General features: G+C 53.5%; 51 protein-coding genes and 1 pseudogene (2 of these 52 cut by a window edge). 32 read left to right on the plus strand and 20 right to left on the minus strand.

Features of this window, described 5'->3' with window-relative positions; translation table 11 throughout:
* Positions 1-406 carry the 3' end of an ATP-binding protein gene (locus BLW29_RS09660; protein WP_090978691.1) on the plus strand. Its footprint begins 1,400 nt before the window's first position, so the window shows 406 of its 1,806 coding nt (coding positions 1,401-1,806); its start codon lies beyond the left edge, outside the window; it ends in the stop codon at positions 404-406.
* A 44-nt stretch (positions 407-450) separates the two neighbouring features.
* Here BLW29_RS09660 and BLW29_RS09665 read toward each other — a convergent pair whose 3' ends face one another.
* Positions 451-1,470: a diacylglycerol/lipid kinase family protein gene (locus tag BLW29_RS09665; protein WP_090978693.1), complete on the minus strand. Its 1,020-nt coding sequence runs from the start codon at positions 1,468-1,470 to the stop codon at positions 451-453.
* 190 nt (positions 1,471-1,660) lie between these two features.
* Here BLW29_RS09665 and BLW29_RS09670 point away from each other — a divergent pair, with 190 nt between their 5' ends.
* Together BLW29_RS09670 and BLW29_RS09675 are read left to right on the plus strand one after the other, a co-directional pair.
* Positions 1,661-2,797 (plus strand): DNA alkylation repair protein, encoded by a 1,137-nt coding sequence (locus BLW29_RS09670; protein WP_090978695.1) that lies wholly within the window; start codon positions 1,661-1,663, stop codon positions 2,795-2,797.
* Entirely contained in the window at positions 2,794-3,813 is a 1,020-nt protein-coding gene (locus BLW29_RS09675) for an FUSC family protein (protein ID WP_090978697.1), read from the plus strand. The genes BLW29_RS09670 and BLW29_RS09675 overlap by 4 nt, the downstream gene beginning before the upstream one ends.
* 60 nt (positions 3,814-3,873) lie before the next feature.
* Here BLW29_RS09675 and BLW29_RS09680 read toward each other — a convergent pair whose 3' ends face one another.
* From BLW29_RS09680 to BLW29_RS09705, 6 genes are all read right to left on the minus strand, one after another.
* Positions 3,874-4,167 (minus strand): transposase, encoded by a 294-nt coding sequence (locus BLW29_RS09680; RefSeq protein ID WP_090978699.1) that lies wholly within the window; start codon positions 4,165-4,167, stop codon positions 3,874-3,876.
* Between the two features lie 99 nt (positions 4,168-4,266).
* Entirely contained in the window at positions 4,267-4,578 is a 312-nt protein-coding gene (locus tag BLW29_RS09685; RefSeq protein ID WP_090978701.1) for a hypothetical protein, read from the minus strand.
* A 22-nt stretch (positions 4,579-4,600) separates the two neighbouring features.
* A complete protein-coding gene (locus tag BLW29_RS09690; protein WP_090978703.1) occupies positions 4,601-5,206 on the minus strand; it encodes a TVP38/TMEM64 family protein in 606 nt (201 codons plus the stop codon).
* 22 nt (positions 5,207-5,228) lie between these two features.
* Positions 5,229-6,413, minus strand: coding sequence for an MFS transporter (locus BLW29_RS09695; protein ID WP_090978705.1), 1,185 nt, complete (start codon positions 6,411-6,413; stop codon positions 5,229-5,231).
* Positions 6,414-6,635: 222 nt separating this feature from the next.
* Entirely contained in the window at positions 6,636-7,910 is a 1,275-nt protein-coding gene (ilvA, locus tag BLW29_RS09700) for a threonine ammonia-lyase IlvA (protein ID WP_090978707.1), read from the minus strand.
* Between the two features lie 137 nt (positions 7,911-8,047).
* A complete protein-coding gene (locus BLW29_RS09705) occupies positions 8,048-8,248 on the minus strand; it encodes a hypothetical protein (RefSeq protein WP_090978708.1) in 201 nt (66 codons plus the stop codon).
* Between the two features lie 116 nt (positions 8,249-8,364).
* Here BLW29_RS09705 and BLW29_RS09710 point away from each other — a divergent pair, with 116 nt between their 5' ends.
* The 6 genes from BLW29_RS09710 to BLW29_RS09735 all read left to right on the plus strand — a co-directional run bounded on the left by BLW29_RS09710 (position 8,365) and on the right by BLW29_RS09735 (position 11,337).
* Complete coding sequence (locus BLW29_RS09710) at positions 8,365-8,973, plus strand: DUF2238 domain-containing protein (protein ID WP_177186562.1); 609 nt, start codon at positions 8,365-8,367, stop codon at positions 8,971-8,973.
* Between the two features lie 214 nt (positions 8,974-9,187).
* Complete coding sequence (locus tag BLW29_RS09715) at positions 9,188-9,739, plus strand: histidine phosphatase family protein (protein WP_090978712.1); 552 nt, start codon at positions 9,188-9,190, stop codon at positions 9,737-9,739.
* Complete coding sequence (locus tag BLW29_RS09720) at positions 9,730-10,152, plus strand: GNAT family N-acetyltransferase (protein ID WP_090978714.1); 423 nt, start codon at positions 9,730-9,732, stop codon at positions 10,150-10,152. Before BLW29_RS09715 ends, BLW29_RS09720 begins: the two co-directional genes overlap by 10 nt.
* A 71-nt stretch (positions 10,153-10,223) precedes the next feature.
* Positions 10,224-10,529 (plus strand): Dabb family protein, encoded by a 306-nt coding sequence (locus BLW29_RS09725; protein ID WP_090978716.1) that lies wholly within the window; start codon positions 10,224-10,226, stop codon positions 10,527-10,529.
* 34 nt (positions 10,530-10,563) lie between these two features.
* On the plus strand, positions 10,564-10,809 hold the full coding sequence (locus BLW29_RS09730; protein WP_090978718.1) for a hypothetical protein: 246 nt from the start codon (positions 10,564-10,566) through the stop codon (positions 10,807-10,809).
* Positions 10,810-10,866: 57 nt separating this feature from the next.
* Positions 10,867-11,337, plus strand: coding sequence for a GNAT family N-acetyltransferase (locus BLW29_RS09735; protein ID WP_090978720.1), 471 nt, complete (start codon positions 10,867-10,869; stop codon positions 11,335-11,337).
* A gap of 546 nt (positions 11,338-11,883) precedes the next feature.
* Here BLW29_RS09735 and BLW29_RS09740 read toward each other — a convergent pair.
* Both BLW29_RS09740 and BLW29_RS09745 read right to left on the minus strand, forming a co-directional pair.
* Positions 11,884-12,909, minus strand: a complete 1,026-nt coding sequence (locus BLW29_RS09740; protein WP_090979110.1) for an electron transfer flavoprotein subunit alpha/FixB family protein — start codon at positions 12,907-12,909, stop codon at positions 11,884-11,886.
* Between the two features lie 537 nt (positions 12,910-13,446).
* Entirely contained in the window at positions 13,447-14,226 is a 780-nt protein-coding gene (locus BLW29_RS09745) for an electron transfer flavoprotein subunit beta/FixA family protein (protein ID WP_090978722.1), read from the minus strand.
* Positions 14,227-14,509: 283 nt separating this feature from the next.
* Between BLW29_RS09745 and BLW29_RS09750 the strand changes: the two genes are divergently transcribed.
* The 9 genes from BLW29_RS09750 (at position 14,510) to map (ending at position 26,895) form a co-directional block, all read left to right on the plus strand.
* Positions 14,510-16,876 (plus strand): (Fe-S)-binding protein, encoded by a 2,367-nt coding sequence (locus tag BLW29_RS09750; RefSeq protein WP_256208511.1) that lies wholly within the window; start codon positions 14,510-14,512, stop codon positions 16,874-16,876.
* Positions 16,877-16,890: 14 nt separating this feature from the next.
* Positions 16,891-19,314, plus strand: coding sequence for a 3-hydroxyacyl-CoA dehydrogenase/enoyl-CoA hydratase family protein (locus tag BLW29_RS09755; protein ID WP_256208487.1), 2,424 nt, complete (start codon positions 16,891-16,893; stop codon positions 19,312-19,314).
* A gap of 167 nt (positions 19,315-19,481) precedes the next feature.
* Positions 19,482-20,684: an acetyl-CoA C-acyltransferase gene (locus tag BLW29_RS09760; RefSeq protein ID WP_090978726.1), complete on the plus strand. Its 1,203-nt coding sequence runs from the start codon at positions 19,482-19,484 to the stop codon at positions 20,682-20,684.
* A 593-nt stretch (positions 20,685-21,277) separates the two neighbouring features.
* A complete protein-coding gene (locus tag BLW29_RS09765) occupies positions 21,278-23,074 on the plus strand; it encodes an acyl-CoA dehydrogenase family protein (RefSeq protein ID WP_090978728.1) in 1,797 nt (598 codons plus the stop codon).
* A 15-nt stretch (positions 23,075-23,089) separates the two neighbouring features.
* Complete coding sequence (locus BLW29_RS09770; protein ID WP_090978730.1) at positions 23,090-24,826, plus strand: long-chain-fatty-acid--CoA ligase; 1,737 nt, start codon at positions 23,090-23,092, stop codon at positions 24,824-24,826.
* Positions 24,783-25,226, plus strand: a complete 444-nt coding sequence (locus BLW29_RS09775; protein WP_090978732.1) for a PaaI family thioesterase — start codon at positions 24,783-24,785, stop codon at positions 25,224-25,226. The genes BLW29_RS09770 and BLW29_RS09775 overlap by 44 nt, the downstream gene beginning before the upstream one ends.
* Before the next feature lie 111 nt (positions 25,227-25,337).
* Positions 25,338-25,556 carry a hypothetical protein gene (locus BLW29_RS09780; protein ID WP_090978734.1) on the plus strand — a complete coding sequence of 73 codons (219 nt, stop codon included), beginning with the start codon at positions 25,338-25,340 and terminating at the stop codon, positions 25,554-25,556.
* Positions 25,557-25,849: 293 nt separating this feature from the next.
* Complete coding sequence (locus BLW29_RS09785; RefSeq protein ID WP_090978737.1) at positions 25,850-26,038, plus strand: hypothetical protein; 189 nt, start codon at positions 25,850-25,852, stop codon at positions 26,036-26,038.
* Positions 26,039-26,151: 113 nt separating this feature from the next.
* On the plus strand, positions 26,152-26,895 hold the full coding sequence (gene map, locus BLW29_RS09790; RefSeq protein ID WP_090978739.1) for a type I methionyl aminopeptidase: 744 nt from the start codon (positions 26,152-26,154) through the stop codon (positions 26,893-26,895).
* Between the two features lie 71 nt (positions 26,896-26,966).
* On the opposite strand, the gene BLW29_RS09795 is transcribed toward map, so the two are convergent.
* Positions 26,967-27,896, minus strand: a complete 930-nt coding sequence (locus BLW29_RS09795; protein WP_177186563.1) for an AraC family transcriptional regulator — start codon at positions 27,894-27,896, stop codon at positions 26,967-26,969.
* Positions 27,897-28,020: 124 nt separating this feature from the next.
* Here BLW29_RS09795 and BLW29_RS09800 point away from each other — a divergent pair, with 124 nt between their 5' ends.
* Positions 28,021-28,677: an SOS response-associated peptidase gene (locus BLW29_RS09800; RefSeq protein ID WP_177186564.1), complete on the plus strand. Its 657-nt coding sequence runs from the start codon at positions 28,021-28,023 to the stop codon at positions 28,675-28,677.
* 847 nt (positions 28,678-29,524) lie between these two features.
* On the opposite strand, the gene BLW29_RS09805 is transcribed toward BLW29_RS09800, so the two are convergent.
* Positions 29,525-30,313 carry an AraC family transcriptional regulator gene (locus BLW29_RS09805; RefSeq protein WP_090978745.1) on the minus strand — a complete coding sequence of 263 codons (789 nt, stop codon included), beginning with the start codon at positions 30,311-30,313 and terminating at the stop codon, positions 29,525-29,527.
* A gap of 142 nt (positions 30,314-30,455) precedes the next feature.
* Here BLW29_RS09805 and pyk point away from each other — a divergent pair.
* Positions 30,456-31,454 (plus strand): annotated as a pseudogene (gene pyk / locus BLW29_RS09810) (pyruvate kinase); the annotation flags it as partial.
* A 156-nt stretch (positions 31,455-31,610) separates the two neighbouring features.
* Positions 31,611-33,554: an ABC-F family ATP-binding cassette domain-containing protein gene (locus BLW29_RS09815; protein ID WP_090978749.1), complete on the plus strand. Its 1,944-nt coding sequence runs from the start codon at positions 31,611-31,613 to the stop codon at positions 33,552-33,554.
* A 377-nt stretch (positions 33,555-33,931) separates the two neighbouring features.
* On the opposite strand, the gene BLW29_RS09820 is transcribed toward BLW29_RS09815, so the two are convergent.
* Complete coding sequence (locus BLW29_RS09820) at positions 33,932-34,390, minus strand: Dps family protein (protein WP_090978751.1); 459 nt, start codon at positions 34,388-34,390, stop codon at positions 33,932-33,934.
* A 33-nt stretch (positions 34,391-34,423) separates the two neighbouring features.
* The gene (gene trxB, locus BLW29_RS09825; RefSeq protein ID WP_090978753.1) at positions 34,424-35,386 is read right to left on the minus strand and encodes a thioredoxin-disulfide reductase; all 963 of its coding nucleotides are present in this window, start codon (positions 35,384-35,386) and stop codon (positions 34,424-34,426) included.
* A 138-nt stretch (positions 35,387-35,524) separates the two neighbouring features.
* On the opposite strand from trxB, the gene BLW29_RS09830 reads away from it, so the two are divergent.
* The 3 genes from BLW29_RS09830 to BLW29_RS09840 all read left to right on the plus strand — a co-directional run bounded on the left by BLW29_RS09830 (position 35,525) and on the right by BLW29_RS09840 (position 40,041).
* Positions 35,525-36,154: an NAD(P)-dependent oxidoreductase gene (locus BLW29_RS09830; RefSeq protein WP_090978755.1), complete on the plus strand. Its 630-nt coding sequence runs from the start codon at positions 35,525-35,527 to the stop codon at positions 36,152-36,154.
* 82 nt (positions 36,155-36,236) lie between these two features.
* Positions 36,237-37,058 carry a hypothetical protein gene (locus BLW29_RS09835; RefSeq protein ID WP_090978757.1) on the plus strand — a complete coding sequence of 274 codons (822 nt, stop codon included), beginning with the start codon at positions 36,237-36,239 and terminating at the stop codon, positions 37,056-37,058.
* A gap of 184 nt (positions 37,059-37,242) precedes the next feature.
* Complete coding sequence (locus BLW29_RS09840; RefSeq protein WP_256208512.1) at positions 37,243-40,041, plus strand: response regulator; 2,799 nt, start codon at positions 37,243-37,245, stop codon at positions 40,039-40,041.
* A 3-nt stretch (positions 40,042-40,044) separates the two neighbouring features.
* Here the strand turns inward: BLW29_RS09840 and BLW29_RS09845 are convergent, their stop codons facing one another.
* The 3 genes from BLW29_RS09845 to BLW29_RS09855 are packed head-to-tail and all read right to left on the minus strand — an operon-like array spanning position 40,045 to position 43,941.
* A complete protein-coding gene (locus BLW29_RS09845; protein WP_090978761.1) occupies positions 40,045-40,962 on the minus strand; it encodes a polyprenyl synthetase family protein in 918 nt (305 codons plus the stop codon).
* Positions 40,963-40,981: 19 nt separating this feature from the next.
* Complete coding sequence (locus tag BLW29_RS09850; protein ID WP_090978763.1) at positions 40,982-41,614, minus strand: response regulator transcription factor; 633 nt, start codon at positions 41,612-41,614, stop codon at positions 40,982-40,984.
* Positions 41,611-43,941 (minus strand): sensor histidine kinase, encoded by a 2,331-nt coding sequence (locus BLW29_RS09855; protein WP_090978765.1) that lies wholly within the window; start codon positions 43,939-43,941, stop codon positions 41,611-41,613. Before BLW29_RS09855 ends, BLW29_RS09850 begins: the two co-directional genes overlap by 4 nt.
* Before the next feature lie 77 nt (positions 43,942-44,018).
* On the opposite strand from BLW29_RS09855, the gene BLW29_RS09860 reads away from it, so the two are divergent.
* Together BLW29_RS09860 and BLW29_RS09865 are read left to right on the plus strand one after the other, a co-directional pair.
* On the plus strand, positions 44,019-44,210 hold the full coding sequence (locus tag BLW29_RS09860) for a hypothetical protein (RefSeq protein WP_090978767.1): 192 nt from the start codon (positions 44,019-44,021) through the stop codon (positions 44,208-44,210).
* 215 nt (positions 44,211-44,425) lie between these two features.
* Entirely contained in the window at positions 44,426-45,607 is a 1,182-nt protein-coding gene (locus tag BLW29_RS09865; protein WP_177186566.1) for a GAF domain-containing sensor histidine kinase, read from the plus strand.
* 54 nt (positions 45,608-45,661) lie between these two features.
* Here BLW29_RS09865 and BLW29_RS09870 read toward each other — a convergent pair whose 3' ends face one another.
* A complete protein-coding gene (locus tag BLW29_RS09870; RefSeq protein WP_090978771.1) occupies positions 45,662-46,045 on the minus strand; it encodes a DUF6220 domain-containing protein in 384 nt (127 codons plus the stop codon).
* A 204-nt stretch (positions 46,046-46,249) separates the two neighbouring features.
* Between BLW29_RS09870 and BLW29_RS09875 the strand changes: the two genes are divergently transcribed.
* The 3 genes from BLW29_RS09875 (at position 46,250) to BLW29_RS09885 (ending at position 49,914) form a co-directional block, all read left to right on the plus strand.
* Entirely contained in the window at positions 46,250-47,380 is a 1,131-nt protein-coding gene (locus BLW29_RS09875) for a GntR family transcriptional regulator (protein WP_090978773.1), read from the plus strand.
* 71 nt (positions 47,381-47,451) lie between these two features.
* The gene (gene araD / locus BLW29_RS09880; protein ID WP_090978775.1) at positions 47,452-48,147 is read left to right on the plus strand and encodes an L-ribulose-5-phosphate 4-epimerase; all 696 of its coding nucleotides are present in this window, start codon (positions 47,452-47,454) and stop codon (positions 48,145-48,147) included.
* 87 nt (positions 48,148-48,234) lie between these two features.
* A complete protein-coding gene (locus tag BLW29_RS09885; protein ID WP_090978777.1) occupies positions 48,235-49,914 on the plus strand; it encodes a ribulokinase in 1,680 nt (559 codons plus the stop codon).
* Between the two features lie 1,081 nt (positions 49,915-50,995).
* Here BLW29_RS09885 and BLW29_RS31385 read toward each other — a convergent pair.
* From BLW29_RS31385 to BLW29_RS09900, 3 genes are all read right to left on the minus strand, one after another.
* The gene (locus tag BLW29_RS31385; protein WP_177186554.1) at positions 50,996-51,913 is read right to left on the minus strand and encodes a hypothetical protein; all 918 of its coding nucleotides are present in this window, start codon (positions 51,911-51,913) and stop codon (positions 50,996-50,998) included.
* A gap of 440 nt (positions 51,914-52,353) precedes the next feature.
* Positions 52,354-54,576 (minus strand): methyl-accepting chemotaxis protein, encoded by a 2,223-nt coding sequence (locus BLW29_RS09895; protein ID WP_090978780.1) that lies wholly within the window; start codon positions 54,574-54,576, stop codon positions 52,354-52,356.
* A gap of 190 nt (positions 54,577-54,766) precedes the next feature.
* Positions 54,767-55,378 (minus strand): superoxide dismutase, encoded by a 612-nt coding sequence (locus BLW29_RS09900; RefSeq protein WP_090978782.1) that lies wholly within the window; start codon positions 55,376-55,378, stop codon positions 54,767-54,769.
* Positions 55,379-55,687: 309 nt separating this feature from the next.
* Here BLW29_RS09900 and rfbC point away from each other — a divergent pair, with 309 nt between their 5' ends.
* The 3 genes in view from rfbC to rfbD are tightly spaced (at most 8 nt apart) and all read left to right on the plus strand, a layout consistent with a single transcriptional unit that may run on beyond the window.
* Positions 55,688-56,245 carry a dTDP-4-dehydrorhamnose 3,5-epimerase gene (gene rfbC, locus BLW29_RS09905; RefSeq protein ID WP_090978784.1) on the plus strand — a complete coding sequence of 186 codons (558 nt, stop codon included), beginning with the start codon at positions 55,688-55,690 and terminating at the stop codon, positions 56,243-56,245.
* 8 nt (positions 56,246-56,253) lie between these two features.
* Positions 56,254-57,246, plus strand: a complete 993-nt coding sequence (gene rfbB / locus BLW29_RS09910) for a dTDP-glucose 4,6-dehydratase (RefSeq protein WP_090978786.1) — start codon at positions 56,254-56,256, stop codon at positions 57,244-57,246.
* Positions 57,243-57,671: the 5' end (the start) of a dTDP-4-dehydrorhamnose reductase gene (gene rfbD, locus BLW29_RS09915; protein WP_256208489.1), read on the plus strand. It continues 444 nt past the right edge of the window; 429 of the gene's 873 nt are visible here — the first part of the coding sequence; it begins with the start codon at positions 57,243-57,245; its stop codon lies beyond the right edge, outside the window. The genes rfbB and rfbD overlap by 4 nt, the downstream gene beginning before the upstream one ends.

Raw genomic sequence — 57,671 nt, forward strand, 5'->3', positions numbered from 1 at the left:
AGGCGTTGAGAATCAGCTCAAGCAAGTGTTTATCAATGTGCTCAAGAACGCGATCGAGGTCATGATGGACGGTGGCCAAATTAAAGTGACATGCTTGCGCGAAGGCAATCGTATTATCGCGCGCATCGCGGATCGGGGACCCGGTATTCCGCAGGATCAGCTCGCGAAGATCGGTCAACCTTTCTATACGACGAAGGAGAAGGGCACGGGCCTCGGGCTGATGGTGACTTACAAAATCGTAGACAATCATCAAGGCAGCATCGAAGTGAAAAGCTCTATGGGTGATGGGACAACATTTGATATCATACTGCCTTTTCAGATTCCGGCAGAGGTTACGGATGTTGAGGTTTGGAACAAGGTCACGCCGATCCACAGGCTGCGCCAAGAAGACGAAAGCGCATCATGAGCTTGTCATGATGCGCCAGCTATAAGCTGCAAAGAGGCAGCCGGTTACCGCAGTAAGCTAATGCGGTTGCCGGCTGCTTCTGCGTATAAGGGGGTGGCACCGGCAGGTTCACCGTCACCATAGATCCCAATTGGCTCTTCGCCGGTCCTCTGCTGGTCCGCGACGGTAACGACCTTGCCCCGCAGCATCTTCACGTAGGGGAGATGAACATGTTTGCCGCTTAGCAGCGTAGGGAAGACGCGCAGCATCTGCAGCGCGGTGCAGGTATGGATCACGCACACGTCCAGCAGGCCGTCAGTTGGCGAAGCATCCGGGCAAATGCGCAAGCCTCCGCCATACGCCGGAACGCTGCATACGGCTGCCATCCAGCCGCGTTCGAATTCGTGTGCCTTACCGTCCACCGTCACAATAATCGGCCTTGGGCGATAGGACATCAGCATTTGAAAGAGACCGATGACATAGGCGAAGGAGCCTGCCCCCAGCAGGTTGCATAGCTTCTTATAGGCGGAACGGTTAACGGCTGCGGCAATTGCGGCATCGAAGCCGACGGCAAGAGCGGTGAGAACAGGGCGCATTGTCGATGGTTCGCCCGGAGCACTGCTGTGCAGCACGATGAGATCTACGGGTAAAGCGCTTTCGCAGCTGAGGATGCGATTGAGTGCTTCGATCGGCTCAGAAGGAATTTCGAAGGCACGCGCAGTGTCATTGCCTGAACCGGAAGGGATAATGCCAAGCGGCACGCCGCTCTCATATAAAGCAGGCAGTATGCTGTGGATCGTACCGTCTCCGCCGATCACAATGACGGCCTGAACGGCCGGTTGCACTGCGGGGCTTCCGAGCGAACCGTTGCTATTCGCGGTAGCAGGCACATCAGCCGCCAAGTCCGTACTGCTGCCCTTGTAGTTGGCAAGCTGCTTGCGGATTTCCGTGCATGCCTCCTCTGGCGTTCGTGCCAAGATGGCTTGGTAAGGGAGCTTGCGCCGCTGCAGCTCAGCCTCCACGAGAGCCCATACTTTCTTGCCCCGGCCGCCGCCGGACTTGTCATTTACGGCAAAAACCCACATGTGCTTGACGCCTCCTCTGATGTGCTCATTATAAAGGCGGATCAGCAGGTTGAAAACTTCTTTTTGTTGGAGAATCGGCTATAATACTTGAGTGTTGCAAAAAGCCCGGAAGACTCAAGTATAATACTTGAGTATTGCAAAAAGCTCGGAAGACTAAAGTATAATAGCGATAGGAGGCGATAACAGAGAGATGGCAGAACCGTTGAAATTGATGTATGACATGCCGTTCCTGCGGCGATTTGCGGAGTTAACAGCATCCGAGTGGCCACCCTTCGAGCGTGAACGCTTTATTCAGCTTGTTATCGGCGAAGGCTGGGAGGAGCTGGAGCTCAAGGGCCGAATTCGCCGAATTACGGAATCATTAGGGGCTGTACTGCCTGCATCTTACCCGGAGGCACTGGCTGTGCTGCTTGCGATTCATGAGCGGTGCTCCGGATTTCCTTATTTATTCTTTCCCGACTTTGTAGAACGTTATGGGCTCTCCGATTGGGAGCGTTCCATGCATGCGCTCGCGAAGTTCACGATTCAATCGTCGGCGGAATTTGCGATTCGGCAATTTCTAATACAAGAGACGGAGCGGACGATGGCCCGCATGATGGAATGGGCACAGAGTGATAATGAGCATTTACGACGTCTGGCCAGCGAAGGCTGCAGACCGCGATTGCCGTGGGGACAGGCACTCTCGATGTTCAAGCGTGATCCGTCCCCGATCCTCCCGCTGCTGGAGCTGCTCAAGTGCGATCCATCGCTCTATGTGCGTAAGAGTGTCGCGAACAATCTAAACGATATCGCCAAAGATCATCCTGATGTCGTCAAAGCAATCGCTGCTCGTTGGAAAGGACAACATGCGCTAACAGATTGGATCGTGCGTCACGGCTGTCGTACGCTGATTAAAGCTGCCGATCCGGAGATTATGGCGCTGTTCGGTTATGAGGAAGGGGCCGCGCAAAGCTGCGTGGATGCCGCTGAAATTGAGGTTATGTCAGATAAGGTGGAGATCGGCGGTATCGTTCAGGTCAGCTACGCAATGCGACTGACTGATTCGGCGAACGAACCGGTTAAGCTTCGTATCGAGCTTGGTGTTTCCTATGTGAAAGCAGGAGGCAAGGTATCGCAGAAACGGTTCCTGCTGAGCGACAAGCGTACAGCGCCGGGAGCAAGATTGACCGGCGGGAAGAAGCTGGACTTCACAGACTTAACGACACGTAAGCATTATCCGGGACTGCACCGGCTTGAGCTTATCGTGAACGGCGCTCCCGTTGCTGAAACGGCAGTCATGGTCTACGGTTCGGTTGAGGAGCTCAAGAAGGGGAGCAGAGTGGAATGAACATCGGCGCACGCGTGTTGAAAACAGGCCTCGCGGTAGCGCTGGCGGTCTATCTGAGCAGTCTGCTGGAGTTCCCTTCCCCGATCATCGCGGCCGTTGCTTCCATATTTACGATGCAGCCCTCCATCTCGCGTTCTTGGCAGCAAGTTATCGATCAGCTGCAAACAAATGTGCTAGGGGCCATAGTGGCACTCGCAGCCGTTCGGTTATTCGGGCATACCCCGATTGCGGTTGGCTTGGTTTGCATTATCGTCATTCTAATCAGTATAAAGCTCCGGATGGAGAATACGATCGGGCTGACGCTCGTAACTGTAGTAGCGGTGATGGAAGCGAATCAGGGAGGCTGGCTGTTTGCCGTCGAACGATTCCTCATGGTACTGACAGGAATGGGCGCCGCTTTCGCGGTCAACATTCTCGTTATTCCCCCGCGTCCGCGCAAGCTGTTCACCGTTCAAGTGCAGGAAGCCTATACGCAACTATCTTTGCTGCTGCGCATGGCAATTTCGAACGAGATGCGCGAGGACGTGCATCGCAAGGAGAAAGAGAAGCTGCAAGGAACGCTGCGCAAGCTCGATGAGGCCTATTTGCTATTCGAGGAAGAGCGTTCACTGTTTCCGCAGCGCAGGCAGGCGCGTGCACGGCAATTGATTCTGTCCAAGCATCTCATCAAGGCGCTTCATCAAGGCGTCGATTTGCTGGAAGTGGTGGAAGAGCATTATTTTGCAGCTGCAGGAGCAGAAGCGTGGGCGAAGCAATTCGATCGCCAGATTGAAGAGCTGACGAAGTACCACGAACAGATTTTGCTGAAGATTGAGGGAAAAATGAAGCCGAGCGCTGAAATCGAGCCCGAGGAAGAACGTGAGGCAAGACTGATCAAGCAGTTGACCGATTACATGCGCGAGGACCCGGACGAGCATAAGCGGCTTGTCTTCGTCGCATCGGCCATGCTGGAGTACGCTTATCACTTGCGCCGATTAGAACGCGTGTCGGACCAAGTCCAGCAGCGCAGCGACTAGTCCATAACGAGATAACGCCCTTGTACCGGCACTTGGCGCCGGATACAGGGGCGTTATTCATTACTCCAATTTATTCGGTTTCGCAGGATGTCGCTTCGGATGCTGAAGATGCGCCTCGTGTGCGGTAGCATCCTTCTGCGGGTAGTCACGCGGATCGGTTTCGCCTGTCTCGTGGGTGTTGATATCGAGCTGAGTGAGCTCCCACTCGGTCGAGCCCAGCATCGGATCGGCCGGGAACACTTCCCCGCGTGCGAGCTTCTCCTCCCGGCCCCACTCATTCTTATATACACCGTCTACTTCAACCGGTTCGCCGGACATGGGATCCATTTCAAAATGGCCTTTTTCTTCGCTCATAACGTTCTCCTCCTGATGAATGGCATCCTTAACAGTCTGCCACAGGGGGAGGGAAACTATGTGCGAACCAGACCAGTGGAGAACTTGTGCGAATAGCGGTTAGATCAGTCGCAGCCCGCAAGAAGGGCATTCCACATGCTGATGGGTGACGGGATCGCCGCAGGCTGGACAAGGTTCGGTGAAGGGCTCTTCGGATAAGGCATCACGAGCTGCAGCGCTCTCTTGTTGCCCGCTGGCGGCGGGATCTGCTTGAACAGGGGAAGCGGCACCGCCGAACAAGGCTGTCACGAATTGTTTGATTTCTGGATGTTTGTCCGAATCATCCGTCGACAAACGAATCATGAAAACCATGGCTGCGACAAGTCCGCCTGCTAGCAGCAATACAATGCTGGTTGCAAATACATTCATCATAATAAGCGGACCCTCCCCAGGATTATTTCAGATGATAACGTGACTCCAGCTTCTTGCCGCCAAACCACATCACGACGAGCAGCACAAGAGTGATGATGATGCGCCACGGTTCTTCGAGCAGATCGCCAATATTGAAGCTCAGCAGCGATACGCTGAAAATCATCACCGCTTTACCGAGCAAGATGGCAAGCGCGAAGGAACCGAAGGAAATCCCGCTAAGACCCGATACGATGTTAATAATGGCAGAAGGCGAGAATGGAAAACATGCGAATAGAAAGATCGGTGTAAAGCCGCGCCGTTCAATGAAAGTGAGCAGTTTCGAAGCTCTCGGGAAACGGCGGCGAAGCCAGCCGCTGAAATGACCGCCCAGCTTGCGCGCGAGCCAGAACACAAGAATCGATCCGACGGATACGCCAAGCCAGGAATAGAAGGAGCCGAGCCACAGCCCGTAAATATTCGCATTCGCGGCAACAAATACGAGCAGCGGCAGAATCGGCAGAAACGATTCTGCCAAGGGCAGCAGAATACCCGGCAGCGGTCCGTAAGCTTTGTAGCTCTCCAGCGTTCGCTGCAGGTGTTCAAGGTCCATTTTCTTAAAGGAGTCAATCAATTCTTGCAAAACATTCATTCCGTGTTCTCTCCTTGCTTCATCACGTTTTGCCGTGGCTGCTGTCTTTAAACGCACGGAATGGGAACCAAATGTAGAAAAAGCCGATTAACGCATACATGACTCCGCTGTACCAAAGTACGGCAGATTGTCCCTGCCAGGTAGCCAAGGTGCCGCCGACAACAGGACCGATCATCCCGCCAATGCCCTCGACGGTTGAGAAGATTCCCCATCCGAGCCCCTGCTGCTTAGGGGGCACATAATTGGCCAGAAGCGCATTCCAAGCAGGCAGCAGTGTGGCGTAAGACAAGCCGAGCACGGCGGTCAGCACGATACATTGCCACATTGGAGGAGCAAGCGATAGGAAGTAAAGGGCTGCGCCGATCATAACGAAGCCGAAGACGAGGAACCATTTCTTCCCGCCAAGATTGTCTGATAACCGTCCAAGTGGGATGAGGCCCGCAACGGTGCAAGCGCCGCCAGCGAGTAAGAGTATCGAATATTGCGCGCCGTTCATCCCGAGTTTGTTCTCGGCAAAACTCGGCAGAATAGGCACAAGCATGCCCGCACCCATCGTTTGCAGCACCATTCCGGGCAGCAGCAGACGCATATGCCGAAGACGTTCCTTTAGTATTACGAGCTGTTCGCGTAATGGTAGCGAAGAAGTTGCGCCGGACGACTTCTGGTTGCTGATAAACAAGGAGAGCAGCCAGCAGAGAAGCGCCAGCCCAAGCAGCAAATAATAGGTCCAAGCGGTGCTGTAATCAAGCAAAATATTCGTCACAATCGGTCCGGAGCCGATGCCGATGAACCAGATCGTATAGAGAAAGCCCATCTGCATGGCTCGGCGATCCTCGGAAACCTTCGTCAGACAAACGATCCAAATCGGCGATATGCCGACGCCATATAAGGCGGCAGCGGTAATAAACAACCATGGCTGCTGAGCGAATTGCAGGAGGAAAATGCCGACGAGCGAAGCAAACAGGCCGGTATGTACGACGAACCGGATGGAGAAGCGATCGAGCAAATAGCCGATGGCCATCTTGAGCGCAGTGTCGGTTAAGTAGTGAGCGGTAATGGCGATGCCGATAATGTCGAGAGATAGACCGAGCGTCTTCTCGCCGAAGATCGGCAGGAAGCTGATCAATGCAGCGCCGCGGACGAATTCAACCAAAAATAAAATGACCGAGAACAATGCAATTTCACGGCCGAACAGACGAGTAGTCATGATGTCACATCCCCTTTAGGCAGAGTAATCCGAAGAACAATCACCGGTGGGCAGACGTCTTCTTCATTATATGCAAGCTGGAACAAAAATCCAAGTGATGCTCCCGCAGCAGGTACGCTATAGGATTCCCCAGAAATTTGCGGTTCATTGCTTGTTGTAACCGGGAGATAACAAAAAAGCCTGACCGCTCCAAGGGAGGAGCGGCCAGGCTTTACAGAAACATTAAATGAGGAGATTGAACAAAACCGGGTCCTTGTTTAGTTCCAGGAAATTAAGCCCCTTCTTGTGCATGCGCGCAACGAGCGGTTCATAATCGTTACGGTTCTTGAGCTCGATGCCGACAAGCGCAGGTCCGTTGTCTTTGTTATGCTTCTTCGTATATTCAAACCGAGTGATATCATCATCGGGTCCGAGCACCTCGTCGAGGAATTCGCGCAGAGCGCCTGCCCGCTGCGGGAAGTTAACCATGAAGTAATGCTTCAGCCCTTCGAATACGAGCGAGCGCTCCTTGATTTCCTGCATCCGGTCGACATCGTTATTACCGCCGCTGACGACGCAAACGACCGTTTTGCCGGCGATTTGATCCCGGTACAGATCGAGTGCCGCAATCGGCAGTGAACCAGCCGGTTCTACGACGATGGCATTCTCGTTGTACAGATCCAGCATCGCTGTGCAGGCTTTGCCTTCCGGTACGAGAATGATGTCATCAATCATATCCCGGCACATCCGGAAGGTCAGTTCGCCGACACGCTTAACGGCAGCGCCGTCGACGAATTTATCGATCGTCTCCATCGTCTGCACTTCGCCTGCATCGAGCGAGGCACGCATGGATGCGGCGCCTTCCGGCTCAATGCCGATCAACTTCGTGCTTGGCGAGACGGCTTTGACATAAGCGCCAACGCCTGCAGCGAGACCGCCGCCGCCGATCGTCACGAACACGAAGTCAGGTGCAGATTCGATGGCTTCCATAATCTCTTTGCCAATCGTTCCGTTGCCTGCAATGATCTTCGGATCGTCGAAGGGATGAATGAAGGCGAGATCGTCCTTGCGGCTCGCTGCGATTGCCTCGTTGAACGCATCATCGAACGTATCGCCGGTTAGAATAATTTCGACATCGGCGCCGCCGAAGAAGGCGACTTGATTGACCTTCTGCCTAGGCGTTGTGCTCGGCATATAAATTTTGCCGGGGATACCGAGCGTATGGCAGGAATAAGCGACGCCTTGGGCATGGTTGCCGGCACTGGCGCAGACGACGCCGCGCATTACGCGCTCTTCCGGAAGCGACTTAATCAAGTGATACGCACCCCGCAGCTTGAACGAACGGACGACCTGAAGATCCTCCCGTTTCAGATAAACATTGCAGCCGTAGCGCTCGGACAACACGCGGTTATGCTGCAGCGGTGTACGTGCCGCCACTTCCTTTACGTGCATTTGCGCTTGTGCAATTTCGGTCAAGCCAACTGAGATCGTCGAACCCACATTCCATTCATTTCCCATGACAGCCCATTCCTCCCCGAATCCTTATAAACAACAAAAAAATCCCGTCCCACAAGGGACGAGATTGATCTCGCGTTACCACCCTACTTCCGCTAAAACCTTCATTATCGAAGGCCGTAACGGCTCTTTGTCACGTACTACCATACGCGCTCCGTATAACGGCGGATACCGTCCATGCTTACTGTCCGGGCTTCAAGCAGGCTTGAAGGGGGCGGGTTCTGCAGGGCTTCTTCGGGAGGATGCAGCATAGCTCGGCAAACGTCGGCTTTCAGCGATGCGCCGACTCTCTGAGGATTGTCCATAGCGATGTGCGTGTTCCCATCAACGAATTTGAACATTTCGATTACCCTTGTTATACTCCCAAGCCGGGCAATTGTCAACGGGCATTTGCCTAGGATATTTCGCCAGCAGCTCGGTAATGATGAGGGGACATGCCAGTGAGGAGGGAATGCACATGCCTTTTCGAAGCAATCGGTGGCTCCAAGTCGACATAATCGTATTTGTCATACTATGGGTGCTTCTAGCGCTGTATCCCGTCCATGTGTTTGATTGGTGGATGGAAAATATATTGAACTTCCTGACGGTTATCGGACTTGTCATCGGATATCGCTATTTCAAATTCAACAACATCGCCTATACGCTGATCATGATCTTCTTATTGCTGCATACAGTTGGTGCGCATTACGCATATGGAGTTACGCCTCTGGATCGACTCATGCATCAGTTGTTTGATTTCAAGCGGAACCAGTATGACCGCGTGGTTCATTTTGGTTTCGGCTTATTGCTTGCTTATCCGGCAGTCGAGGTGCTGACCGGCGTAACGGGTTTACGCAAAGGCTGGTCGTACCTGCTCGTTCCGTGGTTGCTTCTGGGCTTCGCTGCGATCTACGAAATCGGTGAGATGTGGGTCGTATTTGCGGCTCCTCCGGAGAAAGGGAATATGTTTCTTGGCGCGCAGGGTGACAAGTGGGATGCTCAGCACGATATGGAGGTAACGCTTTACGGCGCAATTATTACAATGGTTTGGGTGTGGTTATACAGGCGGAAACGCGGGAGTGTGTAGAAAATAATAGACGAGAGTGTTACTCTGTCTATATTAATATATGGTGAATTGTGATTCTGTCTATAGAAGTGCTGAGAGGGGTGTCCGGCTAGTGAGAGGCGACACCTTATTTTGTATGTAAAGAGGTGTTGTCAGCTGGTAGCATGGATTATAATGGATGACATAGGCGAGAGAAGCAGATAGGAAGTGATGGGTGTTACATACGAGGCTTTATATGGTCAGACATGCGGAATCCTCCTATTCGGCCAGAGAGGATCGTACGCGGGGCTTATCGGCACGAGGCCAAGAGGATGTTCACCGAGTTACGGCGCTTCTGCGTGACACGCCTATCGATGCAGTCGTTTCCAGTCCTTACGCGAGAGCAATGCTGACCGTGCAGGGAATTGCCGAGCAGCGTGGCTTGCCGATTATTTCGTATGAAGAGCTGCGAGAACGACAGCTTCATGGCATTGACTATCCGCTCGGAGAAGGCGAGTTTCAGGCAGCAGTTAAGCGGTCCTTCGAGGATCACGATGCGGCGCTTCCCGGCGGGGAATCGTTCAGGCAGGCGCAGCAGCGGGCAGTGCCGGTTATTAAGGAGCTGCTTCGTGATTATCAAGGTCGATCCATTGCTGTCGGAACGCATGGCAATGTGATGAGTATGATTTTGCATGCGTTTGATGCTCGTTATGGCTGGGAGTTCTGGAAGAGTACCTCGATGCCGGACGTGTACCGACTGGAGTTTCAACTTGACGAGCTGATTGGAGTCGAGCGTTTATGGAGCTGACTTACAGAGAAATGGTCATTGCCGACTATGATGAATCTCACGCGTTGTGGCTGAAGACAGAAGGAATGGTGCTGAGCGAAGCCGATTCCCGCGAAGAAATCGCGGGCTACTTAGCGCGAAACCCGGACTGCAGCTTCGTCTGTGAGGATAGCGGCGGGCAAGTGGTCGGTACGATATTAGGCGGGCATGATGGCAGGCGCGGTTTCATCTATCATGTGGCTGTATCGCAGGATCAGCGTGGCAAGGGAATTGGGGGCCAGCTCGTGAAGCGGAGTTTGGACAAGCTGCGCGAAGCGGGTATTCAGAAATGTCATCTGTTCGTCTTGGAGAATAACGAGATCGGCAATCGCTTCTGGGCGCGGTCGGGCTGGACGAGACGATCGGGTATTGCGCTATTTTCGACGGATACTTAGGGACGGCATTGGCGAGTGAGTTTGAAGTAAGACCCATATAAATCACACTAAACATTGGGAGGCACAACAATATGAATCAGACAAGCATTCAGCACATGGTTATTTTCAATTTGAAGCACGAGCAAGGATCGGCTGCGGCGGAGCAGTTCTTGAAGGATGGGGAGCGTCTGTTGACCTCGATTCCGGTTGTGCAGGAGTTCAGCGTGTTTAAACAAGTAAGCGTCAAGAACGATTACGACTATGGCTTCTCCATGGTGTTCAGCAGCCAGGAGGAGTACGAGACTTACAATGCGCATCCGGTGCATGTTGATTTTGTAGAGAACAGATGGATTCCGGAGGTTGACCGATTCCTGGAGATTGATTTTAAGAAACTTTAGGCTTCAGCCATAATTGGGAGGAAGGGATACGGGAGTGACAAGGAGACAGGCTGTTGTTGGCGCCATCCTATCGTTGATTTTCCCAAGCCTCGTATATGTCATCCTGTATGTTATTGTCGCGTTGAAAAATAGGGCTGAACAGGACTTTGCCTATCACGACAGCTATTTTCTGGTGATGCATGTGGGATGGGGCGGCTATCTGACTTGCGCGGTGCTTGCGATGCTTCTGTTTACGATCGTGGTCTGGGGATATTGGTTCGTGAGGAAGCTGATTAAGTAGCAAGGCGAGGCAGAGCGGAGTTGGACAACTTTCGAACAGTGAGAGCGGTGGTGCTAGTTGACTCGTTTAATCAAACAAGCTGAACTGAATGAGCTTGGCCTCGTGCACCGTACGATACGGGAATCTTTTATGGAGTATGAAGGAAAGCTGCTGCCGCAATCAGGTGCGCTAAGGGAGACGGAGGAGAGCATTCGCCGTGAATTCGAGGCAGGTGGCGGCGCGGTGATCGTCTGGGAGGGTACTGAACCGATCGGGACGGCGGTTTACTCGTTCAAGGATACCTATATGTACATCGGCAGAGTTTCCGTGAAGCCGGCTTGGCGCGGCAAAGGCATTGGGCGCGAGATCATGTCGTACTTGGAGGCTTTTGCAGGCGAACGCGGCTTTGTAGAAACCGAAGTGGGTGTGAGGCTATCGATTCCGGGCAACGTGAGCTTCTACGCGGGATTGCAGTATGAGGTAAGGGAGCATCTCTTCTACGCGGAGGGCACGGACAGCTGGTATGTGATGAGGAAGTTGCTTGGTTAATAGCATTAAAAAGGGGTTGCCACCTCATCCGGGTTTCGCGGATGGAGGGCAACCCCTTTGATTTGTAGAAGAGAGGTAACAGATATAAGAGAGGTCCACAGCTACCGTTCTTTAGCTGAAAATGTTGTTTTTCGCTGTGAGAGCGGTATGGTGGACCGCTCTTTGCGTGGAAATGCTCGTATTTGAACAATGTGCGGTAACAGGTACCGTTCAGGTGGATGGACTTGAGTAGTTACTAGCTTATTTAGTGAGCTCATCGGGGGAATGAGTGGTACTAGGTGCTACACATGGGCAGGATGCGTCGGGTTTGAGTGGAAGAGTGGTTCTAGGTGCTATACATGGGCTCGATTCGACGGATTTGAGTGGAAGAGTGGTTCTGGGTGCTACACATGGGCTCGATTCGTCGGGATTGAGTGGAAGAGTGGTTCTGGGTGCTACACATGGGCTCGATTCGTCGGGATTGAGTGGAAGAGTGGTTCTAGGTGCTACACATGGGCTCGATTCGTCGGGATTGAGTGGAAGAGTGGTACTGGGTGCTACACATATTTAGTTGCTCGAATTCGATAGAATCCGCTCGAACTCCGTGGTGAGGAGCGGTACGACCTCGAACAAGTCGCCGACGATGCCGTAATCGGCAACGCCGAAGATGGGGGCGTCAGGGTCTTTGTTGATTGCGACGATGACGCGGGATTGGCTCATGCCGGCGAGATGCTGAATGGCACCGCTAATTCCGCAGGCGATGTAGAGCTTTGGCGTGACCGTTTTGCCGGTCTGGCCAATCTGCAGCGCGTAGTCGCAGTAGCCGGCATCGCAGGCACCACGCGAGGCGCCGACTGCGCCGCCGAGCACCTGTGCCAGCGCTTCGAGAGGCGCGAAGCCGTCCGCGCTGCGCACACCTCTGCCGCCGGCGATGATGATATCCGCCTCGGCGAGATCGACCCGTCCGCTGGCTTTGCGAACGACGTCGCGGACAATGGTCCATAAAGGCGGCGCGGTGTAAGGCAGCGCCGCTATTGTGCCCTCGCTGCCGGCGTCGACCAGCTCCGCGACGGGCAAGTTGTTCGGACGCACCGTGATGACGCACGGTGCGCCTTGTTCGATGCGCCGCTGCTCGAACGCTTTGCCGGCGTAGAGCGGTCGAGTGAAGATCGCGCCTTCGACATCGCCGTCCTCCGGCACGGTGACGGCAGTCACATCCGCGATGTGGCCGCCTTGCACGGCGGCGGCCACGCGGGGCGCGAGCTCGCGCCCCGCCGCGGTGTGGCCGAGCAGAATGATGCTCGGCTGCACCGCAGCAACGGCTGCGCCGATGGCGGCGGCGTACGCCTCGGGCGCAAAGCCCGCCAGGGCGGGGTCGTCAACGACATGGACGACCCCCGCCCCCCGGGCGGCAAGCTCGGCGGCAGCTGCAGCGAGCGCCGCCGAGCTTGCCGCCGAACCGCCGCCGGCCAAGACGGCATGCACGCTGCCGCCGTCTCCGGCCAGCAGCCTGGCGACGCCGAGCGCTTCCAGCGCCACGCGCCGCAGTTTGCCCTCCGCGCACTCGGCATACACGAGTGCCGTTCGTTTCATTTGATCGCTCATCGCTCGTATACCTCCACAGAATAAATAGTGGTGCTCAGACCAGCTTCGCTTCGAGAATTGAAGTAAATCCGCCAGCGCGGCTGTCAGCTCGTCAGTCGTGCCGGCGAGCTTGCGGTCAATGGCGGGAATCTGCGCACGAACAGAGGCAACTCGACCGCTCCGTCCGCGAAACTATGGTTGTTAAGCTATTAAGTAGCTAACCCAGGTAGCTACATTGGCGAGAAATGATGCACATGCGGGAAAGTAGCTAACCCAGGTAGCTTCATTGGCGAGAAACGATGCAACTGCGAGAAAGTAGCATACCCAGGTAGCTACATTGGCGAGAAATGATGTAACTGCGAGAAAGTAGCTAACCCAGGTATCTACATTGGCGAAAAATCATGGAACTGCGAGAAAGTAGGAAACCCAGGTAGCTTCATTGGCGAGAAACGATGCAACTGCGAGAAAGTAGCATACCCAGGTAGCTACATTGGCGAGAAATGATGCAACTGCGAGAAAGTAGCTCACCTAGGGATATACTCGCGCTCAGAACAGTTTCGCTTCGCGCTGCAGTAAATCTGCCAGTGCTGTCGCCTGCTCGCCCGGCGTGCCGGCGAGCTTGCGGCCTGCGGCGCGCACTGGCGGCGCGAGCAGCGCGACCCGCTCCGTCCGCGGCGCCAAGTCATCGGCGGTGAGCCCGAGCTCTGCTGCGGTCACCTGCCGAAGCGGCTTGCGCTTCGCTTTCATGATGCCCGGCAGCGAAGGGTAGCGCGGCTCGTTCAACCCCTGTTGCGCTGTGATGAGCGCAGGGAGGGGGATTTCCACCGTCTCTAAGCCCCACTCCGTATCCCTTTCTACTACTGCAGTCAGTCCACCGCCGCCGTCCCGCACCTCGATCTTCAGCGCCGCGGACGCATGCGGCACGCCGAGCAGCTCCGCCGCTTGCAGGGCGATGCTTCCCGCTCCGCGGTCAACGGCAAACAGCCCGGCCAGCAGCAGGTCCGGCTGCAGCGACTTCACGACTGCGGCGAGCGCCGCCGCAATGGCGCGGTCGTTTCCTTGCAGCCCCTCGTCGCTCACATGAACCGCTTCATCGGCTCCCATCGCAAGGCCGGTGCGAAGCGCTTCAACGGTCCGCTCCGGTCCGCAGCTGACGACAGTGACGCTGCCGCCATGGGTTTCGCGCAGCCGAAGCGCTTCCTCCAGCGCGTATTCGTCATACGGATTAATGATGTATTTCACGCTATGCTCGGATACAGCCCCGCCAACGAGCTCGATTTTTTCCTCCGTATCAAAGGTTTGCTTCATCAGAACCACTACTTGCATCGGTACCAAACACCTCCCGATTGTTCGTATCAGTCATACGGCCGCACCGCGTCCGAATACGTTAAACTAAGCCATCTATCCATGCTTCGCCCAGTGTTACCTTATGAACTTGGCCCTCAAAATAGACCGCAGCGGGCGCCTTCCATGGAGCCCTTTCCGCATGTTACCGCTTAAGAGGACATATACTGAATCACTCCGCGATTCCAGAAAAGGAGGGATCCCTGTGGGGTTTTTAAGTACGCATCTGTTTGCGGCGTTGTTGCGATGGCTGCTTTTTGCGGGGATGACGGGAACGGCGCTCTGGTGCTTCTACACCGTTGTGATGCGGCGGGTCGGCTATATTCGGATGGGCCGCAGCGGTGGTCCCAATCGGCCATTCGCTGCCTCCCACGATACGTCCGATCCCGAAAATGATAACCGCGAGGAGATGCTGCATACCTCTTCCTTTGCGGCGAACGCAGCGCTCGCATCCGCGGCAACGGGAAACGAAAGTACGCGCAGAGGCTGGGACTTCGTGCTTCAGGTGTTCGGCCATCGGAAGCTGCTGAAGGATATTCGCAGCGGACTTATGCATGTCGTCATCTTCTACGGGTTTATCATGCTGCAATTCGGTGCGATCGATATCATCTGGAAAGGAATAAGCGGGAAGCCGCTGCCGCTGCCGGCTTATGACGCTTTTGTCCAGTCTCAGGAAATAACCGTGCTGCTTGTCCTTCTGGCGATTCTGTACGGCGGTTTTCGGCGTTATGTGGAGCAGCTTAGGCGGCTCAAAAGGGGGTGGAAGCCGTCCCTCGTGCTTTGGTTTATCGGCGGACTGATGGTGACGGTTCTCCTTACACAATCGTTCGACAGATTGCACGAGACGGGGCAATTGCTCCGGCATGGCTCGCTCTACACGAGCCATGCTCCCGTTTCCTCCACCATAGCGGAAGCGCTGCGGGATATCGGCATGACAGCAGCTGTGAGCAGGGTTTTTTATGAGTTATTTTGGTGGCTGCACTATGCGGTGCTGCTAGCTTTTCTGGTGTATGTGCCGCAGTCGAAGCATTTTCACATCATGACAGCGCCCATTAACCTGTGGCTTCGCCGCAAAACGCCCCCAGGCAAACTGGTGCCGCTCGATCTGGAGGATGAGGAAGCGGAGTCCTTCGGCGTCGGCGCGGTGGAGCAATTCACGTCCAAACAGCTGCTGGATCTCTACGCTTGCGTCGAATGTGGGCGCTGTACCAACGTTTGTCCGGCTTCTAACACCGGAAAGCTGTTGTCGCCGATGCATCTCATCGTGAAGCTGCGTGATCACTTGACCGAGAAGGGGGCGGCGATTACTTCCAAATCCCCTTGGGTGCCTTCATTCGGCGGGCAAGTCGACAAGCTGCAAACGAGCGCGCATGTGATGACGAGCGCAACGCCGATATGGGTGCAGCGCAGCAGCAACGTCCACCATTCGGCGCCAACGATGACTACGATCGAACCCACGATGACCGTGCAGCAGCAGGCATGGAACGTGCACGCGGATACGACGGTTTCCGAAGTGGCGTTGATCGGCGAGGTGATGACGGAGTCGGAGCTGTGGGCCTGCACCACGTGTCGCAGCTGCGAGGAACAGTGCCCCGTAGGCAATGAGCATGTGGACAAAATCATCGACATGCGCCGCTACCTCGTCCTCATGGAAGGTCGCATTCCGGCAGAAGGCCAGCGCGCGATGAACAATATCGAGCGGCAGGGCAATCCGTGGGGGCTTCCGCGCGGCGAACGTGCAGCGTGGCTGAAGGCATACGAGGCAGAAGCAGCTGTACTAAGCGGTGCCGATGTCGGCCGTAGTAGCGGTAGTGCGAGTCAAACAGCAAAACCCGTTCGAACGATGCAGGAAGCCATTCGGCAAGGCGAGCAGCCGGAGCTGCTGCTGTGGGCCGGCACGATGGGGGCTTATGATCAGCGAAGCCGTAAAGTGCTTTTTGCTTTCGTTCGACTGTTGCAGGAGGCTGGCATTCCTTTCGCCGTGCTGGGCGGTGAGGAGAAAAATTCGGGGGATACGGCGCGGAGAATGGGCAACGAGCTGCTGTTTCAGACGCTTTGCCGCGATAATGTCGAGACGCTGCAGCGATATGGCATCCGGCGGATTGTTACAATTTGCCCGCATACCTTCAACTCTCTGAAAAATGAGTATACCGACTTTGGCCTAAACCCTTCGGTCGTCGTCGAGCATCATACGACAATGCTTGCCCGGCTTGTCGCGCAAGGCAAGCTGCGGCCTGTACATCAAGTGAAGGAACGGATTGTATATCACGATTCTTGTTATTTGGGCCGGTATAACGGCATCTATGATGCTCCGCGTCAGGTGCTCAGCGCGATACCTGGCGTCAACCTGGTGGAGATGGAGCGAAGCCGGCAGAACGGGATGTGCTGCGGAGCCGGCGGCGGTCTGATGTGGATGGAAGAACGCACCGGTCTGCGGGTTAACGAGGCTAGAACCTCGCAGGCACTGGAAACTTCGCCAACGGTCATCGGTTCGGCTTGCCCGTATTGTCTCACGATGATGGAGGATGGCATCAAGCAGCTTGGCGTGGAGGAGAAGGTACGAGCAAGGGATGTCGCGGAACTGCTCGCCGAAAGTGTTTTTGGCAAATCGCAAGCAAGCACTGTCACTTAAAAGGGGGGAGCTATGTGGGAGTACGAGCTTCACGGTCGACACCAATTCGCCGCGCGGCTGTAATTGGGTCGGGGGTTATGGGAGCCGGCATCGCCGCTCATCTTGCCAATGCAGGCATTAGCGTGCTGCTGCTCGACGTACCGCCTGCCGCGTTGACCGAGCAGGAAAGCCGTGCCGGTTTGACGCTGGAGACTCGAAGTGTCCGCAATAGGCTGGCAGCGGCAAGCATTGCGAAGCTGGCGGGCCAGCAGCCGCCTGCTCTGTATGATTTGGCTTTTGCCCAGCGAATTACGGCAGGCAATCTGGAGGATGATCTCGCCAAGCTGGCAGGCGTGGAGTGGATCGTTGAAGCCGTGGTGGAGCGGCTCGACGTGAAACGCAGCGTGTTCGCCCAAGTGGAAAAGGTGCTGAAGCCGGGGACGCTCATTACGACGAACACCTCCGGGCTGTCGGTTGCCGCGATGGCGGAGGGGCGGAGCGAAGCGTTTCGGCATTATTTTGCAGCTGCGCATTTCTTCAATCCGCCTCGACATATGAAGCTGCTTGAGCTTGTGGCGGGACCGGATACGGATGCTGCTGTCATGAGCCGGCTGACCCGCATCTGCGAACTTCAGCTTGGCAAAGGCGTCGTGATTGCGAAGGACACGCCGAACTTCATCGCCAATCGGATCGGAACGTATGGCATGCTGACTACGATTGCGGCCATGAAGCAATTCGGACTGAGCGTCGATGAGGTGGATGCCCTGACAGGTCCTGCTATGGGGAGGCCGAAGACGGCGACGTTCCGCATGCTCGATTTGGTCGGGCTCGATACGCTGCTCCATGTGGTCGATAATGTGCGGGAGCGCAGTGAGGATGCGATTGACCAAGAAGCGTTCACGAGGCCTCCGGAGCTTGAAGCACTGGTTGCGCGCGGGTGGATTGGGGAGAAGGCGGGGACCGGATTCTACCGCAAAATCAAACGTTCCGGCGGAGGCAGCGACATAGAAACGTTGCAGCTGGATACGATGACTTACGCACCGAAGAAAAGCGTGAATTCGCCGATTATTGAAGCGTCGAAGTCGGCCAAAGGCGCAGCCGGCAAGGTGAAAGCGCTGCTCTTCACGGATACGAATGACCGCTACGCGCAGTTTGCATGGCAGTCGATCAAGACGGTGCTGCTTTATGCGGCAAGGCAGATCGGCGTTGTGGCGGATACGGTTCATGATGTGGATCGCGCGCTTGTCTGGGGTTTCAATTGGGAACTTGGACCTTTTGAGCTGTGGGATGCCATTGGGCTCGAACGGTCGGTTCAGCGGATGCGTGCCGAAGGCGATGACATCCCGACGTGGCTCTCCGAGTGGCTGGCATCGGGAAACACAAGCTTGTACAAGGAAGAGGGACAGCGAAGGTTTTATGTGAATCGCGAGGAGTATCGGTTGGTACAGGAAGAGCCGGATGTTATTTCATTGGCCGGCCTCAAACGGTCGGGCAAAATGATTCTGGGCAATTCCGGCGCATCGCTGCTCGATCTGGGCGATGAAGTCGCTTGCTTGGCTTTTCACTCTCCGAACAATGCGATTGGCGGAGATATTCTGACGGCGATTCGCCAGAGCGCGGACGAGGTCAGCCGCAATTGGCGCGGACTTGTCGTCGCGAATGAGGGCCGTCACTTCTGTGTCGGAGCTAACCTTATGATGCTGCTCATGGAAGCGCAGAACGGCGACTTCGATGAGGTGGACGATATCATCCGCTTATTCCAGGACAGCATGCTGCTGCTCAAACGGCTTGATCGGCCTGTCGTTGCTGCACCTCACCGTATGACGCTTGGCGGCGGCGTGGAGGCCTGCTTGCCGGCAGATGAAATTATCTACTCTGCGGAGACGTATTTCGGTCTGGTCGAGACCGGTGTAGGGCTAATTCCCGCCGGAGGCGGCTGTAAGGAAGCAGCGGCGTTGGCGGCTTCGCGCGCCGGAGCTGGAGGCGATCTGCAGCCGCATGTGAATGCGCTGTTCGAGACGATCGCGATGGCGAAGACATCCGGCAGCGGCTATGACGTGCAGCGCATCGGTCTGATGCGGCCGCAGGATCGCGTCATTATCCGCGGCGAGAGCCGCGTGGCCGAGGCGAAGCGGCGCGTGCTTGAGCTTGATCAAGCGGGCTACGCGCCGCAGCCTGCGGGAGGCCGCATCCGCGTAGCGGGGCGCGAAGGCCGTGCCGTGCTGCAGCTGGCGGTCGACGCGATGCGCCTTGGCGGGCAAGTGAGCGAGCATGACGTGCGCATCGGCCGCAAGCTCGCGCATGTGCTCGCCGGAGGCGATGCCGCGCCTGGCGCGGAAGTGAGCGAGCAGTATTTGCTCGATTTGGAACGCGAAGCGTTCCTCAGCTTGTGCGGCGAGCCGCTGACGCAGGCACGGATGCGGCATATGCTTGCGACGGGTAAGCCGCTGCGGAATTAGCGAGCGATTAGCGATAAGCATGAAGCGTGAAGCGATAAGCAACAAGCAACAAGCACAAGCACAAGCACAAGCAACAAGCAACAAGCAACAAGCAACAAGCAACAAGCGTGAAGCAATAAGAATGTTGCATGAAGCATGAAGCGATAAGCTCAAGGAGGTGACCGCCAATGTTGAAAGCAAACCATCCGCTCGACGCTGTCATTGTGTCGGCGGTACGGACGGCCGTAGGCAAAGCGAAGAAAGGCAGTCTGGCGGATACGAGAGCCGAGGATCTTGGCCGTGCGGTGCTCCGCGCGGCGGTTGATCGCGTGCCCGGCCTGACGTACGGCGATGTGCAGGATGTTATTATCGGGTGCGCCATGCCCGAAGGCGAGCAGGGGCTGAACTTCGCGCGCATCATGACGTTGTATGCGGGCTATCCGGTCACGACGCCGGCTGTTACCGTGAATCGCTTCTGTGCCTCCGGCCTGCAGGCGATTGCTTACGCGGCGGAGCGAATCCGGCTGGGCGAGGCAGAGGTCGTGCTCGCCGGAGGGGTTGAAAGCATGAGCCATGTCCCGATGACCGGCTTCAAGCTTTCGCCGCATCCCGGCATTGCCGATGCGATGCCGGAGGTGTATATGGGCATGGGTCACACCGCCGAGGAGGTGGCCCGGCGCTATGGCATTAGCCGCGAGGCGCAGGATGCTTTCGCTGCGGAGAGTCATCGCAAGGCGGCGAAGGCGCAAGCGGAAGGCCGGTTTCATGCCGAGATCGTTCCCCTTCAAGTGCAGCGGGAAGGGGTAGACGATAACGGCCGGCCGTGGGCGCGCAGCTTGCTCTTTGATCGAGACGAGGGGGTCAGGGCAGATACGACCCCGGAGGTGCTGGCGAAGCTGAAGCCTTCCTTCGCGCGCGAAGGGACGGTCACGGCGGGGAACACCTCGCAGATGAGCGACGGTGCCGCCGCCGTTATCGTGATGAGTCGTGCGCGTGCGGAGAAGCTGGGGATTACGAAGCCGCTTGCCGTCTTCCGCGCTTACAGTGTAGCAGGCGTTGCTCCTGAGGTGATGGGTATCGGCCCGATTGAAGCCATTCCGAAGGTGCTGGACCGCGCCGGCATTACAAAGGAGCAGGTGGATGTGTTCGAGCTGAATGAAGCTTTCGCCGCGCAGTGCTTGCCTATTATTGAGCAGCTCGGCCTGGATCCGGAACGCGTCAATGTGAACGGTGGCGCCATCGCGCTTGGTCACCCGCTTGGCTGTACGGGAACGAAGCTGACCGTCTCGCTCATCCACGAGCTGCAGCGCCGCGGCGGCGGAATCGGCGTCGTCTCCATGTGCATCGGCGGCGGCATGGGCGCAGCAGGCGTACTCGAGGTTTCGCCTTAAAATTCCGATTTCACACACCACACACCATACATCGCACATCGCACATCACACAACATACATCGAACATCGAACATTGAACATCGAACACACCACACACCACACACCACACACCACACACCACACACACACACACACACCAAACTCACTAAACTCACTAAACTCACTAAACTCACCACACTCACCAACTCACCAACTCACCAACATTCACTTACCATCAACCAAACTCCCACCAACTGCCCAACTAACCGAATCTTTGTTTAGAAATGTTGCTGAATATGCAACATTTTCCTAGAATTACCGCCGGGTACGATCGAATGTTGCTTAGAATGCAACATTTTTCCCGACAAGAGGCCCATTTAGCTAAAACGGGCGAAAATGTTGCATAAAAAGCAACATTTCCCTTGATTCCTCACCGGGAGACGAGAAATGCTGCAGTTTTTGCAACATTTCCTCCATCTCCCTCTCTCTCGCGCGAATCGCACCACTAATTCAAGCACATTGCGCCGCCAAGGCGCGCGTTGCTTGATCTCAAGTACATCGCAGCAAGCAGGCTGCGTCTTGATCGCAAGCAGATAGAAAGGAGTGAACGTCAGATGGCGCAAAACAATCGATGGGGCGGCCGGTTTGTCGTGGAGGATATGTCGCCGAGCGCAATCGTCACCCCGGAGGATTTTACCGATGAGCAGCGGATGATTGCTGATGCGGCGCGCGCTTTTCTAGTAGGCGAAATTCGCCCTCGCGATGCCGAAATCGAGGCGCTCGACTATAAGCTGACGGTAGAGCTGATGCAGAAGGCCGGAGATCTCGGCTTGCTCGGCGCTGATGTGCCGGAGGCTTACGGCGGACTCGGGCTCGACAAGGTGAGTTCGACCCTTCTCGCCGAGACGCTCTCCGAGGCCTCGTCCTTCGCGCTCTCCGTCGGGGCACATGTCGGCATCGGCACATTGCCGATCGTCTTCTTCGGCTCGCAGGCGCAGAAGGAGAAGTACCTGCCTGACTTGGCCACAGGCAAGAAAATCGCCGCTTACTGCCTGACGGAGCCCGCATCAGGTTCCGACGCGCTCGGTGCGCGCACGACGGCGAGGCTGACGCCGGATGGAAAGCACTACATCCTGAACGGCTCCAAATTATATATTACAAACTCCGGTTTTGCGGACTTATTCATCGTATACGCGAAGGTGAACGGGGACCACTTCACTGCCTTCATCGTGGAGCGAGGCTTGCCGGGCTTCAGCATCGGACCGGAGGAGCACAAGATGGGCATTAAAGGCTCCTCGACCTGCCCAATCTTCTTCGACGATACGCCGGTTCCGGCCGGAAATGTGCTTGGTGAGGTCGGCAAAGGCCATATCATCGCCTTTAATATCCTGAACATCGGTCGCTTCAAGCTCGCAGCAGCCTGCGTCGGAGGGGCGAAGGAAACGATCGGGCTTGCCGTCAAATACGCGAATACGCGCAAGCAGTTCGGCCGGGCAATCGCGTCGTTCCCGCTGATCGGCGCGAAGCTGGCGGATATGAACATTGCCACGTATGTGCTGGAGAGCATGGTCTACCGGACAGCAGGCTGGATCGATGAAATGCTCAAGGAAACCGAATCTGCAGGTTCGGATGAAGGAGCAGACCCCGGGGCGATTGCGGCAAAAGCCATTTCTGAGTATGCGCTGGAATGCTCCATTAACAAGGTTTTTGCGACGGAAGTGCTCGATTACGTGGCGGACGAAGGCGTTCAAATCCACGGGGGCTATGGCTATATCAAGGATTACAAGGTGGAGCGAATCTACCGCGATTCTCGGATCAATCGAATTTTTGAAGGTACAAACGAAATCAACCGGATGCTCATCCCCGGCACCTTGATGAAGAAAGCGCTCAAGGGCGAGCTGCCTCTCCTTCGTAAAGCGCGCGCTTTGCAGGCGGAGCTGCTGCAGCCGATGCCGCTTCCTCTATTCGATGAGCCGCTTAGCAAGGAAACGTTCCGCATTCAGCAGGGCAAGAAAATCTTCCTCGCCGTCGGCGGCATGGCGGTGCAGAAGTACGGACTTGCACTGGAGCAGCAGCAAGAGGTGTTATGCCTCTTGGCGGACATGATGATTCAAGTGTTCGCGATGGAAAGCGCCAATCTGCGTACACGCAAAATGCTGCTTCGCGGCGATAGCGCGTCAGCTGCAGCCACGCAAAATGCAATCGACATGACCGTCGTCTTCGTTCAAGAGGCGATGGAGCGAATCGAGCGTTACGCCAAAACAACGCTCGCCGCGCTGGAAGAAGGGGATGCGCTCCAAACCCAGCTGGCCGTCATGAAGAAGCTGACTCGCTCCCCGCTTGTCGATACAATCTCGCTTAAACGCGGCATAGCCGCGCGCGTCATCCGCAGCCAGCAATACACGTTGTAGGGGAGGCGTTTGGAGATGGAAGAACCGCTAGAGAGGCCCTGGCTTCGCTGCTATCCCGGTGAAATTGCGCCTGATGTGGAAATTCCGAATATAAGCATAAGCGATATGCTGCTTCAAACAACCGCCAAATACCCCAGCCATGAAGCGCTGCATTTCTACGGCAAGAAAACAACCTACCGCGAGCTGCTGTCCGCTTCCCAGCGGATGGCTGCAGGGCTGCAGGCTGCCGGCATCGGCAGAGGCGACCGGGTCGCCATCATGCTGCCGAACTGCCCGCAGACGATTATCGCCTACTTCGGTGTGATGCTCGCCGGCGCTGTTGTCGTTATGACGAACCCGCTCTACGTGGAGCGGGAGCTGGAGCATCAGCTCAAGGATAGCGGCGCAGTCGCCATAATCACACTAGATTTGTTGTATCCCCGTCTAGAACGGGTGCGGGGCAAGACGCCTGAGGATGGCCCCGTACCTCAGCTGCGCACTGTAATCGTCACCTCCATCCAAGACGCGCTGCCTTTTCCGAAGAACCTGCTCTTCCCCATCAAACAAAGACGCTCTGGTAATAATCCGCAAGTCACGTATGGGAAGCACGGCGTAACACGCTATACCTCATTTATGGCTAAAGCGCCAAAGCTCCCCTCTGAGGTGGCCGTTGATCCCGCTAACGATGTTGCGCTGATTCAATACACCGGCGGTACGACAGGGATTGCGAAAGGCGTCATGCTTACCAACCGAAACTTAATCGCCAATGCCAAGCAGTCCGTAGCGTGGTTTTATCGGATGGAGGAAGGGAAGGAACGTTTGCTTGCCGCGCTGCCGCTCTTTCATGTTTTTGGATTGACGGTCATTATGAATTTGTCCGTGATGATCGGCGGCACCATTATATTGCTTCCCCGCTTCGAGGTAGGTGTGGTGCTGGAGACGATCAAGAAACTGAAACCGACGCTTTTTCCGGGAGCACCGACGATGTACATCGCCCTCTTGAACCATCCCGACGTGAAGAAGTACGACCTATCCTCTATTCGAGTGTGTGTCAGCGGGTCGTCGCCGTTGCCGCTTGAGGTACAGACGCAGTTCGAAGCACTGACCGGTGGCAAAATAATCGAAGGCTACGGCCTGACGGAAGCGTCGCCGGTGACCCATGTCAATCCGATCTGGACGAAGCGCAAAATCGGTACTGTCGGTCTGCCCTTCCCCAATACAGATGCCAAAATCGTCGATATGACGACAGGCGAGGATCTCCCGCAGGGTGAAGTCGGGGAGCTGCTCGTGCGCGGACCGCAGGTCATGCTTGGCTATTGGGGGAGGCCGGAAGCTACCGCTGCGACATTCAGGGATGGCTGGCTTCGAACCGGAGACTTGGCTCAAATGGACAGTGACGGCTTCTTCGCTATCGTTGACCGGATCAAGGATATCATTATCGCAGGCGGCTTCAACATCTATCCGCGCGAGGTGGAAGAAGTGCTCTACGAGCATCCGGGCGTTCGCGATGCTGCCGTTATTGGGGTAAAGGACCCTTATCGCGGGGAGACGGTGAAGGCGTTTATCGTACTGCGCAAAGATGTGAACATCTCGTCGATGCAGCTTGATCGGTGGTGCCGAGATCGGTTGGCCGTGTTTAAGGTGCCGCATCTGTATGAATTTCGAACCGAGCTTCCCATGACGATGATTGGGAAGGTGCTGCGGCGCAAGCTGCAGGAGGAGGAAGCGAATGAGCGAGAAGGAAAAGGGAGCGGACCAGACACGACCCCATGATGCAAGAGCCGCGCTTGATGCGTTGGCAGAGGCGGCCAAACCGACTTTCTGGGGGCATCTTGGCTGTGAGCTGGATCATGCCGAGACAGGGAAGGCGGTCGTGTCGCTGAATGTGCGTCCGGAGCATCTCAATCTCGCCCGCATCGTGCATGGCGGCGTGCTGGCTTCCTTGCTGGATAACGCAATGGGGCTTGTCGTGATCTTGGAGTGCCCGGGCGAGAAGACGGTGACGACGCAGCTGAATGTCCATTATTTGCAGAGCGCAGGCATGGGGATTATCCGTTGTGAAGCTTTGCTTATTCATAAATCACGACGAACGCTCACAATGCAAGGGCGTATTGTCGATAATAATGAAGAGCTGCTTGCATGGGGGAGCGGTACGTTTCGCAGAGTAACTTAATTGTAACATGTTACATTTTCGCAGAGGGTTGTTCGTGACATTGAAAGCGTTATCCCTTTCCCCTATAATTAGCATATCTGGAAAACAAACCGGGGGAGAGGGGAGAATGACGTGGTTAGTCCATGGATGACGAACGTGGTTATCTTGTTTGGCATCATTGTCGCAATCGTAGGTGTTGTCGCCTATTTGCGGGTCTATAAGAACAGTGCCTGGTCAGCCGCATCATCGTCAAACTCTCGCCGAACCGATCAACCAAGCGACAATCTCATGCCGTCCGCGGAGGAGTCAGCTGCGACCATAGATCAGCCCGTAGAAGACGACAAAATCTGAAGGAATTGTAAAATTAATTCTGTTCGCTTTTATATCTAAGTTTAAAATGTTATAATTGATTGATAAATGAAACAATTTCAAAAAACAATTTCAAGATCGCTGTCACTTGAAGCTGTTTCGATGAAACAATTATCACAGTTTGATGTCATGCCGTTCCCTAAACTCCTAACCCACCTTCATTTAGCCGATCGTTCGACACCTATGAGGAGTACCAGCCGCGGTTCAAGTTCCGCCGTGTGCGTTCTCGTGCAGTTATTGTTAGGACCACTAAGCCGATGCTAGGAGGGGATTTCATGGCGAAACGCAGCCATAATGAAGTCAAAGAAAGCCTCAAGGAACTAACAAGGATTTTTCAGCCGAAGGATTCACGGAAGTTTGTCCGAGATTATATCCGCAAATATCGAATTATGGGCGGGTATGAGGAAGAATTGACCATGCTCGTTGAACATGAGATGGGACGACTGCGGTCATCAGTAAGCTAAATACGTTGAACCATTAACCTTGCCCGGCACGATAGGGACAAGGTTTTTTTGTTTTATCCGTTATGTTCTGCTGCCTACCTGCACCTCAGCTAATGCTTATGGAGGGATGCCGTATGATTCAGTACAAGACTGATGAACAGCTGCTCCTGATTCGCAAAGCAGGCCGAATTGTTGCGAGCTGCCACGCCGAGATTGCGAAGCGGCTTCGGCCCGGAGTCACCACGCTTGAAATCGACCGGTTCGTCGATGCCTATATGCGTCAAAATGGTGCACGTCCCGCTCAGAAGGGCTACAAAGGTTATCCTTACGCAACATGTGCTTCTGTCGGCCAGGTCGTTTGCCATGGTTTTCCGTTGGATGTGCCGCTTCGCGAAGGGGAGATCGTGACCATCGATATGGTCGCGGAGCTGGATGGCTGGATGGCAGATTCGGCATGGACGTATGCGGTTGGTCATGTAAGTGCTGATCTGCAGCGGCTGATGAATGCGACGAAGCATGCCCTGTATCAAGGGATTACGCAAGCGACTGCGGGCAAGCGAATCGGTGATATCGGGAATGCGGTGCAGCGTGTGGCGGAATCGGAGGGCTATTCCATCGTAGATGCGTTCATCGGTCACGGAATCGGACGGAGCATGCATGAGGAGCCGCAGGTTCACCACAAGGGGAAAGCGGGGACGGGCAAGAAGCTTGCTAAGGGCATGGTTATTACTGTCGAGCCGATCTTCGTGCTGGGAAAGCCGTACATTTCGATTGATCAAGACGGCTGGACGGCTCGTACTTTCGATGGGTCAATCGGCGCGCAATACGAGCATACGGTGGCCATTACGGATGGGGAAGCTTTTATTTTGACGAGTTAGTGGAGATGGAGGGAATAGGGAGTTCGCCTGGTCGGCAGACTCCCTGGTTCAGTTGCTCTCGCACATATTGGCTACTTGGGTGAGAGCCGGTATTGGCGCGGTGTTACACCGGTTTTCTTCTTAAACAGCTCGTTAAAAAACTTCATGTCCTGGTAGCCGGCTTGGGCGGCAATTTCGCTGATCCTGGCATCCGTGCGCAGCAGCAGCTTGCAGCTGAGATCGATTCGCGCACTCTGTACATAGTCCAGAAACGTCATGCCTGTCGCTTTCTTGAAGCCGCGCTGAAAATGCCGCTCGCTGATTCCCAGCTGCGCCGCCATATCGGCGACATGCAGCTCTGAAGTGCAGTTAGCGTCGATCTGCTCTACGATCTGCTGCATGGAAGCAGAGGTTGTGGTCTTGGGCTGCAACTGCTTCGTGGCATGAGACGGCTGCGATTTCTCGAGCCATCTGCGATAGACCATGATGAGCAGCTCGATAGTTGCGGCGCATAGATTAGCGGTGAACCCGGGTTTGCGAGACATGAACTCGTCATGCAGCTTATGGAAGAGCTGCTGGCCTTCTTCGTTGCGATCTCGGACATGAAGCCATTGCCCGGCATGATTCAGCTCGCTCAGCGAGTTCGCTATTTCGGAGTCTGCGTAGACGGCTTGCAACAGCTTGTCCAGCTGCTCCGTGGTGAAGATGCAGTTGTACATGATGAGCGAACGGCCTTTGGCCGTGGAGCTGGGACGGAATACATGCGAGATGCCAACTGGAATGAAGAACAGATCGCCGCGAGAAACAGGCATTTGGTCTTCACCGATATAGTGGAAGCCGGCGCCTTCGGTCACCATGCAGATCTCGATGAAATCATGCGCATGCATGACGAGCTCGAAAGACTCCTGGACGCGGTTAACGAAAATAGGCAGCTGCTGCGATTCGTGATCCGTCTCGAATAGGGAGGCGTAGGGCAGCAGCCGCTCTCCTTTGGAGAAATGTGGAATGGAATTATCCGTCATTGGCCGCGTATACCCTCTTCTCGTTGAGTAGTGATGAGTAATATTATAGCGGAACTGTCCATGGCGCACATGATTTTGGCTAAACCGGAAATAATAGCCGAAATAGATGGAGGTGTTTTTTACCATGTGTCAGTCAATATCGATAACGGCTCAGGCTTCTGAGCTGACGGAGCGGTTCGAGCTCGACAATGTACTGTTCTATATTTCTAACCGGTATGAAGTGAATCCGACGGATTCAGTTTCGGCGATTATTGAGACGAAGAATGGCAGAATATTGGACGAGTTTAGGTGGGGAATGGTGCCTTACTGGGCACGCGATTCGGTGCGGATGGACAGCTCGGAATTGTTTGATAAACCGATTTATGAACGTATCGCGAATAAGCAGCGCTGCATCATTCCGTGCACGGGGTTCTATGTGACGCGCACGATTGGCAAGGAAGTGCATCGGATGAAGCTTACGATGCGAAGCGGGACGTTCGCTATTGCAGGACTCTATGATGTGTTTCGTCCGGCTTCCGGGGAAGAGATGCGCACTTGCACCATGCTGATGACATCGGCTAACTCGCATGTGTCTCCGTATCAGCCGCTGATGCCGGCGATCCTAGAGCAAGAGGACATCGGTGATTGGCTGCAGCGCGGGAGCCGTACGCCGTACGAATTGCGTTCGATGCTTCGCCCGATGGATGCGCTGCGTATGGTTGCCATTCCGCTGTCTCCGAGCATCGACGATATGGTCGATTTCGAGTCACCGCGCACGGAGTGGGGTAGAGGCATGGGTTGACGTTTTGCAAGGCCGCCAAGGTGATGTTGGCGGCCTTTTTTATTGTTGTTTGTGGGGGAGGAGCGTTTGTTTGGTAGATTGTGCAGTGATTTCACTGAAAGTTGGACGTTTCTCCTCTTCGTTTGCTTATTCTTGCGCATTTCCTCTGAAACATCTAGATAATTGAAGAGGTGCAGGCGATATCGAGCCTTAGAGACTTGTGATTGGAGCGGTTTTCTGCGGTTTGAAAATCTAACGGATCGTAGAGGCCTTATTGGTGCGATTTCCAGGGTTTTGAAATTCTAACGGATCGCGTGGGCGCTATTATGGTGTTAATCGCCCCCAAATGTCCATCCACCACCAAATAAGACCTCCACGGTTCGTTAGAGCAAATTCCCCTTCGGTAATCGCTGTAATCGCCACTTTTTTGCGCGCCATAAGAGGCATATCCGCTAACAACCTGTCAAACCGTCGAAAATGGATTGTGTAAGCGGCTATTCCGCTTACACGGTTAACTAACCAGCCAATCCAACGCCATGTGTTGAATCGAGAGTTCAAAAACCGAACTCTCACCTCCAAAATGCCACCGAAATGAAGCTGAGAGTTCGGAAATTGAACTCTCAGAGATCAAGCAAATCAATTGAGCCTCGTGTGTGGGAGTGAGAGTTCGAAAACCGAACTCTCGCCTCCGAACTGCCACCGAAATGAAGCTGAGAGTTCGGAAATCGAACTCTCAATGTTCATGCTAAGCAATTGAGCCTCGTGTGTGAAAGTGAGAGTTTCAATTCGAACTCTCTAACTTCCATTCCGGCCGCCGCAAATAGCGACTATTCAGCTCTTGCAACCACCACCTCGGCTCCACGCCAACTTACTCCCGCGCCGTGCGCTCCGCAATCAAATCCGAGGGCAGTTTGCCGATGATGCGTTTGAAGATACGATTGAAATACGAGGGGTCGCTGTAGCCGAGATGCTCGGAGATGTCCTGGGCCGTTAACTGCGAGTGGCGCAGCATATAGTGGGCCGTCTTCATCCGTCTGCGGTGCACGTATTCGCTGATGGTGAGGCCGGTTACTTTGCGAAAAAGCGATGCGGCGTAGTTCGGGCTGACATTGATGCAGGTGCCGAGCTCGAGCTTCGTGATTTTGCTGCGGTAATTGTCTTCGACGTAACGCTTCATCCGCTCGATGTGCTGGATGGAGGACGGCGCTTTCTCGCCTTCGTCGTACTCCCGGCTGATCGTCACGATCAGCTCGGTCAGCAGCGCCGAGCACATGACGGAGAAGTAACGGTCGCGGGCGCTCCACTGCTCCACGATATAGAGCAGCTTCTCCAGCAGCAGCTCAGGCATATGCGTCACCCAGCGCAGCGGAGTCCTTCTCGATAGTATAGGCAGCAATTGCATCGCCGAAATATCAGCCGGGCTGAAGCGCACCGTGACGCTCTCGCGGATGCTGCCTGCTCCATGCAGCTCCGCGGCGGGAACTCCGGCGGGAATAAGCAGCAGTTCATTTTTGCGACAGCTGATGGTCTGACCGGAGTAGGTGTAGCTGGTTTGACCGAACCGGACCCAGACCAGCGTATAGCTGTCCATGCCGAGGACGCGCCGCTCCCCTTGCAGAATGCCGCGCTCTTGCCGGATATCGAAGATATGAAACATGGGGCACCGCTCACTTTCAGACAATGATTTCAGACAATGATCGTACTATTTTACAATCACTGTACTATAGTCCTATCTACTCATGCAATTGTTCTTTTACAATAAAAGCAACAGAACGAAATTAGACTTGGGAGTGATCGACATGAAGAAGACGGCGATTGTATGTACGATGGGACCAGCTTGTATGTCGGCTGACATGTTGGAAGAAATGCTGAAAGCAGGCATGAATATAGCAAGACTGAATTTGGCGCATGGCGAGCTGGATGACCACCGCGGACGGATTTTATCGGTTCGGGCAGCAGCGAGCAAATTGAACGTACCTGTTTCCATCATGCTTGATATTAAAGGACCGGAAATTCGGACGGGGGTCCTGCAAGAATCGTCTTACATGCTTAGAAGCGGAGAGTTCCTAACGCTGACAACCGAGCAGATCGCTGGTACGGCTACGCGCATCTCGGTCTCCTATGACTTGGCCAAAGATGTTACGGTAGGCTCGCGCATCATGATCGATGACGGTTTAATCGAGCTGCAAGTGGTTCGCATTGAAGGCAGCGATGTCGTTTGCGTGATTCTAAACGGCGGCATCATTAAATCTCGCAAAGGCGTTAACCTGCCGGGTATCCAAACAAGTCTTCCGGGTGTAACGGAGAAAGACAAGCTGCATATCGCCTTCGGGATCGAAACAGGCGTGGATATGATCGCGATGTCGTTTGTTCGCCGCGCAGAGGATGTCCTTGAAGTGAAGCGTCTGCTGGCGGAGAAAGGCGCAAGCCATATCCAAATTATTTCGAAAATCGAAAACCAAGAAGGTCTGGATGAGCTTGCCGCAATCGTGGAAGTGTCTGAAGGCATCATGGTTGCTCGTGGCGACCTTGGCGTAGAGATTCCGATTGAAGATATACCGATGGCACAGAAACGGATGATTGCAGTATGTAACCGCGCAGGCAAATTCGTTATTACTGCAACGCAAATGCTGGAATCGATGCAAAGCAACCCGCGTCCGACACGCGCTGAAGCATGCGATGTAGCCAATGCGGTATGGGATGGCACAGATGCGGTTATGCTCTCCGGCGAGACAGCTTCGGGCAACTATCCGGTTGAAGCGGTTCGTACGATGGCAGCAATTGCGATCAAGGCGGAGCAAGCGGCAGGCGATTTTGCGAAGAAAGATTTGATTGAAGCTTAGTAGATCGTTTAAAGTGAGTAGATACGGATTAACGGCTGTCGCTATGTTCGAACCATTCACGCGTAGCGCAGTGCGTTTGGCGATTTACTAACGTTGGGCGGGAATAATAAGATGCACGTATTAACGGTTGATCATATTTCAAAGACCTATGGTGAAAAAATATTGTTCCAAGACGTGTCGTTCGGCGTGGAAACGGGCGACAAAATCGGAATTATCGGCGTCAACGGCACCGGTAAATCGACGTTTCTTCAAGTTGTTGCAGGAATAGAGCCCCCTGATTCGGGCTCTATTCTTGTTGCCGGGGGCGTCACGGTGCGGATGCTCTCGCAGGATCCGCAGTTTGATCCCGAGCAGACCGTGCTCGAGCATGTGCTCGGCGGCGATTCGCCGCAGATGGTTGCCGTGCGCGCCTATGAAGAGGCGCTGCAGGCGCTGGAGCTGCTGCCCGGCGACGCCGTGCTGCAGGAGCGGCTGGTTCGCGCCAATCAGCGCATGGCGGAGCTGGATGCTTGGGGCATCGAGAGCGAAGCGAAGATCGCGCTCTCCAAGCTCGGCATCGCCAGCTATGGCGCTAAGCTCGGCACGCTCTCCGGCGGTCAGCGCAAGCGTGTCGCGATGGCTGCGGCGCTGATTCAGCCAGCCGACGTGCTGCTGCTCGATGAGCCTACCAACCACATCGACAACGAATCTGTCGCGTGGCTGGAAGGGATGCTGCAGAAACGCAAAGGCGCGCTGCTTATGATTACGCATGATCGGTATTTCCTGGACCGTGTCAGCAACCGAACGCTAGAGCTGGACAAAGGGAGAGCCTATTTCTATACGGCAAACTACAGTACATTTATCGAATTGAAGCTGGACCGCGAGGAGCGGGAAGCATCGTCGGAAGCGAAGCGCAAGAACTTGCTTCGCAACGAGCTCGCTTGGATGCGAAAAGGCGCGAAGGCGCGGACGACCAAGCAGCAGGCGCGTATTCAACGTTTTGAAGCGTTGAATGCTGCTGCTCCGGAGAAAGCGACCGGGAAGCTTGAGGTATCCGTAGCCTCCACGCGGCTCGGCAAGAAAATTATCGAGCTGGAGGGACTGACCAAAGCCTTCGAGGGGCGGACGGTCATCCGCGATTTCAGCTATATTGCGGTACCGGAGGATCGTGTTGGCATCGTCGGCCGTAACGGGCTCGGCAAGTCGACGCTGCTGAAGCTGATCGCCGGCAAGCTGGAGCCGGATGCAGGCGAGGTTCGGCTTGGACCGACGGTGAAACTCGGCGTCTTCTCGCAAGAGCGGGAAGAGATGGACGAGACGCTGCGCGTCATCGATTACATCCGCGAGAGTGCGGAGCGCATCACGACCGGCGACGGAACGAACATAACCGCTGGGCAAATGCTGGAGCGGTTTCTGTTCCCGCCGGCGCAGCAGTGGACGCCGATTGCGAAGCTCTCCGGCGGAGAGAAGCGCAGATTGCAGCTGCTTCGCGTGCTGATGGAAGCGCCGAACGTGCTGCTGCTCGATGAGCCGACGAATGATTTGGACATTACTACGTTAACGGTGCTGGAGGATTACTTGGACGACTTCCCAGGCGTTGTGTTCACCGTATCTCATGACCGTTATTTCTTAGATCGTACGTCCGAGCGCATCTTCGCTTTCGAGGGAGACGGCGTCATCGAGCAGCATGTGGGCAACTTCTCGGATTACCAGCAGTATGCGGCGCAGTACGGCAGTCGATCCGGATCTGCTGCCGGTACAGGTGGCGCTGTCGCGGAGCGCAAGGCGGAAGCTGCTCCGACTCCGGCCGCGTCCGGTAATGAACCGGCACTTCCGACCAAAATGACCTACAAAGAACAGAAGGAATTTGAATCCATCGACACGGATATCGAGAAAGCCGAATCTGCGCTTACGGCCGTGCAAACGAAGATGGAAGTGTCCAGCAGCGACTCGGCTACGCTGCAAGATCTGCTGAAAGAACAGCAGGAGCTCGAAGCGAAGCTTGAGCATCTGATGGACCGATGGGCGTACTTGAACGAGCTTGCCGAGCAGATTGCGGCGAATAAGAAGAAATAAATGAAATACGCAAAAGACACCTATTACAGCGGGAAGCTCCCGTTTGCAATAGGTGTCTTTTGCGTATAGGTACACCCTACGCATAATGGTGGATAGCCTGCTGCAGCAAGTGCAATGGCTAGTTAGTATGCGAGAGTGAAATGTTGCATAGGATGCAACATTTTGGTGTGATTATCCCGAAATATATGGAAATGCTGCATAGGATGCAACATTTTTATTGAAAGTAGCCCTCGGTGCCTCATAGTAGACTCAAATGTTGCATTCGATGCAACATTCAGATAATAGAGGCTGTTTGTTAGGGTCAAATGTTGCATTTCATGCAACATTCGTAGCCCGGGCGGCGCTATCGTCCTATCCCCCCATCCCCTATCCCCGACTTAAACCTGTTTCCCGTTAAACGCTTTGAGCATCCAAATGTGTTTCTCGAGTGCGCTGTGGATCGCAAGCAGCATGTCGCCGGATGTCTCGTCGCCGGAGGACTGTGCTTCTTCCATGCCTTCCTTGAGCTCGCCTGCTACCAGTGTGAAATCGGCTACGACGGAGTCCACCATTTCTACGGCGGATTCGCGGCTTGTCGCTTCCTTCACGCTGGAGTACTCGAGGTACTCGGCCATCGTTGCAATCGGTTGGCCGCCGATCGCAAGCAGACGCTCCGCAATTTCATCCACATGCAGGGTAGCTTCTTCGTACAGCTCTTGGAACTTCACGTGCAGGGTGAAGAACTGGTTGCCCTTCACGTACCAATGGTAATTATGAAGCTTGATGTACAATACGCTCCACGTTGCGATTTGTTTGTTTAGAATGGTTTGTAGTTTAGTCGTCTGTTTAGTCGTCATCTTGAACAACTCCTTCATAATAGGATATAGGAATTACACTTCTACTGCCGTGTCTGTCACAAACCCTGATGTCCTGTTCCATGATTCCAGATCATGCTCGCAATCCAGTGCAGCCATACAGCCGCTTCCTGCCGCTGTGATCGCTTGGCGGTAACGATGATCTTGCACGTCGCCGCAAGCATAGACACCTTCAATGTTCGTCTTCGAGGTGCCTGGTGTTACAACGACATAACCAAGCTCATCAGTCGTTACTTGACCGCCAAGGAAAGCGGTATTCGGCGTATGACCGATGGCTACGAATACACCGTCTGCTTCAAGGAGCTTTTCTTCGCCAGTGGCGTTATCGCGGACACGGAGACCCTTCACGCTGTGCTCGTCTGCTTCGACTGCGATAGGGGTGACGCCGAGGCTCCATTTGATTTTGTCATTGGCACGTGCCCGGTCCTGCATGATCTTGGATGCGCGAAGCTCATCCCGGCGGTGCACGAGTCGAACCTCAGTCGCGAACCTGGTCAGGAAGCCGGCTTCCTCCATTGCGGAATCGCCGCCGCCAACAACAATGATCTTCTTGCCTCGGAAGAAGAAGCCGTCACAAGTTGCACAGGTGCTCACACCTCGCCCAATATTGTCACGTTCACCAGGGATACCCATATATTTTGCCGAAGCACCTGTCGAAATAATCATGGCAGCTGCAATCAACTTACGTCCGCCATCCAAGGACAGCTTAAAAGGACGCTCAGACAGGTCAGCATGCTGCACCCAGCCTGTCTCAAAACGTGCGCCGAAGCGCTCGGCTTGCGTGCGCATATTCGCCATGAGTTCGGAACCAAGTATGCCTTCGGGGAATCCCGGGAAGTTCTCCACCTCTGTTGTGGTGGTCAATTGGCCGCCCGGCTGCGGTCCCTCAAGTACGAGCGGACTGTAACCGGCACGCGCGAGATAGATGGCTGCCGTTAAGCCGGCTGGCCCTGTGCCTACGATAACGATGTTTTCCATGAATGAGTGCTCCTTTCCCATCTATACACCAAAGCGAATGCAATTGAATCTAAATAATAATTAATACTAAATTAAAATTATTATAAATAAGGACGGAAGTCAATAGTAAAATGCAAGCAGGCGGGAGGTCGGAATGCGATGAAGATCATCGTCTTCGGTGCAAGCGGAAGGACGGGGCAAGAGGTAGTCAGGCAGGCATTGGAGCAAGGGCAAGCCGTAACCGCATTCGTTCGTTCGCCGCAGAAGTTGAATATCGACCTGCCGGGCAGAGGCGATGCCAAGTTACGCTATATGCAAGGCGACGCACTGGATCGTGAAGCTGTAAGCAGAGCCATTGAAGGTCATGATAGTGTCGTTTCTTGTCTCGGTACAAAAGGGTTCAGCCGGGGAGAGAGCCTCTCCGAAATGACGGCTAATCTTATCGCTGGCATGCAGAAGCATGATGTGGGGCGGATCAGTTACGTTGCATCAGCGGGGATCTATAAGGAGATTCCAGGGGTGACAGGATTTCTAGTGCAGCTGCTGCTGCGACAGGTGCTGGCCAATCATAGGAAGGCGGCTGATGCGCTTGAAGCAAGCGGACTGCAATGGACCATTGTTCGTCCGCTGCAGCTCGTGAATGGAAGGCTTAGAGGAGAATACCTGGAAGCCAGACATGGCGTGCCAAGCGGGAAAGGGCGTATTTCCCGTGCCGACGTCGCTCATTTTCTGCTCAGGACGCTCAAGGATATGACTTATGTGAACCAATCTGTAGCCTTGTCCTATTGAGCTTGCTGCTGCCGAGGTATGGATAGTGCCAATATGTGGAATATAGAGGGGGATAGGATGATTTATTGAAGAGGTGGAAAGCTTGAAACGAAATGCGGCAATAGTTGGCTTGGCATTACTCGTGCTTAGTTTAAGTGCTTGCTCCAGAGCGGCAAGCATGAAGGGGGACTCCGCGCCTGTAAGCGGGCATCATGAGCACCATGAGAGTAAGAGCTCCTCCATTCAAGGCATGTGGCGAATTAATCCGGAGATACCGACACCGAAGTCGAACACGCGGATTCAATTTATGGCTCATGGCCCGGATGGGAAGCTTGTTACGCAGTTCGCGATGATGCACGAGAAGCTGCTTCACCTGATTGTCGTGAGCAAGGATTTGTCTTATTTCAACCATATCCATCCGGAATATGACGGAGAAGGTCTATTTACGATCGATACAACGTTTCCTTTCGGAGGCGAGTACCGTTTATTCGCGGAATTTCAGCCGGAGGGCGGAGGCTCGGTCGTATCGAGACAAGCCATTATGCTAAGCGGTATGGCAGAGCCAAAGCCGCTCTTGCCGGACAAGACGCTGACGAAATCGACCGAGCGCGAGCAGATTACGTTAACTTATGACCAATTGGCGGCAGGTAAAGAGACGAACCTAACCTTCCATATTGCGGACGCCAAGACGAAGAAGCCGGCAAACAACCTTGAACCTTATCTGGGAGCTGCCGGGCATGTCGTCATTATTAGCGGCGATTCGGAGCAGTATATTCATGTGCACCCTGATGATGCGAAATCCCAAGATGCGGCACCTGTATTTCATGCGGCCTTCCCTTCTCCGGGTATTTATAAAGTTTGGGGTCAATTCGCAAGAGATGGCAGGCTGATTACGGTAAGCTACACGCTGCAGGTGCTTACGTGAGAATACCGTCCTTCTGCAAACAGGAGAGTCAGTGAATAAAGGAGAAAAGACCTACTCCAAAAAATGTATTTATTTATGTCCAAGGGCTATTGCGATGTCGATTTATGTTGTAAATTAGTATAAAAGACCCTTGGACGGTGACGGTGTGCCTAAAGATTTAATCCTCAACTTTGCGATACTCAGCGTGTATCTGTTCTTGGTTTTCCCTCTCTTCATCCGAGAGGAGAACCAGGCTAAGCCGTCGTTTGTTAAATGTCTGTACATAGGTGGCGTATTCGGTGTGTTGGGCGTCATTCTGATGTTCTTCGGCATACAGGTTCAAGGTACTGAAATGCCTATGAACTTGCGGGGAATCGCACTTATGATGGCTGCTTTCTTCGGAGGTCCGGTTGGAGCGCTTGCTGAGCTGGTTGTCGTATACATAGGCAGATTTATGAAAGATGGATCTATTGATTGGGTACAAATGGCTGTTGGCATAACGGCTGCATACGGGACGGGTTATCTGTTCTTCCGAATCCGCTCGTATTGGGTCAGGTGGCTTATCGGCGCTATGTTTCTATTAATCTATTATTATGGAGCACTAGGTTTGGCAGGGCAGGTGAGCTTCGACGCGATCGTGAAATACAGCCTCATTCAACTTATTTACTCCCAGTTGATCGCTTGCTTCCTCTATTATCTCATCCGCAATCATCGTTATAAGTCCAGAATGATCCAAACGGAACGTGATATGGGTTACTTGCTGCGGATGCAGCCGGGCTTTACGTTTCGCTTTCAGAAGACAAACGGCACATTTGTATATAGCTTGATAGAAGGGCAACTCTTGAAGCAAATAGGAGCGAAACCGAATGATTTTATCGGAAAATCGATAGAAGAGGTCCGGATCTTCTCGGAACAATTTGCGGCGTTTCTTCGCGTCCAATACGGGCGGGCTTGGGCAGGGGAGAAGGTTTCCTACGAAACAACAATGATAGGTGTCGCTATTCTCGTTACGTTGCATCCTATTAAGAATCACGGTGCAGTTGTTGATGTAATCGGAAGTGCCGTGGATATGAGCGATATCATGAAGCGCAAGGCAGCGGATGAATCGAACAAAGCGAAGAGTCAATTTCTGGCTCATATGAGTCACGAAATCCGCACGCCGATTAACGCGATTATCGGACTCAATTATATTCTGCAGCAATCCAATTTGAATCCGAAACAGCTGGAATACGTGGATAAGTCCATTACAGCTGCCAAGAGCCTGCTGAATTTGGTCAACGATGTGCTTGATCTATCCAAAATCGAGGCGAATAAGATCGTCTTGGAATCGACGCGGTTTGACCTATACGAGGTACTGCGCAATATTTCGAATCTCATCAGCTACAAGGCGAATGAATCCGGCTTGAGATTCCATTTTGACATCCATCATGATGTTCCTCAGATGCTGATGGGTGATCCGTTCCGCCTGCAGCAGGTGCTGCTGAATATTACGAATAATGCGGTCAAATTCACCCCTAAAGGCGAGCTTTCCATCACCGTAATATTGGTTTCGCAGGAGGAGCAGACGACTACGCTGTCCTTTGGAATCCGCGATACCGGAATTGGCATGAGCGAGGATCAGCTTAGCAAGCTGTTCCTCGAGTTCACACAGGCCGATATGACAACTACGCGCAAATTCGGCGGTACAGGCCTTGGATTAGTCATTAGCAAGAAGCTTACCGAAACGATGGGCGGAAGTATCGCAGTTGAAAGTAAGCTCGGCGCAGGCAGTCTGTTCACTGTCACGCTGCCATTCCAATCTGCATTGCCAGCAGACAACCTCGCCAATAAGGCTTACGGCAAGAAGAAACCTCGCTTGCTGCTCGTTTGTGAGGATAACGAAATGCGTTATGTGCTGGAGCAGCAGCTGGAGCAGCTGGAATTCAAAGTCCAAACCAGCTCGGATGCCGATGAGACAAGGACGCTGCTGTTGGCGGGCCATGCCTATGATCTTATTCTCATAGATTGGAAGCTGAGAGAGGTGTCCGCGACTAAGCTCGCTGAAGAGATTATCCGGGATTTCGATGGCAAAAGCCCGTCTGTCCTGTTCATGAGTGCTTATCATGAAGCGGAGTATGAAGAAGCGAGGCAATTACCGTTCATCTCGAAGGCACTGCTGTATCCGATCAGCCAGTCTCAATTGTATAACGAACTGGGTGAACTGCTTCACCGAGATGGCGTCTACAACCTGCCGGATGGCGGGATGAAGCCGATTCAGCCTACAGATCTGAAGGATGCCGTGATCTTGCTGGTAGAGGATAATGAAATTAATCAGTTGGTCGCCAAAGAGCTGCTTCGTGAGGCGGTCCGCCATGTTGATGTGGCTAGCAATGGGGAAGAAGCTGTTAAACTCGCTGGGACCAAGGCCTATGACGCCATTCTGATGGATCTGCAAATGCCGGTAATGGACGGGTATGAGGCGACCAAAGCAATCAGAGCACAGGAAAGAGCACGGGGTACCGGGCAAACGGTTCCGATTATTGCCATGACTGCCGATGTAATGAAGGGCGTAGAGGATCAGGTGCTGTCGATTGGCATGAACGGGTATCTCACGAAGCCGTTTGACCCCGTAGATCTCTATAATGTACTGCTGCGCTTCTGTCAGAACGGGGAGCAAGCATCTATTGAAAAGCTGGATTCCGAAGGTGTTATCACGAGGCTTGGAGGAAATACGGCACTTTATAATCGGATACTAGCGCTATTCATAAGCAATCACTCGGATGCGATTGAGCAGATTGTTCAAGCCGTTCACGATGGAGAATTGAGCACAGCGAAGCGGCTTGTCCATACGCTCAAAGGAGTGGCCTTAGATATTGGCGCCAACTCGTTAGCGGCCATTATGGAGAAGGGCCAATTGGCGCTGCTGCGAGGAGACAGGGAGGCATTCGGTCTCCTCATGCAGCAGGCGGATGAGAAGCATCAAGCGATTATTAGTGCCTATGGCCATAGAGCAGTAAGCGGGTAAGCTTTAAGAGACGAACGATCCGAACGTAAGGGACTTGAACTGTTCTTTCCAGGGGGAGCTGAGCGGCAAACTGCCGAACAGCTCCTCTGCTTGTTGCAGGCAAATGGACTGAATGACGCGGGCATATTCCAAGCATCCCGATTCTTGAATGAGCTGGATGATTTCATGCTTGTTGCCCAGAATGAAGTCGGTAGACACATTGCCTTTGTAATAGTCCTGGATAGGAGCGAAATCGACGTCCTCGATAGTCAGCAAATAGAGCAGCGGAAGCGTGCGTTTCTTGCCGAGCAAATCGTTCTTCACATCGAAACGCAGCACATCTCTGCAATCATTCTGAATTTGATGAATGAGGCCGATGCAGTCAGCGAGATCCAGCAGCCTCGAAGTTGTTTCCTCATCGACAGCAAGTGGAGCATAGCCGATACAGCATGCAAGCCGGAAGATTGAACCGGACTTTTCTTGCACCATCGATAGATACGCTTCCGGACTCGTTACGCTATGATTCAAATCCTTCTGCTGACCGTTCACCGCTCTTGCGACGATACGGCTTGCTTCAGAGAAGGCTGTCGGTGGTAGCTGCTGCTTGCCAAGCTCTCCGATGAATCCCATCTGCATAGCGAGAATGGCATTCAAGACATAAGCTCGCGGACATTGCATCCAGGGTTTGCCGGGTTGGTCTTGATCCTGCAGATCATCCATCATATCCAGACTGAGAATCATCAGCTCCGCTGCTGCTGCGAGCCGCTCTATTGCTGCATCATCGCCGCCGAGCATCCGGTGCGTCAGAATGGTAATCTGCGACCATACACTTGTTTCTTCTGCTTTGTCGTCGACAAACGATTTCAGCAGACCGTTCAAATCCTCCGAATCTATATAGGCATCCACGATACGGTACATATGCTCTTTGATTGTCGACTCCATAGCTGCACGCTCCGTTGTTTTAGGAATAATAGCTGCTTTTTATAAAAGACTCAATCGCTTCCGTTCGCGTCCGCACGTCTAATTTATCGTAGATCTTGCGCAAATAATTATCGACGGTACGTTTGCTCATATGGATGCGGGCTGCAATTTGATCCAAGGTGGCGCCTTTGACAAGCAGATTCATCATGAGAATTTCTTCTTCTTCCAAGCGTGCTGCTTTGCTTGCAAGCGTTCCGTTCAGCTGACATTGGTGATAAAGGGCAAGCGGCATCATCGTATGGTTGTCCAATATGCAATTCACCATATTCTTAATCGTGCGTTCGCTGGATTCCTTCGAGAGCACGCCGCTTACTTGAATATCGATCAGCTTGTTGTAGATGTCAGTCAGCTCAATACCGGAGAAAATAACGATATGCGTGTCCGGAAATTGGTTCTTAATTTGAGCGGCTACCTCAGTGCCATGCTGATCGGGCAGATGATAATCCAAGAATACGAGTCCGGGCTGCAGTAGGGAGACTTGCTGAAGGCATTGCGCGGCACTGCTCACAATACCAATGACTTCAATGTCCTCCATTTGCTCAAGTAATGCTTTGGTGGCGCTGGCGAAGAGTGGATGATCGTCTACTATGAGTGTTTTGACTCTTTCGTTCATGCCGGAATCTCCTTTTCATTCTGTAAGGTAATCTTGATGTTCACGCCGCTGCCTTTCGTCGAAACGATGTGCAGTTGACCGCCTAGATGCTGTACTCTGCTTCTAATCTGTTCCATGCCAACGCCTGATGATTGTCCGATTTGCCGCTGGGCAAGATCCGCATGGAGGAACCCTACTCCGTCATCTTGATAACTCAACTGAAACAGGGAATCGGACTCCGCGAGACGGAACCTGACATTAGAAGCTTCGGAATGTTTCTTTGCATTGTTGAGCAGTTCTTGAACGATTCGAAAGATATGACGCTGCACCTGCAAATCCTTCGTTTCGATCAATTGGACCTGCTCTGCGTTGAAGGTAAGCGCGAAAGGCACAGTGTAAGCTTCCTTATCGAGATACGTTCTAACCGTCTGCACAAGTCCGATTTCGCTCAGCAAATACGGATTCAAATCAAAGCAGCTTTGACGCAGGCTGGCATTAATCATGTCTACGAAATTAACCGTGTTGCTTAACTGCTCCTGGTTTTCGGGGCTTCGCTCGAGCTTCTCGCCAAGCTGGAGCAGCCTGCGCTTCAGAAAGAAGAGGTCTTGCATCGTTGTATCGTGAAGATCGGCAGCTATGCGGATGCGCTCTTCTTCTTGAAGATCGAACATGATTTTGCGAAACCATTGAATGTCTTTGGCAGAGCTCTCGTCGGGAAGCCTTGCGGCCAGTTCCTTCAGCCTGCCCTTCAGCTTATTGATCAGATGCAGATTCTCCAAGCTGATTTCCAGATAGTTCGCGATTAATCCAAGCCAGCGCAGCTCTTCTTTGCCAAGGCGCATATTCGTTTTCTTCCGAGACATGATCAAATAGCTGGTATAATCCTCGTGATTGTTCATCTCCAAACACGTGTAGCCCGGACTAGCGGTAAGGGATTGCGATACCAGCAGCCGATTGATTTCCTCCGCATCCAAGTCCCCTTCATGAATAATCTCCGTTTCGCCATTATATTGAAACACGATTGCCCCTCCCGTCACCTGAAGCGTCTTGACGATATCGACGAGGAACAATTCCTTCAATTCGCGGAAGCTGGAGATGCTGCCGAGCCTGCGGGAGATGTTCATAAGTGCGGACTGCAGAATGAATTTCCTAGGAAATAGATACGGTTCGAACCGCGTCATTAAATATTCTGCTGCATACAGCATTACGGCTACAAGTGAAAGTGTGCCGAAGAAAATGAATAAGAGTTGCTCCATATCCACCGAATTATGGAAGAACAGCATATAGATTGCCGTAAACAAAGTGACCGGTAGAGTGGCAATGAGTCCGGTACATACAAATCGGCGCAGTACCAGCGCGATGTCATGCACCTGATCGGACATGAGAAGGTATGCCAATGTAATAGGGAACAATAAAATAGCCCAGCTTGTATAGATACCATCTAACAACCGCGAACCGGTCAATACTTGAGGAAGAAAAGTTAAACTAATAACGGGTGTGAATGAGATAAGCATCGACCACCATGCGGTCTTCACAATGGTGGAGGCAGGTGATTGCTGTTTGCGAAACTTAAAGTAAAGTGCCGTTAAGATGTACATGTTGAATAGAAATCCGATAATAAATAACAGTAAGGTGACTGGACTCTCCAACTGGAGCATCGTGTATGCAAACGGAGTGTTAAAGAAATAAACATATAGACGAACAACGGTAGCTAATGCTGCTATCGCATAGAGGGCCTTTATGAACCCCGTCCGTAATCGGATCTCTCCCTTTTCTCTAAAAAAGACACATGAAAAGTGATAGAAAACGACAGGGAGAATAGCGATGAAGCTGACTATCAGCAGCTTGCCGACGGCATCGCCTCTTATGGATGCGCCTAAACTCATAAAGATAATGGCGGTAGTTAAGAAGAACAACAGCAGAAGTCTTGCGGATAACGAATGTCTCATTTTAACGAAGAGAAATAGCGCCATAAATTGACATAACATTTCAACGAGAAATGGAATAATCGTGAAAGCGGAGAGTGTGGCCATCTCTACTTGGACGATATGCTCCTGTCCGGCTCTTGAGAGTAAGATCTGATGCGCCTGTTCGATGACATGCCAGGCCTTGACGGTATGATAATCATTAGGATTCATCCCATCGACTTCTATAATGATGTCCCCAACGCTTACATCCAGCTGACTGCTTACCCCTTCAAGATCCAGCTTCGAGATTACCCATTGCTGCTCAGGTGTATAGGCAAGATTAATGCCTAAATAAGGTTTCGTAAACGTAATAAATGAACACCACAACTGCAGCATGACGAATGTGAAAACACAGAGCTTGATCATGAAGTTATTTCGCACACAAATTCTCCCATATGATAGTAAAATTTGATATAATAGGTTCGTAATACAAAATTCGACACAAGGAGTTGTTCACCATGCTAGCGATTCAGTTAAGCTCCCAGCTTCACAACACGGTTTACAAGATGAAAAAGGTCGATTTACGCGAGACGGTCAGCACGTTTCTAGGCAAGCAAGGACTCAAGGTACAGGAAGCAGCTGCAGTAAACGGAGTCTTCAATGGTACGATGAGATCTGAAATTGTTAAGCCAGCAGATTACTGGGCATAGTCTCTTAATCTATACTTAACCATTATTTTACCAAACTAACTAAGGATTGCATATTCAGTGTCATGCTGAATGTGCAATTCTTTTTTCATGAGTGCGCAAAATTAATTGCGTGATCGCGCAACTATTATGTGATGAACTTATTCTCAACTAACATTATGATAAATAGTATATTAATGGAAAAATTCGGCATTCAACGACTTGAAAGGCAGGCATCTATGCCCAATTCATCCGAGAACGAATATGCACATGTAAAGGCATCTCGACCCTATCCAATCCTCGATAACTCGCCGGTAGATGCTTTTGATAGAATTACGAGTCTGGCAGCACAGCTTCTGAGCGTCCCGTTATGCATGATTATGTTCGATGATGAGGACCGAATCTGGGTGAAATCGAGTTATGGCACTGATCTTCGCGAGATCGAGAGGAATTCCGGTCTATGCGGTGCAGCTATCTATTGTAGTCAGCCCTATATTGTGGAGGATGTATGTCTTGATAATGATGCGAGTAAGGAGCCTCTTATCGATGGTCAGAACGGTATTCGCTTCTATGCGGGAGTGCCGTTAACCGGTCGTGACGGGCAGCATCTAGGCGTTCTTTGCGTACTGGATTATAAGCCGCGGCATATTTCAGTTGAAGACATCGGTATCCTTGAGACACTTGCCCAAGTCGTAATGGATGAGCTGGAGCTTAAACGGATTGCGGATGAGCTGCGGACAGAGGAGCTCAGGCAACATTTCAGCAAATTGCATGTTTCTCAGCAGCTGGCGGCCGGATTAGCGCATGAAATTCGGAATCCGCTTACAGCGGTGAAAGGGTTTCTACAGTTGATGGGCTCGCGCTCCGAGTTTCGATCCTATATCGAAATTATGACGGAGGAGCTGAACCAGATCGAGGCGCTCACCAAAGAATTTATTTTGCTGTCGAGACCCTATCCTTCCGTGAAGTTTGTGAAACGCGAGCCGCTTAGTATCATCAGGCAGGTACAGTCCGTGCTATCGACCGAAGCGCTGCAGAACGGAGTTTCCATCGAGGTGGAAGTTGAAGGGCCGGGGAACTTTTACCTGTATTGCGACGAGCAGCTGCTCAAACGAGCCATTATCAATGTTGTCAAGAATGGGATTGACGCCATGCCGGATGGCGGCGTGGTGAAAGTGACGTGTGTGGATACAGGCAATCGTGTCATCATTCGGGTAGCGGATACGGGACGCGGCATTGAACCTGAACGTATTCCATATTTGGGACAACCCTACTATGGGACGAAAGAACAAGGTATTGGACTTGGATTAATGACCAGTTACAAAATCATTCATGAGCATCACGGTGAGATCGAAATTACGAGTGAGTTGAATCGTGGAACTGTCGTCGAGATCAGCTTGCCAGCTATTTACGATGCTTAAATCATAAACCCGCATGTACCGCCATGAAGCGGAACATGCGGGTTTATTTTGCTATCATGTGCGGCGCCAAATCAGATAAGAGCGCTTCACCGTGGAGACGGACAACCAAAGCAGAATCAAGGCGATGACAGGATGGGTAGCGGCGAAGTACGGGAGCTTCTCGCTCAAATGGGCGGTCGCATACTGGGCCATCACGAGAACGAGCATGGTTAATCCGATCCAGCGAACGGCTCCGCGCACGCGGCCGAAGAAGGACAGGACGAATATCGCCAGCGGCACCGGTTCGATAATATGGACGAAATTCTTATGATCGGACCAGTGCGAGCCATCAATAAACGTAGCCATTCCGGCTATGTACACTTGAATGACAATACAAGCTGCAAATAATACCGCAAGCAAAAAGATCGTCAAGCGCAAATAACGATTGCCTTCGGGCATGCAAATCCTCCTCTCAAAATGGCCTTGCTGCTATCATCTTACTGCTGTCTGATCGTGTTTGTAAATTGTGCGTGGGTCTAGTTTTTGGATCACATGGAGCTAGCGATGGTCCTCATCCTTCTTGTATGTACGTACAAGTTGAGTGCATGCTATACTACAACCATACAAGTTGGCGGAAACAACAGAAAATAGAGGTGCTTGGCCATGAAGGAACAGCTTCCACCCAAATACATACAGCTCAAAGAAGAAATTGTCTCATGGATCGCAATGGCTCAGTTTAAGCCCCATGATAAGCTTCCATCCGAGAATGAAATCGCATCGCGGTTCGGCTTCAGCCGGCAGACCGTTCGTCAAGCGCTTGGCGACTTGGAAGCCGAAGGCTGGTTATACCGTGCTCAGGGGAAAGGAACCTTTGTTTCGGATGCCGAGAGGGGCCAGTCTCGTACGGAGCCTCAGCAGAAGCTGACGATTGGGATGATGACGACGCATATTTCGGATTATATCTTCCCCACGATCGTGCGCGGGGTTGAATCCGAGCTGCGGAAGCAGGGCGCCCGATTGCTGCTCTCCAGCACCGAGAATGAGAAGTCGCGGGAGCGGGAGAATCTGGAGTCTATGCTGCTTCAGCAGCAGCTTGGCGGTCTGATCATTGAGCCTACCAAGAGTGCGGAGGGCAATCCGAATTTGGATTATTTTCTCGCGCTGGAGGCGCGGAATATTCCTTATGTCATGCTCAATGAGCGGTACAGCGATCTGGATGCGGTCTGCTTGAAGGTGGATGATGAGCTTGGCGGCTTCCGTGCGGTAGAGCATCTTGTTAAGCATGGACATCAGCGAATAGCGGGATTCTTCAAGACGGATGACTTCCAAGGCGTGCACCGAATGCGGGGCTTTATGCGAGGGTTCAGGGAGAGGAAGCTTACCCTTCAGCCTGAGTATATCATCCGTTATACGACGGAGGAGAAGTTAGTTAAGCCTGCTGCAATGCTGGCTGAGCTGCTGCTGCGTGACCCGTCGGAGCGTCCCACGGCTATTGTATGCTATAACGACGAGCTGGCCGTGCGGCTGCTGGATGTCATTCGTCGCAGCGGGCTAAGTATCCCAAGTGATTTGTCCATGATCGGCTTCGATGATGCCACGCTTGCGACAGCAACGGAAGTGAAGCTTACGACGTTCGAGCATCCCAAGACGAAGATGGGTGAGGATGCGGTAGCGCTATTGATGTCTATCATCGAGCAGCGCGGCGGCCAGGAGCGTATTGCGGATGTGATCTATGAACCGAAGCTGATCATACGTGATTCTACCGGTCCTGTTCCGGTACAGGCCGCAAATTAAGTCGTGACACACTTGTACGTACAAGTTATAATGGGCTTACTATTGACCTGGTGATGGGAGATTGAAGGCGTATGTTGGAAGCATTGAAGCAAGCGGTATGGGAAGCGAATATGGAGCTGCCCCGCTACGGACTTGTAACGTTCACTTGGGGAAATGTGAGCGGCATTGACCGCGAAAGCGGATTGGTTGCCATTAAGCCGAGCGGAGTGCCATATGAGGAGCTGCGTGCTGAGCAGATCGTTCTGGTGGATTTGGAAGGGCATGTTGTGGAGGGCAATCTTCGTCCCTCCTCAGATACGCCGACGCATGTGGCGCTATATAAGGCATTTCAGGGGATTGGCGGCATTGTGCATACCCACTCGCCATGGGCTACGAGCTGGGCGCAAGCGGGACGCGCGATTCCGGCGCTGGGCACGACGCATGCGGATTATTTTTACGGAGAAATCCCATGCACGCGTCCGATGACGGAGGCTGAAATTGATGGCGCTTACGAGCTGGAAACGGGCAATGTCATCATTGAGACCTTCGTGAAAGGCGGCATCGATCCGGTTCAGGTGCCAGCTGCACTCGTGTATAGTCATGCACCATTCTGCTGGGGGAAGGACGCGCATAATGCGGTCCATAACGCCGTCGTCGTAGAGGAAGCGGCCAAGATGGCGCTGCATACCTTTCAGTTAAATCCGCAGGTTCAGCCGATGGATCAGCACCTGCTCGATCGTCATTATTTGCGCAAGCATGGCAAGCATGCGTATTACGGGCAGAAGTAGCAGGTTGGGAGTACAGCTTTGTGAGTCGTCGTCAGCATAATCGTCGGAAGTCGCAGTGTACACTATTCTATTCTAGGAGGCCTAATCATGAATATTAAATATGCAATCGGTGTTGACTATGGTACGGAGTCTGGCCGCGCGGTGCTTGTTCGATTGTCCGATGGAGCCGAGATTGCCGAGCATGTCACGCCTTATCGTCACAACGTAATTGATGAGCGTTTGCCTGAAACGGGATTGAAATTGGAGCATGATTGGGCGCTGCAGCACCCTGCCGACTATATTGAGGTATTGGAGCAATCCGTGCCGGCGGTTGTGCGTGAATCCGGTATAGATCCTGCCGATATTATCGGACTGGGGATTGATTTCACCGCGTGTACAATGCTGCCGATTAATGAAGCGGGTCAGCCGCTGTGCTTCGATCCGGCTTACAAGGAGAATCCGCATAGCTGGGTGAAGCTGTGGAAGCATCATGCGGCTCAGGATGAGGCGAACCGCATTAATGAAATTGCAGCGGCACGCGGAGAAGCGTTCCTGCCTCGCTACGGCGGCAAAATCTCCTCGGAGTGGATGCTCGCGAAAGTATGGCAAATTCTGAATGAAGCACCGGATATCTATGAAACGGCCGATCAATTCGTTGAGGCGACCGACTGGGTCGTCGGTCAAATGACGGGCAACATTGTGCGCAACAGCTGCACGGCCGGCTACAAAGCGGTCTGGCATAAGCAGGACGGCTATCCGAATCGCGCCTTCTTGAAAGCGCTTGACGAGCGGCTTGAAGATTTGGCGGAAACGAAGCTGCGCGGCGATGTTCTTCCGCTCGGCACGAAGGCCGGCGAGCTTACGGCTGAGATGGCTGCACGTATGGGGCTTGCTGCCGGCACTGCTATTGCAGTCGGCAACGTCGATGCACATGCGGCCGTTCCAGCGGTTGGCGTAGTGACACCCGGCAAGCTGGTTATGGCGATGGGCACGTCGATCTGCCACATGCTGCTTGGATCGGAAGAGAAACAAGTGGAAGGCATGTGCGGCGTAGTGGAAGACGGCATCATTCCGGGTTATTTTGGCTATGAGGCGGGTCAATCGGCGGTTGGGGATATTTTTGCCTGGTATGTGGATGAGGCGGTTCCGGCCTATGTCGTTGATGCGGCCAAAGGTGAAGGAATCAGCGTCCACGAATGGTTGGAGAAGGCGGCAGCCGAGCTGAATGTCGGCGAATCCGGCGTGCTCGCGCTCGACTGGTGGAACGGCAACCGCTCCGTGCTTGTCGACACGAACTTGACCGGCATGCTGGTCGGGCTGACGCTGCTGACGAAACCGCAGGAAATTTACCGCGCTTTGCTGGAAGCAACGGCATTCGGCACGCGCAAAATCATCGATGCTTTCCACAGCAACGGCGTGGAAGTGCACGAGCTGTACGCCTGCGGCGGCTTGCCGCAGAAGAACCGTCTGCTGATGCAAATCTACGCAGACGTCACGAACCGCGAGATCAAGATCGCGGCTTCGAAGCAAACGCCAGCGCTCGGCGCCGCGATGTTCGGCGCAGTCGCAGCCGGAGCGAGCAAAGGCGGCTACGACAGCGTCGTCGACGCGGCGGCAGCCATGGCCCGCGTGCGCAAGGAAACGTTCAAGCCGATCCCGGCGAACGTTGCCGTCTACGAGAAGCTGTACGCCGAGTACAACCTGCTGCACGACTATTACGGCCGAGGCGCGAACGATGTCATGAAGCGCCTGAAGGCGATCAAGGAAGAAGCGAGCAGCACTTTATAAATTATAGAAGCGGATGGAGCAGCCGAAAGGCTGCGCATCCGCTTTTTTTTTTGGTCGAAAAGAAGCTGAGAGTCGGGAAAAGCGACTCTCAGTAGTTCAACTAACCAGTTGGCGCTGTGAGTGGAAGTGAGAGACGGAAAAACCTACTCTCACCGCTGAAATCGCGCCGAAAAGAGGCTGAGAGTCGGGAAAAGCGACTCTCAGCGGTTCAACTAACCTGGTTGGCGCGGTGAGTGGAAGTGAGAGTCGTGAAATCCTACTCTCACCGCCGAAATCGCGCCGAAAAGAAGCTGAGAGTCGGGAAAAGCGACTCTCAGCGGTTCAACTAACCTGGTTGGCGCTGTGAGTGGAAGTGAGAGTCGGAAAAACCTACTCTCACCGCCGAAACCGCGCTAAAAAGAAGCTGAGAGTCGGGAAATGAGACTCTCAGTAGTCAAACTAACCAATCTGGCTCCGGCTGTGGCTGACACTCAGATTCTCCCGGTGTAGGCGGAATAGTCGCTTACACCGGGAGATCAGTGCGAGCAAGGAGCGAATGTGGAGCACTGGCGGCATCGAAAGCGGTATATCCGCTAAAGTGGATCAAATCTAGCTAGTTTGTCTGCTGTAAGCGGAATAGCCGCTTACAGCAGGAGAAAGGTGCGAGAAAGGATCGAAAATGGAGCACTGACAGCAACGAAAGCGGTATATCCGCTAAAGTGGATCAAATCTAGCTAGTTTGTCTGCTGTAAGCGGAATAGCCGCTTACAGCAGGAAAAAGGTGTGAGCAAGGAGCAAATGTGGAGCACTGGCGGCAACGAAAGCGGTATATCCGCTAAAGTGCATTAAATCTAGCTAGTTTGTCTGCTGTAAGCGGAATAGCCGCTTACAGCAGGAATTAGTGCGAGAAACAAGCGAATGTGGAACATTGGCGACAACGAGCGGTATTATCATTGGGAGAATGGTAAGGGAAAATAGTAGTCGGCCTTAATGGCTCGTCCGCGAGGAGAGCGGCGAAGCGGCCGGCTCCAACACGGCCAGCTCCAAAACAGCAAAAACCCGCCTGCAGTTACTGACTGCGGGCGGGTTCTTGCTGTGCAGGTTAGCCTTGGTTGTTTTCCTCCAAGCGCTGGAGTTGTTCGTAGTTATTCTCGATCTGGTCGGGGTGAAGACCGAAATGCTGATCATCACTGCGTGGACCGCCAAATGGGGATACGGTGAGCTCCAGTCCGACGGTGTCGTTGAATTGAACCGGCAGGTACAGCAGCGACTCCGGAATACGGCGACCGTTGAGACGCAGTATGGTGTCGACACTGCCAACGGTAGTAACGCCATTGACGGATATGATTCGGCCGTTATTGCCGAAGCGTACAACGCCTGTGCCTGCGAGCGCCTGTGCAACGGTCATTCCCGGGAAGTGTCTTACATTATACACCTGTGTTACCCAAGGGAAGAACGTTCCGCCGTTAATAACAACTCGCACAAACCGCTGTCCCGGTCCTGGGAATGGCCCCGGTCCCGGAATCGGAATAGGGATCGGAATTGGAATCGGGAATGGTCCCGGTCCTGGGAATGGTGGAGGCGGGAATGGTCCCGGTCCTGGGAATGGTGGAGGTGGGAAAGGCCCCGGTCCAGGTGGAAACGGTCCCGGACCTGGAGGAAATGGCCCCGGTCCCGGTCCCGGTCCAGGACCTGGCCCCGGGCCAGGCCCTGGCGGAAAGCCGCCGCCGCCCCCGCCAGGGAAGCCGCCGCCCCCGCCAGGGAAGCCGCCGCCCCCGCCGGGGAAGCCACCGCCTCCGCCGGGGAAGCCGCCGCCTCCGCCAGGGAAGCCGCCGCCTCCGCCAGGGAAGCCGCCGCCCCCGCCGGGGAAGCCGCCGCCCCCGCCGCCAGGGAACATGCCACCACCGGGAAGCATACTGCCGCCGCCGCCGGGAAACGCGCGTGGTCCGCCGCAGCCGCAATCCGAATATTTACTGGCGTAGCCGGCAGGCGCACCAGGAATATACGTGTAGGTATTCATGTAGCAATCAAACTCCTTTTCCATAAGCGTGGATAGGTAATTGTCTCGGTTCAGTGTATGCGGCTATCGCCTATCTGGTGTTTGACTTTGACAGGTTTCAATACTATACGCCGACCTCTCGGTATACATATAGAGTTGGGAGAAAGGTGGCTGAACGATGGGTTTCTATGTGGAGGCAGAGCGCCGTGTAAACGTGTACGTCGAAGATGCCGGATACGGCTGGCCGGCCCCCAAACCTCGATCTATGACTGCAAAGAGACGGCGAAAAGCCCCTCCAATTGCAGCAACTGCAATCAGAGGGGCTAACCCAGCCGCTCAACTTATTCCATTACCGCACTCGAACATCGCTCAATGCATTACCGCACTCGAACATCGCTCAATGCATTACCGCACTCGAACATCGCTCTCCATTACCGCACTCGAACTTCACTCCACTTCCATTACCGCTTGCGAGCTTCGCTCAACTGGAACTGACCAACCAGCTGCTGCAGGAACGCGGTAATGGCTTCCACATGATTGGAGGTATGGCGGACGTTGACGAAGTCGCCAAGCAGCTCCTGCACATTGCCCTCCACTTCCGTCGAAATGCGGCGGTTCTGCTTGCTGACCGTCGCGATTTTCTCCATGATCACGACGACCTCGTCGATAATTTGCGTTTTTAGCGAATCATCTTCCTTGGTGCTGCTGAGCAGCTCCGATGCGGCCGCAACGAGCGCCGTTCCTTCAGATACAACTTGCGTGCCTTGGGCCATCGTAGTAGTAGCGTCCTTGGCATGGAGATAGATATCTTGAACGATGCTATGCACTTCTTCCGTCGATTTCTTGGTGAGGGCAGCCAGCTTCCTGATTTCACCGGCAACGACGGCGAACCCTCTGCCTTGCTCGCCGACACGCGCCGCCTCGATAGAAGCATTCAGCGCAAGCAGATGCGTTTGCGCCGAGATTTCCTCAATAACGCCGAGGACATTGCGGATTTCATTCGTTGTTTGCATGAACGATTCGATCGACCGGTTCGTTTCCGTGACGCGTCCGGCAATCTGCTCCATTTTATCGCCGATGCGGAGCAGTTCTCCTTGTGCCACAGTGATGTTGGCGGAGGCTTTATCTTCAAGCTGTCGCAGCGTCTCGCGCATCTCGCCGGCGACATCCTTGGCGATGTCGATATCCTTCAGCTGATTCCGAATGCTGAGAATCATATCCCCGATCCGGCCGCTGACACGCTCGGTTGTGCTCGCAGTCGCTCCCGTCGTTTCAAGCAGCGCGCGTTGATTGGTCAACACATCGCCGGAAGCGAGTTTTACCTGCAGCATGACGCCTTCAAGAGAGTCGATCATATTGTTGATCCACTTGGCAAGCTCGCGGGTTTCGTTAGCCGGAAACAAGCTCGTATCGAGCCGCTGAGTAAGGTCGCCTTTCCCCTCGGCATTAATGCGGATAAACTGGTTCAGCCTGCGCATTTGGAGGGAAGTTACCAAGTTGCCCTTGCGATCCAAGGACCCTACCATAGCCAGTCCGAACACTAGATTGAACAGACCGACAAGAAGGGCACCGGCAACCGGCATGGCATTCGTGAACAAATAGTACGCGAGAATCGTTCCAAGTGCACCCAGACCTGCCAGCCAGCCCAAGGCATGCCGGAACTGGGTGAAGCGAATGCTCCGAATGCGGTACACTTCCTCTAAATCACCTTCGCACATCATGCCCCACACATCCGGACAATGGGGAAGCTGGAAGGTCACGCCCTTGCCGATAACGGGGATATGCCGATAATCCGAATAACCGGGGAACGCCACGAACAAGTTGCTGCCGTTTCGAATCGTGTTCGCAACGCCCGGGTGCAGCTGTCCTGTAGCGGGATCCGTGAATACGAGCTCCAGCTCCGTGTGTTCCTTAACGGAAACGACGCCCCAATCCGTGGTTACGCCGTCCATTAAATTCTCGCCATGCGTAAACGTACGATCCTCGAACCTGCTTCGCGATAAAGCCGTTCCCGGCGCGATATGAGTATTCAAGCCGGCGCGCGCCATAAACAAATAGTTATCCCCGGAGTCGGGATACACATGTCCGGATTCCCGTTGGATGAGATCGCCGATGACATCGTTGGGAACACGGCCGCAGAGTGCACCTTTCCACTTGCCGCCAAGCACGAATGGAGAAATAAACAGAAGGGTCATTTTATCGTGAAAAGAAGACGAGCTCGGCCCAATCTTCAGCGTCCAAGGATCAGCATAAGGACCGAATAAGCAGTTGCGGCCGCCAGGCACGCCGCCCTTCGAGTAAGCCAGACCCGGTTCCAGCAGACTGCCCGTTCCATAATGGTCGCCGGTATGACGTCCTTCTGTTGAGAAAGCGACGCGGCCGTCTTCGTCCAGCATGAAGATTTCAGAGAAATCCGAGGCGCGTGCCCGAGTGCCTGCGAATAACCGTTCCAGAGTGGAGGGATCCCAAGCGTCGTCTTCTGCCGCTCCGGGCTGCCGGTAGGACAGCTGGTGGTGCAGGCGGTGCAGATGATCCCAGTATTCCGTCGTCCATGCCGTGAGAATGTCCATACGCGTATCTGCGATGCCTTCGAAAATATCCGCTACATCTTCTTTCATTCCTGCATTCAGCTTGTAAGACCACCATAAAGGCAGCCCTTTGCGAAATCCCAACCAATTAAACATCAGGTATCCCCATCTCTCTACTGAGCTATATGGGAGGAATTATAACATGTAATTAGTTCCAATTGTCTAAAAATAAAGATTTTCTTTACAAAAAGTAAATGATGTTAGGTAATTGGACACTGTTTTACGTAATAAAAGCAAAAAGACCCCCGTGCATAATGCACGGAGGTCTCCGGATGCGAGCGAAAACTTATTTCGCTGCGTCGTAACGTTTGCCAACTTCAGACCAGTTTACAACGTTCCAGAACGCTGCAATGTAGTCAGGGCGTTTGTTTTGGTAGTTCAGGTAGTAAGCGTGCTCCCAAACGTCCAGACCAAGAAGAGGCGTGTCGCCTTCCATGATCGGGCTGTCTTGGTTCGGAAGGCTGTATACTTTCAGCTTGCCGTCTTGGCTAAGTGCAAGCCAAGCCCAGCCGCTGCCGAAACGAGTTGCTGCCGCTTTCGCGAAGTCAGCTTTGAATTGATCGAAGCCGCCCAGTTCGCTTGCGATAGCATCAGCGATAGCGCCTGTTGGTGCGCCGCCAGCGTTTGGTCCGATTGTTTCCCAGAACAGGGAGTGGTTAGCGTGGCCGCCGCCGTTGTTGCGAACAGCAGTGCGGATAGCTTCCGGTACGCTGTTCAGATCCGCGATCAAATCCTCGATGGATTTGCTTGCAAGCTCAGGAGCGGACTCCAGTGCAGCGTTAAGGTTAGTTACATAAGCGTTATGATGACGGTCGTGGTGAATCATCATCGTTGTTTCATCGATATGCGGCTCAAGCGCATTGTTTGCATAAGGCAAAGCGGGCAATTGGTGTGCCATTGATCAAATACCTCCTATAATATGTATCGTTTTTCATTTCCATTATGCTCGTTCTCGGGCAATAAATCAACATAAATGTTTGTAAAGTACGACCTGCTGACAACTCCCCTGGAACACCTTCTAGCATGATCAAATTCAGACCTTGCAATTCATGGAAAATGAAATAAAGCTGTCTATTTTCATGAAAAACCACGGACGCCTAAGGGCAATGCCATCTGATTTTGTATATATCTATAGATAGTAGAACTTCTTGATATAGTCCATATAGTCCGAGGTCCGAGGGTAATGTCGTTCAAACGAGGGGTAACGATGAGAATATTCGAAACCAGGTTGAAAGATGTCAAATTGATAGAGGCAGCGGTGCATGGCGATCATCGTGGTTTCTTTACCGAGAGCTACAATCAGGAGCTATTCGTGAAGCAAGGCATTCCCGCTATCTTCGTGCAAGATAATCATTCGATGTCTACGGAAGCAGGTGTGCTTCGCGGGCTCCATTATCAATTGAACCCGAAAGCCCAAACGAAGCTCGTCCGCGTGACGGCGGGAGCGATTTATGATGTCGTCCTGGACATTCGTGCAGGGTCGCCGACATACGGCCATTGGCAAGGGTTCATTCTGAGCGTCTCGAACAAAAGACAGCTGCTCGTGCCACAGGGCTTCGCCCATGGATTCTGTACGCTTGTTCCGAACTGCGAGGTGCAATATAAAGTGGATGCGCTGTATTCACCGGAGCATGACCGCGGCATTGCATGGAATGACCCGCTGCTTGCCATTGATTGGCCGCTGGCGAATCCGATATTGTCGGATAAGGATCGGGCTCATCCCCCGCTGTCCGCGGCGGAGAAAAATTTCTATTATGGAGGGTGAGTGAGCCAGTGAAACTGATTGTAACCGGCGGGTCCGGATTTATCGGCAGCAATTATCTTCAGTACATGATCGCAAATTATCCCGGCTACACCTTCATTAACGTCGATGCTCTAACCTACGCAGGCAATCAAGAAAATTTAACTTCGATCGCGAATCATCCAAACTACCGGTTTGTGCAAGCCGACATCGCGGATCGCGCTGCCATGGAACTCATTTTCGCACATGAAGGCGTTGACGCTGTTATTCATTTTGCCGCTGAATCCCATGTGGACCGGAGCATTACGCAGCCGGATATTTTCGTCAGAACGAATGTGCTCGGCACACAGACGCTGCTTGATCTGGCCAAACAATATGAGGTGGCGAAGTTCGTGCATGTATCTACCGACGAGGTGTACGGGACACTTGGCGACACAGGGCTGTTCACAGAGACGACGCCGCTTGCGCCGAACAGTCCGTACTCAGCCAGTAAGGCGGGAAGTGACCTGCTTGTCCGTGCTTATCATGAAACCTACGGCATGAACGTGAATATTACGCGGTGCTCCAACAACTACGGGCCTTATCAGTTTCCGGAGAAACTTATCCCGCTCATGATTCAAAGAGCGCTCGCCGACCAGCCTTTGCCTGTCTACGGAGATGGCCTCAATGTGCGGGATTGGCTGTATGTCGAGGATCATTGCAGTGCCATTGACCGCGTGCTGCACGCGGGGCGTCCTGGCGAGGTGTACAATGTGGGCGGAAACAATGAACGCAGCAATCTTCAAGTGGTTTCTACGATCCTGTCGGAGCTCGGCAAACCGGAATCGCTGCTTACATTCGTTCCAGATCGCTTAGGACATGACCGCCGATATGCCATCGATGCGGACAAGATCCGTACGGAGCTTGGATGGTCCCCCAAATACGATTATCAATCGGGCATCAAATCCACGATTCGGTGGTATCTGGATAATCAAGACTGGATTGAACACATTCAATCAGGCGCTTACCTGGGAGGTCGCTCATGACAGCTGCTAAGCAGGAACAATTGAAGATTCTCGTTACAGGCGCTAACGGGCAATTGGGACAAGAGCTCGTACATCTGAATGTCCGGCCGCACATACAGATCCTTGGGTATGGAAGAGATAACCTTGATATTACAAATGCCGAGCAGTGCGCTAATGTCGTGAGCGACTATCAGCCGGATGTCATTATCCACTGCGCAGCCTACACTGCGGTAGACAAGGCGGAATCGGACGCGGATGAAGCGTATCGAATCAATGCACTCGGCACGCGTCACGTTGCAATGGCCGCGAAGGCATGCGGCGCCAAGCTTTGCTATATCAGCACGGACTATGTGTTTGATGGTCAGGGCAGTGAACCCTACGAGATCGAGGAGCCGACGAATCCGCAAACGGTCTATGGACAAACGAAGCTTGCCGGAGAGCAGGAA

Source organism: Paenibacillus sp. CF384 (assembly GCF_900106745.1).
GTDB lineage: Bacteria > Bacillota > Bacilli > Paenibacillales > Paenibacillaceae > Paenibacillus_Z.

What these genes read in the sequence shown, in the direction of transcription:
- BLW29_RS09665 (WP_090978693.1), bottom strand. Translation starts at nt 1,470, where the DNA reads ATGTGGGTTTTTGCCGTAAATGACAAGTCCGGCGGCGGCCGGGGCAAG.
- BLW29_RS09670 (WP_090978695.1), top strand. Translation starts at nt 1,661, where the DNA reads ATGGCAGAACCGTTGAAATTGATGTATGACATGCCGTTCCTGCGGCGA.
- BLW29_RS09675 (WP_090978697.1), top strand. Translation starts at nt 2,794, where the DNA reads ATGAACATCGGCGCACGCGTGTTGAAAACAGGCCTCGCGGTAGCGCTG.
- BLW29_RS09680 (WP_090978699.1), bottom strand. Translation starts at nt 4,167, where the DNA reads ATGAGCGAAGAAAAAGGCCATTTTGAAATGGATCCCATGTCCGGCGAA.
- BLW29_RS09685 (WP_090978701.1), bottom strand. Translation starts at nt 4,578, where the DNA reads ATGATGAATGTATTTGCAACCAGCATTGTATTGCTGCTAGCAGGCGGA.
- BLW29_RS09690 (WP_090978703.1), bottom strand. Translation starts at nt 5,206, where the DNA reads ATGAATGTTTTGCAAGAATTGATTGACTCCTTTAAGAAAATGGACCTT.
- BLW29_RS09695 (WP_090978705.1), bottom strand. Translation starts at nt 6,413, where the DNA reads ATGACTACTCGTCTGTTCGGCCGTGAAATTGCATTGTTCTCGGTCATT.
- ilvA (WP_090978707.1), bottom strand. Translation starts at nt 7,910, where the DNA reads ATGGGAAATGAATGGAATGTGGGTTCGACGATCTCAGTTGGCTTGACC.
- BLW29_RS09705 (WP_090978708.1), bottom strand. Translation starts at nt 8,248, where the DNA reads ATGTTCAAATTCGTTGATGGGAACACGCACATCGCTATGGACAATCCT.
- BLW29_RS09710 (WP_177186562.1), top strand. Translation starts at nt 8,365, where the DNA reads ATGCCTTTTCGAAGCAATCGGTGGCTCCAAGTCGACATAATCGTATTT.
- BLW29_RS09715 (WP_090978712.1), top strand. Translation starts at nt 9,188, where the DNA reads ATGGTCAGACATGCGGAATCCTCCTATTCGGCCAGAGAGGATCGTACG.
- BLW29_RS09720 (WP_090978714.1), top strand. Translation starts at nt 9,730, where the DNA reads ATGGAGCTGACTTACAGAGAAATGGTCATTGCCGACTATGATGAATCT.
- BLW29_RS09725 (WP_090978716.1), top strand. Translation starts at nt 10,224, where the DNA reads ATGAATCAGACAAGCATTCAGCACATGGTTATTTTCAATTTGAAGCAC.
- BLW29_RS09740 (WP_090979110.1), bottom strand. Translation starts at nt 12,909, where the DNA reads ATGAAACGAACGGCACTCGTGTATGCCGAGTGCGCGGAGGGCAAACTG.
- BLW29_RS09745 (WP_090978722.1), bottom strand. Translation starts at nt 14,226, where the DNA reads ATGCAAGTAGTGGTTCTGATGAAGCAAACCTTTGATACGGAGGAAAAA.
- BLW29_RS09750 (WP_256208511.1), top strand. Translation starts at nt 14,510, where the DNA reads ATGACGGGAACGGCGCTCTGGTGCTTCTACACCGTTGTGATGCGGCGG.
- BLW29_RS09760 (WP_090978726.1), top strand. Translation starts at nt 19,482, where the DNA reads ATGTTGAAAGCAAACCATCCGCTCGACGCTGTCATTGTGTCGGCGGTA.
- BLW29_RS09765 (WP_090978728.1), top strand. Translation starts at nt 21,278, where the DNA reads ATGGCGCAAAACAATCGATGGGGCGGCCGGTTTGTCGTGGAGGATATG.
- BLW29_RS09770 (WP_090978730.1), top strand. Translation starts at nt 23,090, where the DNA reads ATGGAAGAACCGCTAGAGAGGCCCTGGCTTCGCTGCTATCCCGGTGAA.
- BLW29_RS09775 (WP_090978732.1), top strand. Translation starts at nt 24,783, where the DNA reads ATGAGCGAGAAGGAAAAGGGAGCGGACCAGACACGACCCCATGATGCA.
- BLW29_RS09785 (WP_090978737.1), top strand. Translation starts at nt 25,850, where the DNA reads ATGGCGAAACGCAGCCATAATGAAGTCAAAGAAAGCCTCAAGGAACTA.
- map (WP_090978739.1), top strand. Translation starts at nt 26,152, where the DNA reads ATGATTCAGTACAAGACTGATGAACAGCTGCTCCTGATTCGCAAAGCA.
- BLW29_RS09795 (WP_177186563.1), bottom strand. Translation starts at nt 27,896, where the DNA reads ATGACGGATAATTCCATTCCACATTTCTCCAAAGGAGAGCGGCTGCTG.
- BLW29_RS09800 (WP_177186564.1), top strand. Translation starts at nt 28,021, where the DNA reads ATGTGTCAGTCAATATCGATAACGGCTCAGGCTTCTGAGCTGACGGAG.
- BLW29_RS09805 (WP_090978745.1), bottom strand. Translation starts at nt 30,313, where the DNA reads ATGTTTCATATCTTCGATATCCGGCAAGAGCGCGGCATTCTGCAAGGG.
- BLW29_RS09815 (WP_090978749.1), top strand. Translation starts at nt 31,611, where the DNA reads ATGCACGTATTAACGGTTGATCATATTTCAAAGACCTATGGTGAAAAA.
- BLW29_RS09820 (WP_090978751.1), bottom strand. Translation starts at nt 34,390, where the DNA reads ATGACGACTAAACAGACGACTAAACTACAAACCATTCTAAACAAACAA.
- trxB (WP_090978753.1), bottom strand. Translation starts at nt 35,386, where the DNA reads ATGGAAAACATCGTTATCGTAGGCACAGGGCCAGCCGGCTTAACGGCA.
- BLW29_RS09830 (WP_090978755.1), top strand. Translation starts at nt 35,525, where the DNA reads ATGAAGATCATCGTCTTCGGTGCAAGCGGAAGGACGGGGCAAGAGGTA.
- BLW29_RS09845 (WP_090978761.1), bottom strand. Translation starts at nt 40,962, where the DNA reads ATGGAGTCGACAATCAAAGAGCATATGTACCGTATCGTGGATGCCTAT.
- BLW29_RS09850 (WP_090978763.1), bottom strand. Translation starts at nt 41,614, where the DNA reads ATGAACGAAAGAGTCAAAACACTCATAGTAGACGATCATCCACTCTTC.
- BLW29_RS09860 (WP_090978767.1), top strand. Translation starts at nt 44,019, where the DNA reads ATGCTAGCGATTCAGTTAAGCTCCCAGCTTCACAACACGGTTTACAAG.
- BLW29_RS09865 (WP_177186566.1), top strand. Translation starts at nt 44,426, where the DNA reads ATGCCCAATTCATCCGAGAACGAATATGCACATGTAAAGGCATCTCGA.
- BLW29_RS09870 (WP_090978771.1), bottom strand. Translation starts at nt 46,045, where the DNA reads ATGCCCGAAGGCAATCGTTATTTGCGCTTGACGATCTTTTTGCTTGCG.
- BLW29_RS09875 (WP_090978773.1), top strand. Translation starts at nt 46,250, where the DNA reads ATGAAGGAACAGCTTCCACCCAAATACATACAGCTCAAAGAAGAAATT.
- araD (WP_090978775.1), top strand. Translation starts at nt 47,452, where the DNA reads ATGTTGGAAGCATTGAAGCAAGCGGTATGGGAAGCGAATATGGAGCTG.
- BLW29_RS09885 (WP_090978777.1), top strand. Translation starts at nt 48,235, where the DNA reads ATGAATATTAAATATGCAATCGGTGTTGACTATGGTACGGAGTCTGGC.
- BLW29_RS31385 (WP_177186554.1), bottom strand. Translation starts at nt 51,913, where the DNA reads ATGAATACCTACACGTATATTCCTGGTGCGCCTGCCGGCTACGCCAGT.
- BLW29_RS09895 (WP_090978780.1), bottom strand. Translation starts at nt 54,576, where the DNA reads ATGTTTAATTGGTTGGGATTTCGCAAAGGGCTGCCTTTATGGTGGTCT.
- BLW29_RS09900 (WP_090978782.1), bottom strand. Translation starts at nt 55,378, where the DNA reads ATGGCACACCAATTGCCCGCTTTGCCTTATGCAAACAATGCGCTTGAG.
- rfbC (WP_090978784.1), top strand. Translation starts at nt 55,688, where the DNA reads ATGAGAATATTCGAAACCAGGTTGAAAGATGTCAAATTGATAGAGGCA.